Origin of the sequence: Acidithiobacillus sp. (assembly GCF_049965315.1) — a bacterium.
Lineage (GTDB): Bacteria > Pseudomonadota > Gammaproteobacteria > Acidithiobacillales > Acidithiobacillaceae > Acidithiobacillus_B.
The window spans coordinates 1-51,089 of sequence record NZ_JBMFWL010000010.1 but is presented as its reverse complement, the minus strand read 5'-3'; the positions used below and the strand labels follow the sequence as shown (position 1 = coordinate 51,089).

At 64.6% G+C, this 51,089-nt stretch carries 52 protein-coding genes and 1 tRNA gene; 16 read left to right on the top strand and 37 right to left on the bottom strand.

The features are described from left to right. Both ACP5MM_RS04510 and ACP5MM_RS04505 read left to right on the top strand, forming a co-directional pair. Positions 1 to 787: hypothetical protein (locus tag ACP5MM_RS04510; RefSeq protein ID WP_427934168.1), on the top strand; the 787-nt coding region annotated here is incomplete at its 5' end. 412 nt (positions 788 to 1,199) lie between these two features. Then, positions 1,200 to 1,517: a hypothetical protein gene (locus ACP5MM_RS04505; protein ID WP_427932064.1), complete on the top strand. Its 318-nt coding sequence runs from the start codon at positions 1,200 to 1,202 to the stop codon at positions 1,515 to 1,517. A 6-nt stretch (positions 1,518 to 1,523) separates the two neighbouring features. Here ACP5MM_RS04505 and ACP5MM_RS04500 read toward each other — a convergent pair whose 3' ends face one another. From ACP5MM_RS04500 to ACP5MM_RS04490, 3 genes are read right to left on the bottom strand one after another with little or no spacing between them, the layout of a single operon-like run. Further along, positions 1,524 to 2,456 carry a homoserine kinase gene (locus ACP5MM_RS04500; protein WP_427934167.1) on the bottom strand — a complete coding sequence of 311 codons (933 nt, stop codon included), beginning with the start codon at positions 2,454 to 2,456 and terminating at the stop codon, positions 1,524 to 1,526. Between the two features lie 18 nt (positions 2,457 to 2,474). Beyond that, positions 2,475 to 2,807 (bottom strand): DUF2782 domain-containing protein, encoded by a 333-nt coding sequence (locus ACP5MM_RS04495; protein WP_427932061.1) that lies wholly within the window; start codon positions 2,805 to 2,807, stop codon positions 2,475 to 2,477. A gap of 20 nt (positions 2,808 to 2,827) precedes the next feature. Continuing rightward, a complete protein-coding gene (locus ACP5MM_RS04490) occupies positions 2,828 to 3,547 on the bottom strand; it encodes a TIGR00730 family Rossman fold protein (RefSeq protein ID WP_427932059.1) in 720 nt (239 codons plus the stop codon). A gap of 70 nt (positions 3,548 to 3,617) precedes the next feature. Between ACP5MM_RS04490 and polA the strand changes: the two genes are divergently transcribed. Continuing rightward, a complete protein-coding gene (polA, locus tag ACP5MM_RS04485) occupies positions 3,618 to 6,314 on the top strand; it encodes a DNA polymerase I (protein WP_427934166.1) in 2,697 nt (898 codons plus the stop codon). Between the two features lie 51 nt (positions 6,315 to 6,365). Here polA and ACP5MM_RS04480 read toward each other — a convergent pair whose 3' ends face one another. From ACP5MM_RS04480 to yihA, 3 genes are all read right to left on the bottom strand, one after another. Continuing rightward, on the bottom strand, positions 6,366 to 7,445 hold the full coding sequence (locus tag ACP5MM_RS04480) for a cytochrome-c peroxidase (RefSeq protein WP_427934165.1): 1,080 nt from the start codon (positions 7,443 to 7,445) through the stop codon (positions 6,366 to 6,368). 164 nt (positions 7,446 to 7,609) lie between these two features. Beyond that, on the bottom strand, positions 7,610 to 8,875 hold the full coding sequence (kch, locus tag ACP5MM_RS04475; RefSeq protein WP_427932053.1) for a voltage-gated potassium channel protein: 1,266 nt from the start codon (positions 8,873 to 8,875) through the stop codon (positions 7,610 to 7,612). A gap of 3 nt (positions 8,876 to 8,878) precedes the next feature. Then, positions 8,879 to 9,619 carry a ribosome biogenesis GTP-binding protein YihA/YsxC gene (gene yihA, locus ACP5MM_RS04470; protein ID WP_427932051.1) on the bottom strand — a complete coding sequence of 247 codons (741 nt, stop codon included), beginning with the start codon at positions 9,617 to 9,619 and terminating at the stop codon, positions 8,879 to 8,881. Between the two features lie 228 nt (positions 9,620 to 9,847). Here yihA and ACP5MM_RS04465 point away from each other — a divergent pair, with 228 nt between their 5' ends. Further along, positions 9,848 to 11,707 (top strand): cytochrome c biogenesis protein ResB, encoded by a 1,860-nt coding sequence (locus tag ACP5MM_RS04465; protein WP_427932049.1) that lies wholly within the window; start codon positions 9,848 to 9,850, stop codon positions 11,705 to 11,707. Beyond that, complete coding sequence (gene ccsB / locus ACP5MM_RS04460) at positions 11,688 to 12,860, top strand: c-type cytochrome biogenesis protein CcsB (RefSeq protein WP_427932048.1); 1,173 nt, start codon at positions 11,688 to 11,690, stop codon at positions 12,858 to 12,860. The genes ACP5MM_RS04465 and ccsB overlap by 20 nt, the downstream gene beginning before the upstream one ends. 46 nt (positions 12,861 to 12,906) lie before the next feature. Here the strand turns inward: ccsB and ACP5MM_RS04455 are convergent, their stop codons facing one another. The 3 genes from ACP5MM_RS04455 to panD all read right to left on the bottom strand — a co-directional run bounded on the left by ACP5MM_RS04455 (position 12,907) and on the right by panD (position 16,468). Further along, positions 12,907 to 14,445 (bottom strand): TonB-dependent receptor family protein, encoded by a 1,539-nt coding sequence (locus ACP5MM_RS04455; RefSeq protein ID WP_427934164.1) that lies wholly within the window; start codon positions 14,443 to 14,445, stop codon positions 12,907 to 12,909. A 152-nt stretch (positions 14,446 to 14,597) separates the two neighbouring features. Beyond that, complete coding sequence (locus tag ACP5MM_RS04450; protein ID WP_427933492.1) at positions 14,598 to 15,836, bottom strand: MFS transporter; 1,239 nt, start codon at positions 15,834 to 15,836, stop codon at positions 14,598 to 14,600. 254 nt (positions 15,837 to 16,090) lie between these two features. Beyond that, entirely contained in the window at positions 16,091 to 16,468 is a 378-nt protein-coding gene (panD, locus tag ACP5MM_RS04445) for an aspartate 1-decarboxylase (protein ID WP_427934163.1), read from the bottom strand. A gap of 365 nt (positions 16,469 to 16,833) precedes the next feature. On the opposite strand from panD, the gene ACP5MM_RS04440 reads away from it, so the two are divergent. From ACP5MM_RS04440 to ACP5MM_RS04415, 6 genes are all read left to right on the top strand, one after another. Then, positions 16,834 to 18,459 (top strand): MFS transporter, encoded by a 1,626-nt coding sequence (locus ACP5MM_RS04440; protein ID WP_427931595.1) that lies wholly within the window; start codon positions 16,834 to 16,836, stop codon positions 18,457 to 18,459. Positions 18,460 to 18,493: 34 nt separating this feature from the next. Continuing rightward, complete coding sequence (locus tag ACP5MM_RS04435) at positions 18,494 to 19,912, top strand: efflux transporter outer membrane subunit (protein ID WP_427931594.1); 1,419 nt, start codon at positions 18,494 to 18,496, stop codon at positions 19,910 to 19,912. Continuing rightward, positions 19,899 to 21,053, top strand: coding sequence for an HlyD family efflux transporter periplasmic adaptor subunit (locus ACP5MM_RS04430; RefSeq protein WP_427931592.1), 1,155 nt, complete (start codon positions 19,899 to 19,901; stop codon positions 21,051 to 21,053). Before ACP5MM_RS04435 ends, ACP5MM_RS04430 begins: the two co-directional genes overlap by 14 nt. Then, positions 21,040 to 21,975 (top strand): LysR family transcriptional regulator, encoded by a 936-nt coding sequence (locus ACP5MM_RS04425; protein ID WP_427931590.1) that lies wholly within the window; start codon positions 21,040 to 21,042, stop codon positions 21,973 to 21,975. The genes ACP5MM_RS04430 and ACP5MM_RS04425 overlap by 14 nt, the downstream gene beginning before the upstream one ends. A gap of 106 nt (positions 21,976 to 22,081) precedes the next feature. After that, positions 22,082 to 23,749 (top strand): energy-dependent translational throttle protein EttA, encoded by a 1,668-nt coding sequence (gene ettA, locus ACP5MM_RS04420; protein ID WP_427934162.1) that lies wholly within the window; start codon positions 22,082 to 22,084, stop codon positions 23,747 to 23,749. Between the two features lie 109 nt (positions 23,750 to 23,858). After that, complete coding sequence (locus ACP5MM_RS04415; protein WP_427931587.1) at positions 23,859 to 24,458, top strand: nitroreductase family protein; 600 nt, start codon at positions 23,859 to 23,861, stop codon at positions 24,456 to 24,458. A gap of 114 nt (positions 24,459 to 24,572) precedes the next feature. Here the strand turns inward: ACP5MM_RS04415 and ACP5MM_RS04410 are convergent, their stop codons facing one another. The 3 genes from ACP5MM_RS04410 to ACP5MM_RS04400 form a co-directional block, all read right to left on the bottom strand. Next, positions 24,573 to 25,844 carry a DEAD/DEAH box helicase gene (locus tag ACP5MM_RS04410; RefSeq protein ID WP_427931586.1) on the bottom strand — a complete coding sequence of 424 codons (1,272 nt, stop codon included), beginning with the start codon at positions 25,842 to 25,844 and terminating at the stop codon, positions 24,573 to 24,575. Positions 25,845 to 26,018: 174 nt separating this feature from the next. Beyond that, a complete protein-coding gene (locus tag ACP5MM_RS04405) occupies positions 26,019 to 26,624 on the bottom strand; it encodes a phosphatase PAP2 family protein (protein WP_427931585.1) in 606 nt (201 codons plus the stop codon). After that, positions 26,624 to 27,205: a DUF4337 domain-containing protein gene (locus ACP5MM_RS04400; RefSeq protein WP_427931584.1), complete on the bottom strand. Its 582-nt coding sequence runs from the start codon at positions 27,203 to 27,205 to the stop codon at positions 26,624 to 26,626. Before ACP5MM_RS04400 ends, ACP5MM_RS04405 begins: the two co-directional genes overlap by 1 nt. Positions 27,206 to 27,354: 149 nt before the next feature. Here ACP5MM_RS04400 and msrA point away from each other — a divergent pair, with 149 nt between their 5' ends. The 4 genes from msrA to ACP5MM_RS04380 all read left to right on the top strand — a co-directional run bounded on the left by msrA (position 27,355) and on the right by ACP5MM_RS04380 (position 29,577). Further along, the gene (msrA, locus tag ACP5MM_RS04395) at positions 27,355 to 27,972 is read left to right on the top strand and encodes a peptide-methionine (S)-S-oxide reductase MsrA (protein ID WP_427931582.1); all 618 of its coding nucleotides are present in this window, start codon (positions 27,355 to 27,357) and stop codon (positions 27,970 to 27,972) included. Positions 27,973 to 27,976: 4 nt separating this feature from the next. Then, positions 27,977 to 28,438: a peptide-methionine (R)-S-oxide reductase MsrB gene (gene msrB, locus ACP5MM_RS04390; RefSeq protein ID WP_427931580.1), complete on the top strand. Its 462-nt coding sequence runs from the start codon at positions 27,977 to 27,979 to the stop codon at positions 28,436 to 28,438. After that, positions 28,435 to 29,136, top strand: a complete 702-nt coding sequence (locus ACP5MM_RS04385; protein ID WP_427931578.1) for a Crp/Fnr family transcriptional regulator — start codon at positions 28,435 to 28,437, stop codon at positions 29,134 to 29,136. The genes msrB and ACP5MM_RS04385 overlap by 4 nt, the downstream gene beginning before the upstream one ends. 192 nt (positions 29,137 to 29,328) lie before the next feature. After that, entirely contained in the window at positions 29,329 to 29,577 is a 249-nt protein-coding gene (locus ACP5MM_RS04380; RefSeq protein WP_427931576.1) for a thioredoxin family protein, read from the top strand. Positions 29,578 to 29,617: 40 nt separating this feature from the next. Here ACP5MM_RS04380 and ACP5MM_RS04375 read toward each other — a convergent pair whose 3' ends face one another. From ACP5MM_RS04375 to ACP5MM_RS04265, 23 genes are all read right to left on the bottom strand, one after another. Next, positions 29,618 to 30,601 (bottom strand): FAD-binding oxidoreductase, encoded by a 984-nt coding sequence (locus tag ACP5MM_RS04375; RefSeq protein ID WP_427934161.1) that lies wholly within the window; start codon positions 30,599 to 30,601, stop codon positions 29,618 to 29,620. A gap of 185 nt (positions 30,602 to 30,786) precedes the next feature. Next, positions 30,787 to 31,248 (bottom strand): globin domain-containing protein, encoded by a 462-nt coding sequence (locus tag ACP5MM_RS04370; RefSeq protein WP_427931572.1) that lies wholly within the window; start codon positions 31,246 to 31,248, stop codon positions 30,787 to 30,789. Between the two features lie 207 nt (positions 31,249 to 31,455). Continuing rightward, complete coding sequence (locus ACP5MM_RS04365; protein ID WP_427931571.1) at positions 31,456 to 31,830, bottom strand: DUF488 domain-containing protein; 375 nt, start codon at positions 31,828 to 31,830, stop codon at positions 31,456 to 31,458. A gap of 12 nt (positions 31,831 to 31,842) precedes the next feature. After that, positions 31,843 to 34,995, bottom strand: coding sequence for an EAL domain-containing protein (locus ACP5MM_RS04360; RefSeq protein ID WP_427934160.1), 3,153 nt, complete (start codon positions 34,993 to 34,995; stop codon positions 31,843 to 31,845). A 34-nt stretch (positions 34,996 to 35,029) separates the two neighbouring features. After that, a tRNA-Lys gene (locus ACP5MM_RS04355) sits at positions 35,030 to 35,105 on the bottom strand. Between the two features lie 46 nt (positions 35,106 to 35,151). After that, positions 35,152 to 35,865: a 7-cyano-7-deazaguanine synthase QueC gene (gene queC / locus ACP5MM_RS04350; RefSeq protein WP_427934159.1), complete on the bottom strand. Its 714-nt coding sequence runs from the start codon at positions 35,863 to 35,865 to the stop codon at positions 35,152 to 35,154. Between the two features lies 1 nt (position 35,866). Beyond that, complete coding sequence (gene queE, locus ACP5MM_RS04345) at positions 35,867 to 36,511, bottom strand: 7-carboxy-7-deazaguanine synthase QueE (RefSeq protein ID WP_427931565.1); 645 nt, start codon at positions 36,509 to 36,511, stop codon at positions 35,867 to 35,869. After that, entirely contained in the window at positions 36,511 to 37,338 is an 828-nt protein-coding gene (ybgF, locus tag ACP5MM_RS04340; RefSeq protein ID WP_427931564.1) for a tol-pal system protein YbgF, read from the bottom strand. The genes queE and ybgF overlap by 1 nt, the downstream gene beginning before the upstream one ends. A 12-nt stretch (positions 37,339 to 37,350) precedes the next feature. Beyond that, complete coding sequence (gene pal / locus ACP5MM_RS04335) at positions 37,351 to 37,938, bottom strand: peptidoglycan-associated lipoprotein Pal (protein ID WP_427931562.1); 588 nt, start codon at positions 37,936 to 37,938, stop codon at positions 37,351 to 37,353. Positions 37,939 to 38,034: 96 nt separating this feature from the next. Next, a complete protein-coding gene (gene tolB, locus ACP5MM_RS04330; protein ID WP_427931560.1) occupies positions 38,035 to 39,306 on the bottom strand; it encodes a Tol-Pal system beta propeller repeat protein TolB in 1,272 nt (423 codons plus the stop codon). Next, on the bottom strand, positions 39,299 to 40,288 hold the full coding sequence (tolA, locus tag ACP5MM_RS04325; protein ID WP_427934158.1) for a cell envelope integrity protein TolA: 990 nt from the start codon (positions 40,286 to 40,288) through the stop codon (positions 39,299 to 39,301). Before tolA ends, tolB begins: the two co-directional genes overlap by 8 nt. Beyond that, on the bottom strand, positions 40,285 to 40,695 hold the full coding sequence (gene tolR, locus ACP5MM_RS04320; RefSeq protein ID WP_427931557.1) for a protein TolR: 411 nt from the start codon (positions 40,693 to 40,695) through the stop codon (positions 40,285 to 40,287). Before tolR ends, tolA begins: the two co-directional genes overlap by 4 nt. Continuing rightward, entirely contained in the window at positions 40,692 to 41,393 is a 702-nt protein-coding gene (tolQ, locus tag ACP5MM_RS04315) for a protein TolQ (protein ID WP_427931556.1), read from the bottom strand. Before tolQ ends, tolR begins: the two co-directional genes overlap by 4 nt. Before the next feature lie 6 nt (positions 41,394 to 41,399). Then, complete coding sequence (ybgC, locus tag ACP5MM_RS04310; RefSeq protein WP_427931555.1) at positions 41,400 to 41,825, bottom strand: tol-pal system-associated acyl-CoA thioesterase; 426 nt, start codon at positions 41,823 to 41,825, stop codon at positions 41,400 to 41,402. Beyond that, the gene (gene ruvB, locus ACP5MM_RS04305; protein WP_427931553.1) at positions 41,812 to 42,840 is read right to left on the bottom strand and encodes a Holliday junction branch migration DNA helicase RuvB; all 1,029 of its coding nucleotides are present in this window, start codon (positions 42,838 to 42,840) and stop codon (positions 41,812 to 41,814) included. The genes ybgC and ruvB overlap by 14 nt, the downstream gene beginning before the upstream one ends. A 51-nt stretch (positions 42,841 to 42,891) precedes the next feature. Further along, positions 42,892 to 43,473 (bottom strand): Holliday junction branch migration protein RuvA, encoded by a 582-nt coding sequence (gene ruvA, locus ACP5MM_RS04300; protein ID WP_427931551.1) that lies wholly within the window; start codon positions 43,471 to 43,473, stop codon positions 42,892 to 42,894. A gap of 22 nt (positions 43,474 to 43,495) precedes the next feature. Further along, positions 43,496 to 43,996, bottom strand: a complete 501-nt coding sequence (gene ruvC / locus ACP5MM_RS04295) for a crossover junction endodeoxyribonuclease RuvC (protein ID WP_427931549.1) — start codon at positions 43,994 to 43,996, stop codon at positions 43,496 to 43,498. 27 nt (positions 43,997 to 44,023) lie between these two features. Further along, on the bottom strand, positions 44,024 to 44,776 hold the full coding sequence (locus tag ACP5MM_RS04290; RefSeq protein ID WP_427931548.1) for a YebC/PmpR family DNA-binding transcriptional regulator: 753 nt from the start codon (positions 44,774 to 44,776) through the stop codon (positions 44,024 to 44,026). Between the two features lie 177 nt (positions 44,777 to 44,953). Continuing rightward, on the bottom strand, positions 44,954 to 45,574 hold the full coding sequence (locus ACP5MM_RS04285) for a lysophospholipid acyltransferase family protein (protein ID WP_427931546.1): 621 nt from the start codon (positions 45,572 to 45,574) through the stop codon (positions 44,954 to 44,956). Positions 45,575 to 45,580: 6 nt separating this feature from the next. After that, positions 45,581 to 46,678: a quinolinate synthase NadA gene (gene nadA, locus ACP5MM_RS04280; RefSeq protein WP_427931544.1), complete on the bottom strand. Its 1,098-nt coding sequence runs from the start codon at positions 46,676 to 46,678 to the stop codon at positions 45,581 to 45,583. Positions 46,679 to 46,747: 69 nt separating this feature from the next. Next, complete coding sequence (nudB, locus tag ACP5MM_RS04275; RefSeq protein ID WP_427931542.1) at positions 46,748 to 47,197, bottom strand: dihydroneopterin triphosphate diphosphatase; 450 nt, start codon at positions 47,195 to 47,197, stop codon at positions 46,748 to 46,750. Further along, entirely contained in the window at positions 47,181 to 48,971 is a 1,791-nt protein-coding gene (aspS, locus tag ACP5MM_RS04270) for an aspartate--tRNA ligase (RefSeq protein WP_427931540.1), read from the bottom strand. Before aspS ends, nudB begins: the two co-directional genes overlap by 17 nt. Before the next feature lie 91 nt (positions 48,972 to 49,062). Next, a complete protein-coding gene (locus ACP5MM_RS04265; protein ID WP_427931538.1) occupies positions 49,063 to 49,320 on the bottom strand; it encodes an FmdB family zinc ribbon protein in 258 nt (85 codons plus the stop codon). A 145-nt stretch (positions 49,321 to 49,465) separates the two neighbouring features. Between ACP5MM_RS04265 and ACP5MM_RS04260 the strand changes: the two genes are divergently transcribed. Continuing rightward, positions 49,466 to 50,131, top strand: coding sequence for a MarC family protein (locus ACP5MM_RS04260; RefSeq protein ID WP_427931536.1), 666 nt, complete (start codon positions 49,466 to 49,468; stop codon positions 50,129 to 50,131). Here ACP5MM_RS04260 and ACP5MM_RS04255 read toward each other — a convergent pair. Both ACP5MM_RS04255 and ACP5MM_RS04250 read right to left on the bottom strand, forming a co-directional pair. Then, positions 50,128 to 50,460 (bottom strand): DUF202 domain-containing protein, encoded by a 333-nt coding sequence (locus tag ACP5MM_RS04255; RefSeq protein WP_427931535.1) that lies wholly within the window; start codon positions 50,458 to 50,460, stop codon positions 50,128 to 50,130. The genes ACP5MM_RS04260 and ACP5MM_RS04255 overlap by 4 nt on opposite strands. Before the next feature lie 264 nt (positions 50,461 to 50,724). Next, a partial coding sequence (locus ACP5MM_RS04250) for a DsrE family protein (RefSeq protein WP_427934157.1) occupies positions 50,725 to 51,089 on the bottom strand: 365 nt, incomplete at its 5' end.

Genomic DNA, 51,089 nt, shown 5'->3' with positions numbered 1-51,089 from the left:
AGTGATTGGACCGGTCTGCGCCGGACTGCTGATTCTGAGCGTCTCGTTCCAGGTGGGTTTGTTGCTGGACATCGCCACCTACGTCGTCAGCGCCGTTTATTGGCGACGCATGAGCTACGGGAGGAACTTGCGATCTCAACCCAGCCCGAACCTGATGGCTGGTTTCAGGGCCTTAGTCGACAACAGTCAGGTTAGAAACGTCAACGTAGCTAGAATACTAGGTAATGGCCTTTTTGTTTTTTGGGGAGTGTTCTTGCCAAGCGCTGTGGTACGCGGCATCGGCGTTGAGCAAAGCCCGTTGGCCTATGGTGTATCAGCTGGGGCGATGGCCGCCGGCATAGCCATCGGTGGTTACGGGATTTCTCGGTACATCCGGAACAGCCGTATGGTGAGTTTGCGAGTCGTCATTTGGCTGGCAGCCTTGGCGGTCTTTTCCGCCGGCATGGCGATGCTACCGGCAGTCTACGGGCGGGCGGTGGGATTCGCAGGGGTTGTCATGATCGCTAGCTTACTGGGGGTGGCGATCGCTAGCTCGCGCACTGCTTGTGTAGTGGTCGGTCAGCAGGTTACGCCCGCGCCGATACTGCATCTGGTGATGGCGGCGGGCGATAGTGTTGTGCGGATATTATCCGCCGCGCTGGCAATGGTACTGGGCCTGCTGGTCAACGCCAACAGCGGTGGCGGCATGGTGTTGCTCTACATCTTAGTGCTGGCTTGTTTAAGCTCACTAGCTGGACTGCTGGTCATAGCTTGGGTCGAGAGACGTTATGCCGAAGTAAATGCTTGATGTGGCATTAGTGTTGGGGATCGGCTGACAAGGCAGATGGCCATAATTCCGTTCATGGAATAAGCTTCCAATTTAAAGATGCCCCGATCGTTGGATCGGACCCGGCTGGGGGAAAGGGGGTGTTCATCCCAAACACCCAAACCCCGACCACCCTTGGCGCTGCTACCCGTCATTGCCCCAAACGAGGCGGGACCTCTGCTTTGGATTGACAAGCTGGCAAATTTCCGGTGTACGGCGTATAAAAAGCACATAAGCCGCAACGCAGAATGCCTGGTGGGAGCGGCCACGGAAATGGGTTAGCCGCACCGGCTTCGGCCTCATTGGACGGCGGTCAGCCGGAAAAAAATGTCTGACTGGTATTCGTCTTGGGGCAGATGGGTGAGCGGCGTTCCTGGCGAGGGAAGGTGCTTTGATGATGGTTTTGTATTTCCTGAATACGGTCCTGGTGGTGCTCATTGTCCTGGCAGCCGTGTTCCCCAAAGGGGCGCGGCGCGTTTTGGAGGGTTTGGGCTTGTGGCCCTTGGTGGCGGCCATCGATCGGCGGCGTTTTCAGAAGATGCTGGAGATCCTCGGCACCTTTCTGGTGGTCATGGCCTTGGCCCTGATCGCTTCCATCCTCCTTGGCGGCCATGGCAGCGACTGGGCCTTGCCGGCGGGGGAGGCGATCTTTTTCGGGGCGGCGCTGATCCTCGTGGCACGCTGGTCGGGCAAGGCCCCGCCGGACTCCTGAGTTCGTTCAGCAGGTCGCCCGGCGGGCCAGGAGGATGCGCCGGTATTCTTCGGGGTCCTTGCACTGGGTGAGATCGCCGGCGCGGGGGAAGTGCCGGGCGTCGAGGCGCAGGAGCCAGAAGCGCAGGGCGGCGGCGCGCAGGAGGGGGAACCAGCACACTTCTTCCCCGGCGGCCAGGGGACGCTCGCTGGTGTAAGCCTCCCAGAGGATCTGGCTGAGGGCGTTGTCGAGAGGCCCGTCGGGCCGGGAGCACCAGGCATTGGCGACAATGGCCAGGTCATAGAGCCAGAGGTCGTCGCAGGCGTAATAAAAGTCGATGACGCCGGTGATCCGGCCGGCGCTGAACAGGACATTGTCGGGGAAAAGATCGGCGTGGATCACCCCCCGGGGCAGATGTTGGCAAGCGTTCTGACCTTGCTCCCGCAATTCGTCCTGTATGAGTTCTACATCGTCCCGGCATAAATGGGCGCGCAGGCGCCGGGCGGTTTCCTGCCACCACCGGGGCCCGGCGGGATTGGGGCGGTGAATGGGGAAGTCCTGCCCGGCGCGATGCATGCGCGCCAGCAGTCTGCCCAACAGGATGATTTCCTCCGCTGTCGGACTCCGCCCCTCCACCGAGCGCCCGGGCAGGCGCTGGACAATGGCGGCGGGCTTGCCGCAGAGGGTCTTGAGGGTGCGGCCGTCGCGGGCCGGGATGGGGCGGGGGCAGGGGATGTCGGCGCGCCCCAGCCAGTCGGTCAGATCGAGAAAATAAGGGATTTCGTGGGTGGGCAGGCGTTCGAAGATGGTGAGGACGGCGTTGCCCTTTTCGGTATCGAGGAAAAAATTGCTGTTCTCCACGCCAGCCGAGATGCCGGTGAGCCGGAGGGGCCGGCCGAGGTCATAGCCGGCCAGAAAGGCGGCCAGTGCGGCATCGCTGACGGGGGTGTAGACGGACATGATGCGCTGCCTGATGCCTTACCAGCGGAAGATGACCCAGCTCGGCACGCTGAGATGTTCGGCATCGGTTTGCGGTACCTCGGTGAAACGGCCGGTGCCGCCCTTGTCGACGAGATAATAGGGCGGGAAGGGTTTGGGCGGGATGACCTTGACCATGTAGACGCGGCCATTGACCTTGTATTCCTCGATGCGCGAACCCTCCGGGGCCTTGATTTGGGCCTTGGGGCCGATCTTGCTCTCCGGCGCCAGGCTGGGCAGATGGAGTTTCTGCAGGTCTTCGGCGCGGGCCAGGGTGGAAAAGGATAGGGCCAGCAGGCTGGCGCCCATGACGATGCAGATGCTGCGTACCATGGTAATGCTCCCTTGGGGCCTCATAGATTGAGAAGGGCCTCTGTCTCTGCGGCCGATGGAGCAAAGCCGCGCTTTTCGTAATGGTTGAAGATGGCGTTGACCACCTCCTCCGCTTCGTCAATGACGGTAATCAGGTCAAGGTCCTCGGCGTGAACGGTGCCTGCCGGGAGCATGGTGGAGCGGATCCAGTCGAGCAGGCCGCTCCAGAAAGCCGATTCGACGAGGATGATGGGCATTTTGCGAGTCTTGCCCGTCTGCACCAGGGTGAGGCATTCCACCAGTTCATCGAGGGTGCCGAAGCCGCCGGGCATGACCACATAGGCGGCCGCGTATTTCATGAACATGACCTTGCGCGAGTAAAAATGCTCGAAGGACAGGGAAATATCCTGATAGGGGTTGGTATGCTGTTCATGGGGCAGTTCGATGTTGAGACCGATACTGTAGCCGGTGCCGTGGAAGGCGCCCTTGTTGGCGGCCTCCATGATGCCGGGGCCGCCGCCGCTGATGACGGAAAAGCCGGCGTTGGACAGCATCTCGGCGATGCGCTGGGCCTTCTGATACCAGGGATGATCCGCGGTGACCCGCGCCGAGCCGAAGATGCTCACGCAGGGCTCCACGGCAGCCAGCTTCTCGTAACCGTGGACGAATTCGGCAATGATCTGGAAGATCTTCCAGGCCTCGCGGGTGAGGCGGGCCTCGCCGCCATCGCCGGGCTGCTGGTGTTGGAGTTGTGGACGCATGGGAATCCCGTGTTTTGTGGGGTGCTTTTGCGTATTATGGCGGAAAATCACTGCAAAGTCCTAGCCCGTCATGAATGACTCACCCCTCATACTGGTGGATGCCTCCAGTTTCCTCTATCGCGCCTTTCACGCCCTGCCCGATCTGCGCGCCCCCGATGGTTTGCCCACCAGCGCCATCTATGGCGTGGCCAACATGCTGCGCCGCCTGCTCAAGGACCACGAGGCCCGGGAAATCGCCGTGGTCTTCGACGCCCCCGGGGGCTCCTTCCGCGACGCCCTCTATGCGCAATACAAGGCCCAGCGTCCCGCCATGCCCGAGGAACTGCGGGTACAGATACCCTTGCTGCACGAATGGGTCCAGGCCATGGGCCTGCCCCTCCTCGTGGAACCGGGCGTGGAGGCGGATGACGTCATCGGTACCCTGGCGCGGCAGACGCCCGTGGATCAGCCTGTGCTCATCATCACCGGCGACAAGGACATGGCCCAACTGGTGAATGACCAGGTGCATCTCCTCGACACCATGAAGGGAGTGGAAACGGACCGGGGCGCCGTCCTGGAGCGTTTCGGCGTTCCCCCGGAGCGCATCGCCGATTTCCTGGCCCTGACCGGGGACAAGGTGGACAACATCCCCGGCGTTCCCGGAGTGGGACCCAAGATCGCCGCCAAGTGGCTGGCTGAGTATGGCGATCTGGACGGGGTGCTGGCCCATGCCGGGGAAATCGGCGGCAAGGTGGGGGAAGCGTTGCGCGCCGCCGCCGATTATTTGCCCTTGAGCCGGCAATTGGCGACCATCCGGGTGGATGTGCCCCTGCCTGGCCTTTCCCTGGAGCGGCGCCTTCCCGATGTGGCGGCCTTGCGGCGCTTGGCGCAACAGTTGGGTTTCCACGCCTGGCTCAAGGACCTGCCCGCCGATCCCGGCCCCGCAGCGGCCGGCGCTGGCCAATTGGACCGCAACGGTTATCGTTTGATCGTCCACCCCGATGCCCTCGCCGCCCTGGTGCAGGCCGTGGAAGGGGCGGAGCTGGTGGCCATCGACACCGAAACCACGGACCTCGACCCCTGGGCCGCCGATCTGGTGGGCATCTCCTGCGCCTGGCTGGGCGCTGACGGGGAGGTGACCGCCGCTTACATCCCCGTGGGCCACCGGGACGGCAGTCCCCAGTTGCCCAAGGCGGAGGTGCTGACGGCCTTGCGCCCCTGGCTGGAGGACCCCGCCGCCGCCAAACTGGCCCAGAATGCCAAGTTCGACTGGCGGATCTTCTGGCACCAGGGGATCCGGCCGGCGGGCCTGCTCCGGGACACGCTGCTGGAAAGCTATATCCTCGACAGTACCCAGACGGGCCACGATCTGGACACCCTGGCCCAGCGCCATTTGCAGCATCGGAACATCGCCTACGCGGATCTGGCCGGGAAGGGGAAAAACGCCAAAAACTTCGCCGATATCCCCGTGGCCGATGCCCTGCCCTACGCCGCCGAGGATGCCGATGTCTGCTTGCGTCTGGATCGGCTCCTGTGGCCGCGGATTGCCGCGGAGCCCGGCTTGCAACGGGTGTTTACGGAAATCGAAATGCCGCTGGTGACGGTCCTGGCGCGCATGGAGGAGGCCGGCGTCAAGGTGGATCACCGCCAGTTGGAGGTCCTGAGCGCCGAGCTGACGGAGGAGATGCAGGGCATGGAGGCGCGGGCCTTCCACGCCGCCGGGCAGTCCTTCAACCTCAATTCGCCGAAGCAGATCCAGGAGATCCTCTTCGACAAGATGGGGCTGCCGGTCTTGAAAAAGACCCCGGGCGGTCAACCGTCCACCAACGAGGATGTGCTGGCGCAATTGGCCGTTCAGGCGGAATTGCCGCGCCTCATCCTCGACTATCGGGCCTTGGCCAAACTCCGGAATACCTATGCCGACGCCCTGCCGCGCATGATCGAGCCGCGTACCGGGCGGGTGCATACCCATTTTCAGCAGGCGGTGGCCGCCACCGGCCGTCTGGCATCCAGTGAACCGAACCTGCAGAACATCCCCGTGCGTACGGAGCAGGGACGGCGCATCCGCCGCGCCTTCGTGGCGGAGCCGGACCATGTCCTGATGAGTGCCGATTATTCCCAGATCGAACTGCGCATCATGGCGCATCTGTCGGGCGACGCGCGCTTGCGCAGCGCCTTTGCCGAGGGCCTGGACGTGCATGCCGCCACCGCCGCCGAGGTATTCGGCCTAGCCCCGGAAGCGGTGGATGCCGAGGCGCGCCGCGCCGCCAAGGCCATCAATTTCGGCCTGATCTATGGGCTTTCCGCCTACGGTCTCGCCCAGCAGTTGAGCATCGATCAGGGCGCGGCGCGGGAATACATGGATCGTTATTTCCAGCGTTATCCGGGGGTGCAGGCCTATATGGAACGCATTCGCGCCGAGGCGCGGGAGCGCGGCTACGTGGAAACCCTCTTCGGCCGCCGCCTCTATGTGCCGGAGATCCGCTCCAGCAACCCGGCCCGGCGGGCCTATGCCGAGCGCGCCGCCATCAACGCCCCCATGCAGGGCACGGCGGCCGACCTCATCAAAAAGGCCATGATTGCCGTGGATGCCTGGCTGCTGGAGGCCCCGGAACGGGGGCGGATGATCCTGCAGGTGCATGACGAGCTGATTCTGGAGGTGCCCCGGGCCGGTGTTGCGGCCGCACGGGCGGCCCTCAAGGAGCGGATGGAGGGGGTGGCCGAGCTGGCCGTCCCCCTGCTGGTATCCATGGGCGTTGGTGACAACTGGGATGCAGCCCACTCTTGAGAGCTGTCCGGCGGCTGGATCCCAGCGCCGGTGTCTCGGCCGGATCCGCAGTTAATCCGCAGAGGCGGACGGCAGGGACCCCGGGAAAGCGCCGGGCGGCAGGATGGGAGCCTCGGCAAAATCCTTGGGCAGCGAACCCGTAAGGCTGTCCAGGAAGCTGACGATGTCCTTCACCTGCTGATCCGTGAGTTCCCGGCCAAGCTGCACCTTGGCCATCACCCGCACCGCCTCGGGCAAGGTGGCCACCGATCCGTCATGGAAGTAAGGCGCCGTCATGGCCACGTTGCGCAGGGCCGGCACCTTGAATACATACAGGTCCGCCGGGTTCTTGCTGACGTCCATGCGGCCCTTGTCGATCTCCTTGGAGCCGGTGGCCTGCCAGTACGGTTCCGTGATGCCGAACTTGGTGAACATGCCGCCGCCCACATCCACCCCGCCATGGCAGCCGGCACAGCCTACGGCGATGAAATCCCGCAGTCCTTTCCTGGCGGTCACCGTCAGTGCCCCGTTATCCCCTTGCAGATAGGCGTCGAAGGGCGAGGGAGTCACCAGGGTCCGTTCATAAGCGCCGATGGCCCGGCCCCAGTTTTGCGGCGTGATGGGATTTTCCTCGCCCGGGAATGCCTTTTGAAAAAGCGGCGAGTAACCCGGTATGGCCTTCAGCTTGGCCATGGCGGCGCCGTAATCGGGGTTGCCGTAGCTGGGCGGACCCACCAGGGCCTGGGTGGCCTGATCTTCCACGTCCTTGCGATCTCCCCGCCAATGCTCGGCGACCTGTAGGGCGGCGTTGAGGACGGTGGGGGCATTGCGGGGGTTCAAACGGTCCTTGACGCCGATGGATTTGGGCAGGGCGTCGGTACCATAGAGGGCCGCCTGGTGGCACTTGGCGCAACTCACCGTCCCGTCCAGGGAGATGCGCGGGTCGAAGAAGAGATCCCGCCCCAGCGCCACCAGCGCCGGGGTGAGGGGATGCGCGGCGCTGGCCATGCTGGCCGGCAGGGGCTGGAAAAGCTGCCGCGCCTGCTGGAGCAGCGACTGGTCCGCGGCATTCACTGTGGCGGCCTGGAGGGGCCCGGACAGGAGGGGGAGGGAGCCGATGGCTACGGACTGGAGCAAGGTTGACCAGCGCATAAGAAACTCCTTTTAAATCATTTAGCTACCGACAGTTCTCCTACTCTAATCCAGATGCTTCCGGCAAGACAAGCAGGGATACGCCGCCGAGTTCTTGGGATTATGCTGCGCGTCCGCCCCCGTTTGATTCGGCCAAGCGCCTCCGCCAGCAGCCGTTTTCCCCCTTATTTTTTGCCAGGGTCTTCATGCGCGTCGCCGGTAAAGCGGAAAATGCGCATGACGGCATCGGTGTTCAGCTCCTCGCCATTGAGGGCCATGGCCAGGAGTTCGCCGCCCATGACCTGGGGGGCGATGATCATGTCCGGCTGCACTCGGCGCACCCGGCCCAGGTTCTTGCTGTCATTGACGGCGGCCACCGTCCGCGCCTGCCCCTCCAGCTCCTTCACGGCGAGGACGACGAAGGCGTTTTCCGAGTCGTCGGCGCGCAGGGCCAGCACCGACAGGGCCGCGTCCGCTCCGGCGCTCTTCAGGGTATCGGTATCGCTGGAGTCGCCCAGCACCAGATCGCCGGGATCGTAGATGGAATCCTCGGGTTGATGGCCGATGATCACCACCACCGGAAGCTTGCGGGCCTTCAGCTCGCGATAGGTGTTGCGGGCCAGCGGCGTATCGCCGGCGATGATGTAATGGTTCTTCCGGATCATGGGGCGTTTTTCTCCTTGCAAGAGCCGCTGCAGGCGGTTGTTGACGGCGGGGATGATGATGGCCGAGAGGGAGGTGGCAAAGACGGTGATGCCGAAGATGATCAAAGACACGACAAAGAGCCGGGATTCGTCCGTCACCGGGAGGATGTCGCCATAGCCCACCGTGGACATGGTGACGACGGCAAAATAGAGGGCCGTGACCAGGGAGTGGATGGGCGGCTTGAAGTCCGGCCCCAGCACATAGGCGCCGAAGACTCCATAACCGAGGGTGAGGATCGCGCTGACGAGGGCGAAGAGGGTGCCGCTGGCCAGGCTGCTGCGGTCGAAATGGCGATGGTAAGCCAGGAGCAGCAGGACGAGGATGCCGTTATACAGGAGCAGATGGCTGAACTGCAGGGGATGCTGATACATCTCCAAGGCGAGGGTGGCGGCGGCGATGAGGAGGGTCACGGCCCAGGCGAAACGGGAGCGGAACAGCAGCCCCACGGACATCACCAGCAGGACGATCCCTGCTGCCCCCTGGGGCACTCCGCGGAAGGCGTCCAGGATGAAGCTGTGGGATACCGTGCGCAAACTGCCGGAATAGCTCAGGCCGAGGATGCGCTCCAGGGCCGGCAGGATGTTGAGGATGCCAAGGACACCGACGGCGGCGGCGATGGGGACGTGGGGGTACCAGAAGGACAGCCGGAGTTGCTCGCTCCAGCGCGCGGCCCCATGCACCCAGCGGGCCCGCCAGCCTGGGCGCAGGGCATGCCACAAGCGGTGATTACTGAACTTTTTGGCCAAGGCTTACTCCAATCCAGCGGATGGCCCCCGGGCTGTCTCGATCTGGTCCCTCCCTCCCTGACCGGATCGCGAGTCCTTCTCACCTATTTGGGACTCTGACTCGGCCCCGGCAGATGTCGGGGTCTCTTTTTCACCGAGCCAGGCCGCCAGTTGTCGATGCAAATCAGCCAGCCCGAGGCCGGTCTGCGCGGAGAAGAGTTGCAAACCCACCTCGGCCAGCAAGGCCTCCCGGCGCAATTGGGCCAATACCTGCAAGCCCGCGCCGCGACTCAGCTTGTCGGCCTTGTTGAGCAGGACATGGACGGGCCGCCCGCACTCACGGCCAAAGGCGATGAGATCCGCATCGTGGGGGCCGAGGGGGTGGCGGATGTCCATGACGATCACCAGCCCCCGCAGGCTGCCGCGGGCGCGCAGATAGCGCTCCAGCAAGGGTCCCCAGGAGAGCCGCAGGGCCTCCGGCACTTTGGCGTAGCCGTAGCCGGGCAGATCCACCAGGCGCCGCTGCGCGTCCAGGGTGAAATAATTGATGGCCTGGGTGCGGCCCGGCGTGCGGCTCACGCGGGCGAGGCTGCGCCGTTCGGTGAGGCGGTTGAGCACCGAGGACTTGCCGGCGTTGGAACGTCCGGCGATTGCCACTTCGGCACCCTCATCCGCCGGCAACTGTGCCGTTTTGGTCACGCTGATGCTGTACTCGGCCTGTCGCAACAGGGCAAAGCGGTAGTCTTCGGGTTTGGTATGGTCCATGCTTAGAGCATAGTCGTTGCCCTTGTGATCTGGCAACGGCCCGCCGCTCTATTTTTCTGATTTGACAGGGGCAAAGAGAAGATTGTTTAATAACTTTCTTTTTGGACATGGTCCAGATCACGGCCTTCCCAAGGCGGCGCGGGGAAGGTTTGGCCGCCAGGGCGGCGGACCTGCGGTTTTTGAAGTGTCTCCCAGGCGTATAGCGCCCCTATTGATGAGGTAATCCGCTTGACCGAGCGTAGCGCGATCGCATCCCCACCCCCCGCACGCTGGCGCTTGCTCGTCCAGTTTCTGGGCTCCATGCGCCTGGCGGTGAGCCTGCTGGTTCTCCTGGCCATCGCCTCCATTATTGGCACCGTCCTCACCCAGCAGCAGCCCTATCCGAACTATGCCTTGCAGTTTGGCCCGTTCTGGTTCCAGGTCTTCCGCGAACTGGGGCTCTACAATGTCTATCGTACCCTGTGGTACACCGGCATCGTCGCCTTCCTGGTGCTGTCCACCGCCACCTGCGTGACCCGCAATACGCCGCGCATGCTGCGGGAGATGCGCGACTTTCCCACCCGTCAGGCGGAGCAGGTCTTGCTGGAACAGGACGAGTGGGTGCGGATGCAGAGCCCTCTGGCGCCGGCGGCGGCCGGAGAGCGGGCGGCGCAGGTGTTGCGCGCGGCGGGCTACCGGCCGCGGGTGGAGCAGGCCGGCGACGGCTCCTTGGCGGTGGCGGCGCGCAAGGGGCGCTATCAGCGGGCGGGCTACTTCCTCACCCACATCGCCATTGTCGTGATCTGCGGCGGGGCGCTCTACAACGCCGACGTGCCGGTGAAATGGGCGGAATGGCGGGGCACCCTGCAGCCGGAAAAGAACTTTGACCTGCCGCTGTCGCAGATCCCGCAAAAATCCTGGATGTCGGTGCATAACCCAGCGTACCGCGGCACCATCACCCTTCCCGAGGGAGAAACGGCCAACGCCGTTTTTGAACTGGCCGGCGACGGTTATCTCGTCCAGCCCTTGCCCTTTCGCATTCATCTGCAGTCTTTCCAGATCTCCTACTACTCCACGGGGATGCCCAAGGACTTCATCTCCCGCATCGTTCTCTACAACGCTCAGGGCAAGGTGCTCAAGGCCGGGCTGGTGCGGGTGAATCATCCCATGAGCTACGACGGCGTGGAGATTTATCAGTCGAGTTTCAGCGATGGCGGTTCGCTGCTGCGGATGAACAGCTATCTTCTCGGCGCCCCGGGCACGTCGCCGCGCACCCTGGAGGGGCGGGTGGGGCAGACCCTGCAAGCGGGCAATTCCGGCTATTCCGTGGACCTGAAGAACTTCGATCTCTACAACATCGTGCCCAAATCCGCCGTGGGCGAGAAGGCGACGCCCGATCACCCCACCGTCAACCTGGGGCCGAGCTTTACGTATATCGTGCATGACAAAAGCGGGGCCGGCGCCGAGTTCAAGACCTATATGACGCCCATCACCAGAGAGGGGCAGGGCTTTTTCGTGCAGGGCTTCCGCACCGCCTTCGCCAATCCCTATCAGTATGTCTACATCCCCACCGGGCCCCATGGCGGCATCGGGCTTTTCATGGATTATCTGGCGGCCTTGCAGACCGCGGCGCGGGCGGGGAGCAATGCCTCGGAAGCCATCTTCGTGGATACCTTCCGGCAGGTGGTGGCCCGGGATGCCCCGGAGATGAGCCCGGGCGCCCAGGGCATTTTTCTCCAGGCGAGCATGGATGCCCTCTTGCAGTTGCGGGATTATCCCATGCCCTTCGTGCTCTCCCTGAGCAGCTTCGATCACCGCTGGGCGGCGGGCCTGCAGGTGACCAAGTGGCCGGGGACCACGGTGATCTACTGGGGTTGTGTGGCCCTGGTGCTGGGGATTTTCATCCTCTTTTATTTACCGCAAAAGCGCATCTGGATGCGGTTGCGCGCCCATGATGAAGGTGCCGAGCTCTTGGCGGGAGGATCTGCCAATCGCAATCGGCTGGATTTTGAAAAGGAATTTTCCACACTGGCGGCGGGCCTGGAGCAGGCCCTCGAAGGCAGCGAAATCGCGTACAAGGAGAAAGACAATGGCAAACCTGCGAGTTGAGCAATGGTCGGCGCTACCCCCTGCCAAAGGGTGGTGGGCACGTTTGAGTATGGGTGACTGGGCCTGGGTAGCGGGCCTGACGGCTGCCGCAGGCATCGTCCTCGGTCTCTATGGCGCCGGTTTCGGGTACTGGCAGTTTGTCGTCCTGGCCTGCTGGTATGCGGCGCTCATGGCCGCCGGCCTGGCCTGGCGGCCCATGCAGATCGCCACGGTGGCCGTGGTCGCGCCCGCATTGCTGGCGGTATGGCTTTACAGTATCGGCCAGACGCCCGCCAACGATTTCCTCCTGCGTGATGTGCTGCAGGGTTATGCGGCGGCATTGTGGATGAGCGGCCTGTTGCTGGCGGCCACCGCGGCGTACCTCGTGTTTCTGTTCACCCGGTCGGAGCGCCTGGGGCGCTGGGCCACCGGCCTCACCTGGGCCGGCGCCATCATGGGCTTCATCGCCCTGGGGGTGCGCTGGCGCGAGACCTATATCGGCCATCCCGACTGGGGACATATCCCGGTAAGCAACCTCTGGGAAGTCTTCGTCCTCTTTTGCGCCTCCACGCCGATCTTTTATCTCTATTACGAAAAACGCAACCAGGCCCGCGCCCTGGGGGCCTTTGTCATGCCCCTGGTGGCCGCCGGGGTGGGCTTTTTGCTCTGGCTCACCTTTGCCCAGCACATGGACCGCATCGAACCCTTGATTCCGGCCCTGCAGAGCTTCTGGATGAAACTCCATGTGCCCATGATGTTCGTCGGCTATGCCAACTTCACCATCGCCAGCCTGGTGGGCTTCGCCTATCTCCTGGGCGAGCGCTCGCGCCGCCGCGACGGCTGGCTGGGCCGCGTCCTGCCAACGGGGGCGGTAATGGATGATGTCATGTACAAGGCCATCGCCCTGGGTTTCCTGTTTTTCACCGCCTCCACCATCCTGGGGGCCGTCTGGGCGGCCGAGGCCTGGGGCGGATTCTGGTCCTGGGACCCCAAGGAGACCTGGGCGCTCATCGTCTGGTTGAACTACGCGGGCTATTTGCATGCGCGGGTGGTCAAGGGCTGGCGCGGCACCGCCATGGCTTGGTGGTCGGCCATGAGCCTGTGGGTGGTGAGCTTCTGCTTCCTCGGCGTCAACCTCTTCCTTTCCGGACTCCACTCCTACGGTCAATTGTAGGGCGCAGGGTCCGTCGTTCTGACGGACCCTGCCGCACGGCCTGGTCCTAAAAACGCTGGACCACACCCGCTTGAATGAGGCGCGGGATACCGACGAGGATGCCGCGGGTGCGGTCCACGATGAAGGTGCGATCGGCAAGGTTTTTTACGGTCACGAAAAGGGTGCTGCGCGTCGCCTTGACTTCGTAGTTGAGGCTGGCGTTCCAGATCAGATAGGAGGGGATTTGACCGATCTGCGCGTTGCCGAAGGCGGCCGCGCGGCGGGTTTCGCCAAAGTCACTGAATTGGGAGCCGACGTAGACGGCCTCCAGTTGCAGGTCAAGGCCTCCGCGCGCATAGCCGATGGCGGCGGTGGATTGCATGGCCGGTGAGTAGGGCAGGCGGCGGCCTGCGGCGCTCCCCGGGACGGGCGTCCCTCCCAGGACCTGGCGAAAGACATCCCGCTGCTCTGCTATGGGTATCCAGGTCAGGGTGGCGCGGCCGTAAGGGCCCTGGGCGCTTTTCCAGGAACCGGAAAATTCCATGCCGGCGGTCGCCGCTCTCCCTTCCGAGAGGGGAAGGTTCCCGCCCGCGACCGATCCCACCGCGATCATGCGCTGAAAATAGCTGCGAAAGAGGGCGAATTCCAGCCGCAGGGCGGTGCTTGGCCGTGCCCGGAAGCCCAGCTCGAAATTGGTGGAATCCTCCGGACCGACCTCCGTCGCGGTACCGATGCCATTGATGACGTCCTCGACGCGCGGGGGCGCGAAGCCGCGGTGGACGTCGGCAAAGAGGGTAAGCGTCGATGACGGCCGGTACAGGAGTCCCAGGCCGGGCAACCAGCGGTCCAGCCAGTCGCTGCCCCCGCGTCCGGTGAGTTGGTCGCGCCGGTCGAAGGCGATGTATTCGTAGCGGATGGCGGGCACCAGGGTCCACCGCCCCAGGTCGATGCTGTTGAGGAGAAAGCCCGAGTAAGCCTGAGTCCGGCGCAGGTTGTCTTCCACCAGAATTCCGCTGCGCGCCGTCGGGCTGTTGCCGTTGACCTGCTTGCGTACCTGTTTCTCGAAGTGGGCGCGCAGGCCGCCCTGCCATTCGCCGCTGATGCCCGCAAAACTATAGGGCAGGCGCAGCCGCGGTTCCACGCCCATGACCTCGTAATCCCGGAGCCGTCCCTGGATGGAGGCGCAGGCATCGACGTTTACGGGCAGGCCGGCGAGGCGCTGCTCCAGGAAGCCGCGCCCGCATTGGCTGTCGGAGCTGCTGCTCGCCTGCCGCCACCAGTCGCGGGAAAAATAGGAATAGTAGACATTGGTGGTGACTTGCCGTCCTTTCCCCAGGTCGATCTCGTGGGTGGCCGAAAGGCCCAGGCGGCGGGCATCGAAGCGGTCGTTGCGGAAGGGATTGTACCGTGGCCCGAGCAGGCGGTATTCGGCTTCCGTAAGGCCGCTGTAGGTCACCATGGAGGATTCGGTGAAGTAGTTGGCCCGCAAGGTGATGGACTGATCCGGGGTGAGGGCGTGTACGCTCTTCCAGTTGAGATCATTCAAGGCGGCGGAGACGTTGTCGCGGGCCCCTGCCCCCTGTTTGCGGGTGTAGTCCAACAGCATGCCATCACCACCGATCCGGATCTTGCCGTTGACAGCCCATGCACAACGCGGCCTGGGCCGCTCCTACGGTTTCCGATGTATTTCATGGCCCCTGGGCACGCTGTAGAGCATGATCGGCGCGGTGCCACGGCAGCGCTTGCGTTTTTGCAGCGCTAATCGGCGCTAGGTGCCTGACCTATCCCCTTACCCCGGAAGAATCTTCCATAGAGCCAGAGGTAGGCGCCCTGGAAGGCGGCCGCCAGCAGAAATGGCGTGGTGAGCATCTCCAGGTGGAAAAAGGCACCCGCGACGGCGGGTCCGATGGCGCGCGGGATCTGGATGGAGATGCTGTTGAAGGTGGCGGCCAGCCCGCGCCGGCGGCTGTCCACCAGGGAGAGAAAGAGGGCTTGGCGTGAGCCGATGCTGCCCTGGTTGAGGGCGGCGCGGAGGATGTAGAGGACCGTGGCGAGCCAGAAAAAGGGCACGAAGGGGATGATCAGCAGCATTGCCAGGCCCAGCAGGCGCAGGCGCAGGACGGTGCCCACCAGGCCGAAGCGCAGGGTCAGCCTGCCGCCTGCCAGCGACATGACGCCGGCGGCCGCAAAGCCCACGGCCATGGTTCCGCCGATGGCCGCCGGCCCGACGCCGAAGCGCAGGGCAAACCAGTAGGCCATGAGCGGCCCCACCATGCCGACCCCCAGGCCGTTCAAGGCGTTGATGCCGGCCAGGGTGAACAGGTTGCGCCAGGGCGGAGGGGCCGCTGGGGTCGCGTCCGGGCGCTGGTCCGCGTCCTCCGGCAGCGTTTGCGCCGGCGGCTTGCCCTCCTTGGCGCTCCACAAGAAGCCCAAACAGAGCAGTGAGCCCAGGAGGACTACGGCAAAGAGGGGTCGATAGGCCAGGGCTCCCGGCAGCCAGGGGGATAGCAGGTCCGGCAGGCCTGCCAGAACCGCGCCGAGGCCCATCCCAAACAGGCCAATGGCGGTATTGAGATTGAACAATCGTCCCCACAGCCCCTCGTCCATGCTGCGCGATAGCCAGGACTGCTCGGCGGGCGCGAAGGGCCCGGCACCCCCGTTGGCTCCTCGACCAAAGGCCCCGGCAATGGCCGCGGCTCCCAGCCACCACGGATTGGCCGAGGACAGGGCGATGCCGGCACAGGCAAGCTGCAGGCCTTCGTAGCCGAGGAGGAAACCCTTGGCGCCGAGATGATCGCTGGCGGGGCCCACCAGCAGGGTGGCCAGGGCCCCAAGGAGCAGGCTGGCGGAATAGACGGCGCCGATGGCCAGCGCCGTCCAGTGCAGGGCGTGCAGATACAAGGCGAAATCCACCACCAGGGCGCCCTGGCCGACGCTGCGTGCCGCCCGCGCCGCCATGAGCCGGCGTGCCGTGGGCGGAATGCCGGCTAGGATCAAGGGCTATCCGTGCCGCGTCGGGCGCAGGCCTGCCGCCGGGTAACGCAAGGGCCAGCGGGCGGCACCGGCCGCCTTCCGGACCGAGAGCGCGAGGCTGATCTCCAGGAGGATGCGATATGTTCGCGACCCAAAGGGCGCGGCGTCACCCCCTGGGCATCGCAGGGACGGAACGCAGCGCATGATCGTTCGCCCTCGGACCCGCCCATGCGCCGGCTTCCCGCAAGGACATGGAGGGCCATGGGGGACGACGCCCATCAGGAGGGAGGGATCTCGTGGCCGATACGCTGGATCTGGTTGCTGCCGTCTACATAGACCAAGCGGGGCTGGAAGTCGGCGGCTTCGTCCGCGGAAACCTGGGCATAGGCGGCGATGATGAGGATGTCGCCCAGGGCCACCCGGCGGGCGGCGGCGCCATTTACCGAAATGACCCCGGAGCCGGCCGGTGCGGCAATGGCATAGGTGCTGAAGCGCTCGCCATTGTTGACGTCGTAGAGGTGGATCTGCTCGTAGGGCAGGATACCCGCTGCCGCCAGGAGATCGCTGGCGATAGCGCACGACCCTTCGTACTCCAGTTCCACCGCCGTTACCCGCACGCGATGCAGCTTGCCCTTAAGCAAAGAGAGGAGGATCACTGGCCGCCCTCGTCGCGATGCTGGCGGGCGGCAAAACGATTCACCCCCCAGGCCACCAGGATCATGAGGATCGGCGTACCGACCATGACGATGACATCACCCCAGATATTGAACATAACCATTCCCTCCTGATTGCATTATACGCTCAGTGCATGGGCGGGGGAACGGTGGGGGCCTGGGCGCCTTTGGGGGCATCCCTTTCCTTCGTTGTTGCCCCGCCGGTCCTTCTGCAACGGATATCCGCTCTGGGGTACGAGTAGATGATAGCCGATTGCTATCAATCGCTGACGAAAAATACATTTTCCATCCATTCCTGCCTCTCCTAATCTGCCGTTCCGTCCATCTCGCTGGATATGGTGCCATCCGTGCCTGTTTCGTCTTCCTTTTCCCCTACGCAAACGCCGTTCCGCGGCCTGCCCTTGCTGATCCTCATCAGCGGGTTGAGCAGCGGGCTTTTTCTCGCGGCATGGAGCCTGGCCTGGTCGATCCCCATGTTGCCGTATATTGCCGGAGCCTACAGCACCAGCCTGGACCACGCCGTGTGGTCGCTGACTTTTTACCTCCTCGCCTGGGCCTTGGGGGTGGTGCCGGCGACCTGGGCATACCAGCGCTTTGGCGAAGTGCGGACCTATCTCTTTTCCCTGGCGCTGCTCATGCTGGCTACCTTGCCGGACCTGTTGAGCAGTCATTTCAGCCTGTTTCTGGCCGGCAGGCTGGTGCAGGGCTTTTGCGCGGGTTTGTTGACGCCCCTGACCCGGCGCATGCTCATCCGTTATGCGCCGGGCCATTGGCAGACGAGCGTGGCGGACCTGACCATCATCAATTTGGTGTTTCCCCTCCTGGCGGGACCTTCGTTGGCGGGCTGGATTGCCTATACCTGGGACTGGCGCGGTGCGCCTCTGCTGACTTTTCCTGTGGGTTTCCTCTCTCTGGCGGTAGTGGCTTTGCTATTGCGCGACGATCCCCGCGAGCGGCTGCGCCAACCCTTCGACTGGATGGGTTGGCTCCTTTTGGGCCTGTGGAGCGGTACCTTTCAGATCGTGTTCAATCGGGGCGAGGACTGGAATTGGTGGGATTCCGTGCCGATTCGCTGGCTCGCGGCGGCGGGAACGGTGTTCCTGGCGGCTTTTTGGCTCTGGGAGCGTGAGCACCCGCATCCTTGCCTGGACCTTGGCTTGCTCAAGCGGCGCAATTTTGTCCTCGCCATCCCGGCCCTGATCTTTGGTTGGGGCCTCTTGCTGGGAGGGAACAGCCTCTTTGTATCGGGGCTCATCGGCCAAGCGGGCTACTCGGCCTTCTGGGCCGGTGTGGTGCTCTTGCCCATGGCCCTGGCGGGCGTTCCCCTCATTGCCGTCATGGGGCCCCTCTCCCATCGCGTCAACCCGTTGTGGCTGGCCACCCTGTGTTTTCTCCTGATCGCGGCCTATGGCTTTACGACGCGGATCAACATGGACAGCAGCCTGGAGAGCCTGTTGTTCTGCCATTTGCTGGAGGGAGCGGCCCTGGGTTTTTATCTGGTCCCCTTGAGTCTCATTATGTTTTCGCGCTTGCCGGCGCAGCGCCTGCCCGCTGCCGCGACCCTGCAGAACTTTGTGCGCATTCTCGGCGGGGCATACCTATCGAGCATTTTTTCCGCCCTGTGGATGCGTCATGGCGAATACTTCCGCGCCCATCTGGCCTGGCAGTCGCCCCTGGGACCCCTGGCGAATCTGGACCGGCGCTTGCTGGGAGAGGGTATGAACGGGCGACAGGTCCATGCCCTTTCCCTCCAGCACCTGCTCTTGCAGAGCGCGGCCCTCAGCATGCAATCCATGCTGAGGCTATGGGGATGGATGGCCTTGCTTGTCCTTGTCCTGCTGTGGCTGAGCAAGGGGCCGTACCGGCGCCGGCTCAATCGTCCGGGGCGGGTCACCATTGAAGAGGAGATCATGGAGAGTGCGGGTTTCACCGAGAAGGATGTGGAGATGGCTGGACGTCATGGAGGGGAATAATGATCTCCTGCGCCCGTTTTCCGTGGAGAGGGGCGTGCCGGCCGCTCTGGCCGTAGCCCTGATGGGCACCCTCTTGAGCGCCTGTGCCCCGCAGATTCACGCCCTTTCGCCTGCCGGAGTGCCGGTTCCGGCTATGGCGAAGACGGTAACCATCATGCAGGGCGCCCATCCCCCGCCCACCGGGGCATGGCCTGAAGAGGACTGGTGGCGTGGTCTGCGGGTGGCCCAGCTCGATAGCCTGCTGCGCCATGCCCTGACCCATAGCCCGCAGATCATGGCCGCCCAATCGGAATTGGATTGGGCGGCGGCCATGAGCCGTCTGCACGGTGCGGCCCTCGGCCCGCAGATCAATGGGGCCGCCAGCATTGCTCCCATGCAGTTCAGCGGCAATGGGCCCTTTGGCGCCCTGGGCTTGGGCAACAAAAGGTATGATAGCGGCGACATCGGCCTGGGCTTCAGCCAGGCCCTGGATTTTTGGGGGAAGCGGCGGGACTTGTGGAAGGCCGCCTTGGGCGAAGAGCGGGCGGCAAATGCGCGTCTGGCGGATACGCGCCGCTTGCTGGCCGGAGCCATTGTCCGCCGCTATCTGGATTGGTGCCTGAGCAGCCGTCAATATGCGCAAACGGAAAACTTGCTGGATCTGGCGGAGAAGCGTTTGCAACTCGCCGAAATCCGCCAGCGCCTGGGCCTGAGTTCGCAAATCCCCCTCACCCGGCAACGCCAGCAGCTAGCGACCCTCCAGGCGCTGGCGGAGCACTGGGCCGGCCTGGCGGACGACGCGCGGGCCGAACTGGCCGAACTGGCCGCCACGAACCCGGACGCCTTGCCCGTACAGCCGGAATATCCCCAAGAGCAAGTCCTTCCGGCGCTACCTCCGCATCTGCGTCTGGATCTCGTGGCGCGCCGGCCTGACGTCCAGGCGGCGCGGGATGCGGCGCTGGCGCGCATGGCGCGCACCCGTGCCGCGCGAGCGGAATTTTATCCGGATGTCTCTTTTTCCGCTCTTCTCGACATGAACAGCGCTTCCCTGGCTACGCTCCTGAATCCGGCGAGCTTCGCCTATGCGCTAGGACCGGCCATTCATCTGCCGATTTTTACCAGCCGCGCGCTCCATGCCCGCTTGCATGCCGCGGAGGCGCGGCAGTCGGAGGCGGTGGCCATTTATGAGCAGACGGTATTGCGGGCCACCCGCCAGGTGCTCACGGCCCTTTCGGCCTGGACCAGCGAGACGGCCCAATGGGCCGCCCAACGCCGGGCCGAGCGGTGGGTTGGCCAACGGGTGGTCCTGGTGGAGCGCCGCCGGGCCCTGGGCGTGGATGACGAAACGGCGGTCCTGGCCCAGCAGGAGGGCGCCGTCCGAGAGCGGATGCAGGTGGATCTGTTGCATTATGGCAGCCTGCGGGCCTGGGCCGAGCTGGAGACGGCATTGGGAGGCGGTTATGGCCATTCCTGAGGTGGTGAGCGGGGCACGGCGCTTGGCCGAGGAAAGCTGGCGCCGGCGGCGCAATTTGTGGCTCCTCCTGGTCATCGTCCTCCTGGCGTTGGCGGGCTGGGCGGCCTGGTGGTTCTTGGTGGGCCGCTGGTGGGTGAATGTGGACGATGCCTATGTGGAGGGCAATATCTATCCGGTGAATGCGCGAGTCAGCGGTACGGTGGCAGCGGTGTCCGGCTACAATACCCTCGTCGTCCGGCGCGGTGATCCGCTGGTCATCCTGGGCGGGCGGCGGGCGGAACTGGCGTTGCACCGGGCCCAGGCCCAACTGGCCCAATCCCGGCAAGATGCCCGAGCCCTCATGGAAGAAATGGCCGCGAGCCGGGCGCACGGTGCGGCCTTGGCGGCGGCGTTGGCAACGGCCCGGCAAAAGGCCTGGCGTTATGGGGCAGCGGCCGAGAGCGGGGCGGCGCAGACCCTGGAGGCCATCGCCAGCAAGGACGAGGTGGCCCGCCTGCGGGGGGAAATCGCGGCGGAAAACGCCCATGGCCGCGCCCTTCAGGCCCGCCTGGGCGCCCGGGACGCGGACAACGCCCCCAGCGTCAAGGCGGCCCTGGAACGCGTCAAGCTGGCGCAATTGACCCTGCAGCGGCAGATCATTCGCGCCCCCGTCAGCGGCATCCTCGCCCAGCAGGCGGTTCAGCGCGGGCAATGGGTGGCGCCGGGGCAGCGCCTGTTCACCGTCGTTCCCCTCCACCAGATCTGGGTGGACGCCAACGTCAAGGAAACGGATCTGGCCGCCGTGCGGGTGGGGGCGAGAGTCATCCTGCATGCCGACGTGTATGGCGGCGGGGTCACCTACCATGGTTGGGTGGCAGGCATTGGCGGTGCTTCGGGGGCGATTTTTGCTGTCCTGCCTCCGGAAAATGCCAGCGGCAACTGGATCAAGTTTACCCAGCGAATCCCGGTACGCATTGCCATCGACCCCCAGGACCTCGTTGCCCACCCCCTCCGTCCGGGGCTGACCATGTCCATGGCCATCCGCGTCGGCGGCAAGGCCCGGCAGGGGCCGGCGCCCGCTTGGATGGAAACGGCGCGGCCCGGGTCGGCCAGCGCTGCCGCCGCAGACCTGGCGGCGGGAGGCCGGCGTGACGTACGCTAAGGTTTTGCCCGGGAGCGCCGGCCTAGTGGATTTGCGTCATTTGCGTCACTTCGTGGCCCTGGCCGAGACCCTGCATTTTCATCGTGCCGCCGAGCGCCTGCATCTGGCCCAGCCTTCCCTGAGCCGGAGCATCCGCAGTCTGGAGGAGGAACTGGGAATGCCCCTCTTCCTCCGCAATCAGCGCGAGGTGCGGCTGACGTCAGCCGGGGCCGCCCTCCTGCCCGAAGCCCGTCTGCTCCTTGCCCATGCGGCGCGCACCCGACGCTTGATGCAGGACATCGGCCGGGGCGATGCCGGCGTGCTGCGCATCGGCTTTGTCGGCTCCACGGCCATTACCCTCCTGCCGCGCCTCTTGCGCAGCTTCCGCGCCGCTCATCCCCAGGTGCGGCTGGAGTTGCAGGAGATGAGCAGCGCTGCGCAAACCCGCGCCCTGCTTGCCGGGCAGATGGACGTGGCACTGATCCGGGACATGGAGGCGGGGCCTGATATCCGACAGCATTCCCTACTGAAAGAGCGCCTCCTGCTGCTGGTTCCCACGGGACATGCCCTGGCGCAACAGGCGCCCGTGCCCTTCTCGCTGCTCGCCGATGCGGATATTGTGTTGTTGCGCCGCGAGGTGGCGCCGGGTTCCTACGACCGCATCTGGGCCAACTGCCTGGCCCACGGCCTGCAGCCGCGCATCCTCATGGAAATGGCCGATTCCAACGCCGTTCTCAGCATGGTGGCCGCCGGATTGGCGGTGAGCTTTCTCTTTTCCTCTTTCGCCCAGGCCGTCCGCCCCGGCGTCACCTTCCTGCCTCTGCAGGATGAGATGGCCGACAGCGAAGTCTTCCTGGCTTGGCAGGAAGAGATCGCGCAGCAAAGCCCCGCGCTGCGGTCGTTCATTGGCCTGGCGCAAAGCGCTTTTCCCCCGGCGGATTAGGCCAAGGAGTCAGCCGCTAGCCGGTTTCGTGCAAGGATGGGCGGAAAGGCATAAAATGGCATCGTCGGCAGCAGTGCAGCCTTAATCCCAGTTACGGAATCCTCTTATGGCGCAATACGTCTTCACCATGAACCACCTCAGCAAGGTGGTTCCCCCCAAGCGGGCCTTGCTCAAGGACATCTCGCTTTCCTTTTTCCCCGGCGCCAAGATTGGCGTGCTGGGACTCAACGGCTCGGGCAAGTCGACCCTGCTCAAGATCATGGCTGGAGTGGACAAGGCCTTTGAAGGCGAGGCCACGCCCATGCCGGGGCTGAAAATAGGCTTTCTCACCCAGGAGCCCGTGCTGGATGCCGAGAAAACCGTGCGTCAGGCCGTAGAAGAGGGGCTGGGGGAGGTCCTCACCGCCCAGCAGCAACTGGAGGCCGTCTATACTGCCTATGCCGACCCGGATGCCGATTTTGACGCCCTCGCCGGCGAACAGGCCCGCCTGGAAGCCATCGTCGCTGCCGGCGATGGGCATCAGGCGCAGCAGCAGATGGAGATCGCCGCCGACGCCCTGCGCCTGCCGCCCTGGGATGCCCTCATTGGCCCCCTTTCCGGCGGTGAGAAGCGCCGTGTCGCCCTCTGTCGCCTGCTCATCAGCCGTCCGGACATGCTCCTCCTCGACGAGCCCACCAACCACCTGGACGCCGAGTCGGTAGACTGGCTGGAACAGTTCCTGGCCCGTTTTCCGGGTACCGTGGTCGCCGTGACCCATGACCGTTACTTTTTGGACAACGCCGCCGAATGGATCCTGGAGCTGGACCGCGGCCACGGCATTCCCTGGAAGGGCAATTACTCTTCCTGGCTCGAACAGAAGGAAAAACGCCTGGAGATGGAGGCCAAGCAGGAAGTGGCCCGCCTCAAGGCCATGCAGCACGAACTGGAATGGGTGCGGCAGAGCGCCAAGGGCCGCCAGAGCAAGAGCAAGGCGCGTCTCGCCCGCTTTGAAGAACTCAGTTCCCAGGAATACCAGCAGCGCAACGAGACCCAGGAGATCTTCATCCCCGTGGCCGAACGCCTGGGCAATGAAGTCATCGAGTTCTGCAACGTCAGCAAGGGATTCGGCGATCGTCTGCTCATCGACAACCTCAGCTTCAAGATCCCGCCCGGCGCCATCGTCGGCATCATTGGCCCCAACGGGGCCGGCAAATCCACCTTTTTCCGCATGATCACCGGGGCGGAACAGCCCGATAGCGGCGAGGTCAAGCTGGGTTCCACAGTGCAGCTCGCCTATGTGGATCAGTCCCGCGATGCCCTTGCGGCCAAAAACAATGTCTGGGAAGAGATCTCCGGCGGCCTCGACATCCTTACCGTCGGCAAGTTTGAAATCCCCTCCCGCGCCTACTGCGGTCGCTTCAATTTCAAGGGCGCCGACCAGCAGAAACTGGTGGGGCAACTCTCGGGTGGGGAGCGGGGACGCCTGCACCTGGCCAAGACCCTCATCGCCGGCGGCAATGTCCTGCTCCTCGACGAGCCCTCCAACGATCTCGATGTGGAAACCCTGCGCGCCCTGGAAGACGCCCTGCTGGAGTTTGCCGGTTGCGTGCTGGTCATCTCCCATGACCGCTGGTTCCTGGATCGCATCGCCACCCATATCATCGCCTTTGAGGGCAACTCGGCGGTCAATTTCTTTGCCGGCAATTATCAGGAGTACGAAGCCGATAAAAAGCGTCGCCTGGGTGAGGAAGGCGCCAAGCCCCGTCGTCTGCGCTACAAGCCCATCGCGCGCTAGCGCTCGGTCCTGACGGGGCGTCGGCAGGAATGCCGCGCCCTCTGCGCCCTTGACCTATACCGACCAGTCGGTACTATAGGGGGAGTCAGCCACTCACTCCGGAGTTTCCATGAACGTCATTGAAGCCATCCAGCAGCGCCGGGCCGTCAAGGCCTTTGATCCCCATCACCAGATCTCCGCAGCCACCCGCCGTACCCTGCTGGAAAATGCCGCCCTGACGCCCAGCGCCTACAATATCCAGCACTGGCGCCTGGTGGACGTGCGGGACCCTGCCCTGCGCGCCGCCATTCGTGAAGTAGCCTGGGGGCAGCCCCAGGTGACGGATGCCTCCCTCCTCTTCGTGTTGTGCGCCGATCTCGATGCCTGGCAGGAAGAACCCCAGCGCTACTGGGATACGGCCCCGCAAGCGGTGCAGGATTTCATTCTCCCCAAGCTCGATGAGTATTATCGCGGCAAGCCCCGGGTGGCGCGCGACGAGGCCATGCGCTCCCTGGGTCTGATGGGCATGTCGCTGATGCTGCTGGCCAAGGATCTGGGCTACGACTCCTGCCCCATGGACGGTTTCGATTTCGACGCCGTGGCCCGCCTGATTCACCTGCCCGATCACCATGCCATCGGCTTTATGCTGGCCATCGGCAAGGCGACCGGGGAACCCTGGCCCCGCGAGCGCCTGGCGATAGACTCCCTGGTGGTGCTGGATCATTTTTGAGCCCCTCGGCGGGCGGGCGTGTAGAATCCCGGGGCCGGCGCACGGCGCGCCGGGCATAAAAAAACGCTGGCCCGGCAAAACGGAGCCGGGCCAGCGTTGCTTTGCAACCGAGTTTTACACCCGGCGGGCGCGGCCTTGGTTGCGGGCGGTCGCGCCGTTCTGCACGGCGGGGCCGTTGCCCCGACGGGGCGCGGCGTTGGGGCTGTGGCGGGGCGTGGGGGCGGGTGTGCTGCTCCGCCGCTGCTGCTGCGGCTCGAATCCGGCGACGATCTCTTTGGGCAGGGAGCGGCGCAAGAGCTTTTCGATGTCCAACAACTGCTTGTGCTCCTCGCCACAAACCAGCGATACGGCCTGCCCGGTGCTGCCGGCGCGGCCCGTACGGCCGATGCGGTGGACATAGTCCTCGGGGACGTGGGGCAGTTCGAAATTCACGACGTGGGGCAGTTCGCTGATGTCGATGCCCCGGGCGGCGATGTCCGTCGCCACCAGGATCTGCACCTTGCCGTCCTTGAACTCCGCCAGCGCGCGGGTACGGGCGCCCTGGCTCTTGTCACCGTGAATGGCCGATGCCGCCATGCCGCCGCGCAAGAGGTGTCCGGCCAGCCGGTCGGCGCCGTGCTTGGTGCGGGTGAAGACCAGTACCTGGCCCCACTTGTGCTCCTGGATGAGGTGGGCGAGGAGGTCGCGCTTGCGCTCCTGGTCCACGGCGTAGACCTGCTGCGCCACCGATTCGGCAGCGGCATTGCGCTGGGCGACTTCGATGCAGGCCGGGTTGCTGAGCAAGCCATCGGCCAGGGCCCGGATTTCCGGCGAAAAGGTAGCCGAAAAGAGCAGGTTTTGCCGCTGCTTGGGCAGCAACGAGAGGATGCGCCGAATGTCGCGGATAAAGCCCATGTCCAACATGCGGTCGGCCTCGTCGAGGACGAGAATCTCCACATGGGACAGGTCCACGCTGCGCTGCTGCACATGGTCCAGCAGCCGGCCGGGGGTGGCGACCAGGATATCCACGCCGCGGCGGAGCTTTTGCATCTGCGGGTTGATCTTCACGCCGCCGATGAGGGTCATGGAGCGCAGGGGCAGGTAGCGGCCGTAGATCTGCACGCTCTCTTCCACCTGGGCGGCCAGTTCGCGGGTAGGAACCAGGACCAGGGCGCGAACGATGGACGGGCCGCGCGGGGCTGCCGTGCCCGCAGCCGACAGCATCTGCAGGATGGGCATGGCAAAGGCGGCCGTCTTGCCGGTGCCTGTCTGGGCGCCGGCCAGGAGGTCCACGCCCGATAACACCACGGGGATGGCCTGCTGTTGAATGGGGGTGGGGGTGGTGTAACCGCGTTCTTGGGCGGCACGCAAAATCGCTTCGGACAAGCCGAGGGTGGCAAAAGACATAACTTACTCCAGGGACATCGGCCTCGCCACAAGGGACGCCAGTCTAAGGCAGACGCTGATCAGGGTGGGAGGCCAATAAGGCACGCCTCATGCAGACTGAGACACGAGGGCAGGTGAACCATAGCAGAATGCCAGGGGGAATGCGAGGGCTATGATGCCGTATCCGGCAGGCTGCTAGGGCCGTCTGCCCGCAGCGGGGTTCCAGTGGGCCTCGATCCCTGATCGCCATGGCCGCAGCAGCAGGCTGGCCAGGGCGGCGCAGGCGAGGCCGATGAGGGCGCCGCCCAGTACGTCGGCGGGGAAATGGGCCCCTACCGCTACCCGTGCCCAAGCCACCCAGAGGGCGAACAGGAGTAGAAGCAGGCGCAATGGCCAACTGGCGCCCGGGCTCAGGCTGCCCAGGAGCAGGAAGACCCATGCGGCGTGACCCGAAGGGAAGCTATGCTGGAACTCCGGCCTACCCAGCACATGCACCCAGTGGGGACCCAGGACGGCCAGGGGGCGGGGAAAGTCCAGCAGGGGCTTGAGGGCGGCGATGGCCGCCCAGTTCAGGAGATAGGCCCAGGACAGCACCAGAACGCGATAGGGAGCCAGCCACCGGGGGCGGAGCAGGGCCAGACCGAGGGCCAGGGCGATGGCGATGGGGTACCAGCGATGATCCCCTGCCCAGGTGCCCGCCAGGGCGATCTGGTCCTTCCACGGGCCGCCGCCCTGATTGATCCACAGAAAGATCTCGCGGTTGAGGCCGCCCCAAGCATAGAGGGGGGAAACGGCCGTCATTACATGACTGCCATGGCCGCGATCCAGAGTCCCAGGCCCGCCAGGGCGCTCAGCATTGCGGCGCCGAAGAGCCACTTGCGCCCGGTGAGGGCGGTGATGGAGGCCAAGGAAATGGCGATTTGCAGGAAGATCATGCCGATTTCCATGTCGTTATGGGGACGGTTGAGCCGCGCGGACTCTTCATCGGCGGCCTGGGATTCGGTCTCCAAGCGGTCGGCGGCCTTTTTGATGTCACCCTTTTGTTGCTCGTATTTGCTGATTTTTTTGCGGAAAGGAGCGACCTTGTCCGGGGGCGAGAGGTCCACCGCCAGTTCCATGAGGTGCATTTTGGTGCTCACCGCCTGATAGTAGTTCCACTGATCCGTGGCCTTGGTTTTTTTGAGGACGGCTTCGTTTTTATAGAGGAGTACCTCGTTCATGAGGTGATTGCCCTGATAGCTCACCACCGCGCCCAGGGCGGCGAGGAGGGCGGTGAAGATGGCTACCCATTGGTTGAGGCTGTGACCGGCACCGTGGCCATGGTCTCCGGCGTGGAGGGCTTCTTCGTGGGGGGCGTGGGTGTGGAGGCCGTGCTCGCTCATGCAATGGTCCTGTGACGGAGTCTCAATGGGATTGGGACAATATCCTCTGAGGAGTCCGGGCGCAGGTCAAGGGGAATCTTCCCCCCTTCCCGAAGGGGCATTTTTCCGGGACACTGGGGCGGTGCAGGATGGATGAGGGAGGACCGACAATGGGTGATAGCATGGCCGCCGGGAAGGGGCTGCCGTTACCGCAGATGGCGCTGACGGCGGCCGAAGAACAGGGCCGCGCCGTACTGGCGGGAGGCTGTTTCTGGTGCGTAGAGGCGGTGTTCCGGGACCTGGAGGGGGTGCTGGAGGTGATGCCGGGCTATAGCGGCGGAAGCGCCGCTACGGCCGACTATCGCACCGTCTGCAGCGGGACGACGGGGCATGCCGAGGCGGTGGAGATCCGCTACGATCCCCGGCGCATCGGTTATGGACAGCTCTTGCAGGTCTTTTTTGCGGTAGCCCACGACCCCACCCAGCGCGACCGCCAGGGCAACGATGTCGGGACCCAGTATCGTTCGGTGATTTTTGCCGTGGACGCGGCTCAGGCCCGGGTCGCGCGGGCCTATATTCGCCAGTTGAATGAAACGGACCCATTTTCCGGCCACCCCATCGTAACCGAAGTGCGCCCCCTGGAGGCCTTCTATCCCGCCGAGGCGTATCATCATCGTTACGCGGAAAGAAACCCCGATCAGCCCTATATTCGCTGTGTCTCCCGGCCCAAGGTGGAGAAGCTGCGGCAGGACTTTGCGCCGCTGCTGCGCACGGACCCTAAGGAGTAACCCCATGGCCACATCACGCTCCGCCTCCGGTTACGACCTGACCCCCATCGACGCCGCCCGCCGCCGGGATCTGGCGCGGAATCTCTCCGCCGAGCAACGGCATATCCTCCTGGAGCATGGTACCGAGCCGCCTTTCTGCGGCGCTTTGCTGACGGAAAAGCACGCCGGGACTTATGTCTGTGCGCTGTGTGGGCTGCCGCTGTTCCGCTCTCTACAGAAGTTTGCTTCGGGAAGCGGCTGGCCGAGCTTTTTTGCCCCCTTCGATCCGGCGCATATTCGCGAAGTCCGCGACACCAGCCACGGCATGGCCCGTACCGAGATTCGCTGCGCCCGTTGTGACGGACACCTGGGTCATGTCTTTCCCGATGGTCCGCCCCCCAGCGGCTTGCGCTACTGTCTCAACTCCGCGGCCCTGCGCTTTGTGGCTGGAGATTTGCCGCCCGACCTGCCGGCAGGGCCGGCATGATGTCTGCGCCGTCGGCCATCGACAGTAATGTCCGCGCCCGCATTCAGCGCACCCCGCTGTTCTCGGCCTGGTCGGAAGGGGCCTTTGTCGCGCTTCTGGAACAGGCGCGGATGCGCCAGTTGGACTTGGGCGAGATCCTTTTCCACGAGGGGGAAGAGGCCCGCGCCTTTTATTTTTTGCTCGCCGGTGAGATCGACCTGATTACTTTGGGAGCGGGAGGGCGGGAAAAGATCGTCGAAATCATCCAGGTAGACGACCTTTTTGCCGAGGCTGTGGCCTTTTTGGGCGGGCGTTATCCGGTGCAGGCGGCGGCTGGCCTGGCCAGTATCGTGGTGGAGATCCCCTTCGCCCCTTTTATGGCGACCTTGCAGGGGCATCAGGAACTCATGCCCCAAATGCTGGCGCGGCTGAGCATGCGCTTGCACTATCTGATCAAGGAGTTGCGGCATATCAGCATGGAATCGGCCAATCAGCGGGTGGCCAGCTATCTGCTGGATCTCTGCCCGGCGGGAGGGGAATGCGTCGAAATCAGCCTCCCCGCCAAAAAAGCGGCCGTTGCCGCCCGCCTGGGCCTGACGCCGGAGACTTTTTCGCGGGTCTTGGGGCGACTGCGCAAGGCCGGTTTGCTCCGCGTGGATAAACGCTGCCTGCAGATTCCCGACCCCCAGGCCCTGCGCCGCTGGGCGGACAGCAGTTGAGTCCGCCATGCAACGTGGTTCGGCTACGGGAATGCGCGACCAATGGATGGGGTTGCCACAGGATCGCTGTTTCACGTTCAAAAGGGCGTTTCCGCAGGTTACCCATCACGATTTCTTGATCGAAATCAAGTCACCTTGGTGCAAAAGACACTATGCTATAATTTCATGAAAAGTGGCTGCATGAGGTGTTGCATGAAGGTACAGCTCTTGGTTTCCAAATGGTGCCCCACCTGCCCGCAGGCCGAGCAGGTCTGGGGGGAAGCGGCCAGCCGGGTGCCCATGGAATATGAAGTCCTGGACGTCGGCGGGCGCGATGGTCGCGAACTCGTCAGCAAACTGCGCATCAAGACCGTTCCGGCCGTGGTCATTGATGGCACCCTGCGCACGGTGGGCGTGCAGCCCCTGGGGGAAGTCCTGAAGCTCCTCGGCGCCGCCGCCTGAATCCGGTCCGGGGTTGCCTTGCGCCGCGGCTCCCATGGCCTCAGCCATTGGGCGCAAAGGCGTCGAAGTGAATCTGTTCATGCTGCACCTGATGGGAGAGGAGGAGGTCAATGGCCGCCTCGATCATGGCCGGGCTGCCGCAGAGATAGACCTCATGATCCCGCCAATGGCCGCTGGCCATTACGCTGGGCAGCAGGCGGCGGGCCCCCGCCCAGTCCCTGTCCTCGGCATCGGAAAGGGTGGGCGTAACCCGTAGATGGGGATGTTGCCGCGCCCAATCTTCCAGCACCGCCAAATGATAAAAGTCGGGCCTCCGGCGGGCGCCGTAAAAAAGGTGGATGGGCCGCTCCCAGCCCAATGCCATGCTTTCCTGCAGAATGGCCTCCAGGGGGGCCAGGCCCGTGCCCGCCGCAATGCAGAGGAGCGGCCGTTCATTGTCCTGACGCAGGAAAAACTCCCCCTGGGCACCAGCCATCTGCAGCGTATCGCCCACCCGGGCGGTGTGAAACAGCCAGTGGCTGAAGCGCCCGCCCGGCAGTTCGCGAATGTGGAAAACGAGGGTGCCATCGGCCCGGGGAGGGGTGGCCATGGAATAGGAGCGCCATTCTCCCGCAGCGCCGGGGACGGCCAGACGCGCATACTGACCAGCGCGGTAGGGATAAGGGCGCTCCGGCTGCAGGCGCAGTTCCAGGACATTCCACGCCAAGGGGGTGAGGGCGGTGACTGCGGCCGCCCAGCGCTCGGTATCCTGCACGTCGGCGCGAATGCGCATGGGGCTGCGCGGCCGCAATTTGCACAGAATCGCCATGCCGGCGGCCCGTTCGGCGGGGGTCAGCAACAACGGCATGAAAGGCCCCTGTTCCCCCTCGCCCTCCAGGATGGTCCCCTTGCAATCGCCACAGGAGCCGTTGCCGCAGCCATGTTGAAGGGGAATGCCTTGGGCCAGGGCGGCCGCGACGATGCTCTGCCCGGCGCCGGCGGTGAAGCGGATGCCCGAAGGCTCCAGGCAGATTTCATAATCCATAGCTGATGGATGCTCCGCAAGAATAAAGGCATGCGCCGGGGCACACGCCGGGCTTCATCCTAAAAACGGCGGTTGGCAGAGGAGGTTTTGCCGCGACTTCGGTCGCCAGCGGGATGAGCCGTAGAACAACAGGCAAGGACCGCCGGAGAAAAGACCTCCTCCGCCAACCGCCGTTCCAGGCTTATTCAGACCGCCGGGGGTACGTCGTCAATGGTCACGGGCACGAAGCGGGACGGAGCCATGGCCTCGTAGGCTGCCTCGATGCAGATGGTGGAGGCGAGATTGTAGGCCTCGATCCAGGATTCGGCCATTTGCTGGGTCCAGGCGGCGCCGAGGAAATGCTTGAGGGTGTTCAGGAGACTCTTGCCGACAATGGGGTAGTGCTCGGGGCGCGTGTCGTACTTGATGTGTCCCACACCCAGTTCCTTCAGATAAGGCACCAGCACTTCCAGCGTGTCAATGTTGGTGGCGATGAGGATGACGGAATTGAACAGGCGCACGCGCTGCTCGCTCATGTCGCCGGGGAACATGGGCCGCACTTCGGGGAAATGGCTGAACATATAGTTGTAAAAATGTTCGGCCACCTGAATGCCCAGGTCCTGAACTGCGGCACCGCTTTGCTTGATGAGGGTAATATTGATGGTCACATTGGACTCCTGGTGTGATGGGGAAGGAAGCGGGCCGCGTGGCGGGCGGCACGGCTTCACTATAGGGCTAAGGATGGGGAACGTCCTTGATCTGCGTCAAGGAAATGGATGGCCGCAGGACAGGACGAGCTGCCCGCCGTCAGAGCAAGAAATTCCCGCCAACGGCCGTTTCCGCGCCGGGAGGAAGCCCAAGAAGGAGATCGGGCCCTAGGCCCGGGAGGCCGGCGTTCCCTGCAGCTCCTGAAGAAACCCCTGCAGCACCAGAGCCCCGTTATGGGCCTCGTCGTGGGCGGCGTAGAGCAGGATGAGCGGCCTGTCGCCGGCGGCGCCGAGGAGTTGGCGGGCGGCGGGGATGGCGGCGGCGAGTTCTTCCCGATAGCGGCGCCGGAACTCTTCCCAGCGTTCCGGTTCGTGGCCGAACCATTGGCGCAACGCGGTGCTGGGGGCCAGATCCTTGGCCCATGCGTCGAGGGCCAGATCGGCCTTGCGAATGCCCCGCGGCCATAGCCGTTCCACCAGGACTGCGTAGCCTGCGGGGCGGGGGCTATGGTAAACGCGCCAGATTTGAATGGGGGTCGGCATCTAGCTCTCCTGCTATTGGTGTTGGTCACCGGTATCGGGCGGCTCATAGCGTGCAGCAAAGTCGGCACAGCGCAAGGCGTCTTCCATGGCCATGCGCAGGCGCAAGCGGGCGCTTTCCAATTCCGGCGCCAGCCTATCCTTCCGGCTAACGGCGGCGTGGTAAGATTGATAGGCTACTCCCACTGCGGACGCGTGCAAGCCGTGGTGATCCAGATACCGTCCCATTCGGCAGCGGTAGGGGTTATCGAGATTGGGCAGTTGCTCCATCATGGCCGGGGCCATGCGGTAAAGGCTGTCAAAGGTGAGGTGCGCCGCATAGGCGCCCAGCAGCGTGCGCGGGGCCTGATCGTGGGCAATCCCGCGATACTGCTGCAGCCAGGCAAGGACGGCCTCCTCGGGCATCGGCCGGGCGATGGCGTAGCCCTGCACATGCTCCACTCCCAATACCGCAAGGGCATCCAGGGTCTCCAGGGTTTCGGCCCCCTCCACCACATAGCGGGTGCGCAGGTCCTGGGCCAGGGCCCGGACATTCAGGACGAAGAGCAGATCGCCGGGGTGCCGCGGGATTTCGCGGACAAAGCCCTGATCCAGCTTGATCTCGTCCACCGCCAGCTCCTTGAGGCGCAGCAGCGAGGCATAGGCGCTGCCCACATCGTCCAGGGCCACCCGTACGCCCAGGGCGCGGATCCTGGCGATGCGCTCCTTGGCAATGGCCAGGGACAAGAACTCCCCGCTCTCCAGGATCTCCAGGGTCAGGCGTTGGGGCGGCAGGGAGGAGGCGCTGATGATGCCTTGCAGGGAGCTCAGGCAGTGATCGGAAATGAGCACCTCGGGCGGAAGATTGATGGCCACTTCCAGGGGAAACCCGGCCTTTTCCCATGCCTCGGCGGCGGTGATGGCCTGCTGGAGCATCTGGCTGCTGAGGCTTTCCTGACCGGCAAGGTCCAGATGGGGCAGGAAGGCAGCGGGGGGGATGATTTGGGCGCCGTCCCAGAGCCGTGCCAGGGCTTCAACGCCGATGATCCGGCCGCTGCGCAGATCCAGAACCGGCTGGTAATAAGGCCGCAGCCCGCCATTGGCGAGGAGGTGGTCATAGGAGCGGGCCTGTTCGCCGTCGCTACCCTCGCTGATGTGGAAGCAAGCCCAGAAGCGGCTGCGCCGTCCCTTTTCCGTCTTCACCGCATAGAGGGCCTGATCGGCATGGCGGAGGAGATGCTCCGGGTCGCCCTCGTCGATGGGATACAGGGTAACCCCCAGGCTGCCGCCGATCTGTACCTCGTGGCCGTCGGGCAGGGGGAAAGGCGTTTCCAGGGCCTGCTGAACGCGGTCCAGGACCCTCCCCAGATCATTCATGGAGTGGAGATTCTCCAGGACCAGGGCGAATTCGTCGCCGCCCAGGCGCGCCGCGAAATCGGTTTGGCGAACCGCAGCCTGGAGGCGCTGGCCGAAGATTTGCAGGAGGGCATCGCCGGCGGCATGACCATAGGTATCATTGACGGGCTTGAAGTCGTCCAGATCGAGCATGCAGATGGCCATGAGCTTTTCCTGGCGCAGGGCGCGGGCCATGGCCTCCGGGATGCGGTTCAGGAGCGCAATGCGGTTGGGCAGGCCGGTCAGGGGATCGTGGCGGGCCAGCCAGCCCTGCACCTCCCGCTCCTTTTCCATACGGTCCTTGAGGTCGAGTTCGTCCAGGCCGTGGCCCAGGAGTTTGCCGATGCGGGCGATGGCCACCAGGGTATCCTGGTCAAAGAGCCCCGCCTCCGGGCTGGTCACTCCCAGAATGGCCCAGATCTTGCCGTCACGATGAATGGGAACGGTGGCCATGCTGGCCCAGCCATTGGCCCGAAAGAGTGGATGCAGGGCGGCGCGGGCGGCATCCGCGAGGTAATCGTTATGATAATGCAACCGGCTTTCGGACCAGGTCTGGCTCAGGATGGAGGGGAGGTCCGTGCTATCCACATGCAGACGCACGCTGCTCAACTGCGTGCTGCCGACACCCGCTGCCGCCAGGGGGCGAAACCAGCCTGCGGCATCGGGGCGGGTCACATAAGCCGTATTGAAAAAGCTGTTGTCCACCAGGCGCTGGCAGGTCTTGCGCAGCATGTCCATTTCGGACCGGGCCTTGATGAGGATGTCTCCCTCGGCCAGAAAGGCGCGGTAGAGGGATTGGAGGCGTGCCAGACGCCGCTGGTTCTGCTTTTGCGCCATGGTCACGCCGAGCATGGTGGCCAGATGGCGGACCATTAACTGGCGGTTGGGGTAGGCAAAAAAGCCGGCGATGGCGCTGTACAAGGTGAGCAGGGCCACGGGCTCACCGCCGCTGTGGATGGGAATGGCCGCACTGGAGCGCCAGTTTTGGGCCTGGGCATGCCCTCGCCAGGGCGCCACGGACGCATCATGCCCCCAGTCGTCGCTGATGACCGTGGTCCCGCCGCGCCAGGCGCGACCAGATGGTCCCTGGCCCAGCGGCCCGTCATCGCTGCGGATCTCCACTTGGGAGAGAAAATCGGCCATGCCCGCTCCGGCGACCTCGTCGATCACAAAGCGCCCGTCGCGGTCGGGATGGCCAATCCAGGCGCCGCTGATGCCCTCCATTTCCAGGAGCAGCTTGAGGATGGCCGGCGGCAGGGCCTCCGGACTCTGGTCCGAGAGCAGGAGCAGATCAACGCGCTCCATCACCTCCCTTTCGCGATGAACCGCGGCCTCGCTGCCCTGGAGTTGAAAGGCGAGGTCCTGGGACAGGCGGCGCATGAGCAGGGTTTGCAGCGCATGGCGGTCTTCAACGGGCTCGATGCCCTGCATCTGGGCCAGCAGGCAATCGGCATACAGGCCAAAAGACGCCGCCAGCCAGTCGGCCTGTACTCCCACCAGGGCGTGGCGATGACCGACGCGCAAGGCCTCCTCTGCCAATGCATCCTCTCCTCCGGGCATGAGCAGGCGCAGGGCATGGGCCCGCTGAGCCGCCTTGAGGGCAGCGTAGCGTTCCGGCGTCAGTCGCTGCAGAATGGCCGCTGTTTCGGGCCGTTTGCCCAGTTGCCCATAAAACAGGTCCACAAAGCGATCCGCCGCCATGGCCAGAACGGGCGCGTGGCGGGCAAGCAACTGCGCCGTACTTTCGTCGGCCGCGGAAGGGGCGGGCTTTGCTTCGGGCGTGGGGCTGGTCATGGATTCACGCTGCGCAAGGGTTTTTTGCTGGAAATGGTGGGAGCGGAGGGATTCGAACCCTCGACCCACGGCTTAAAAGGCCGCTGCTCTACCGACTGAGCTACACCCCCGGGAGGAAAATGGATGTGACGAATGGGCGGGGCCACTCCAAGGGAGCTAATTATCCGGACCAGGCGGCGCGTGGTCAAGTAAAACGCCGTCCTGATAGGGCGTGGGATCGGCCATGCCCGCTTTTTCAAAGCCTTCCCGGCGCAGTCGGCAGCTATCGCAGACGCCGCAGGCGCGGCCGGCTGCGTCGAGCTGGTAGCAGGAGCGGGTGAGGGCGTAATCCACTCCCAGGCCGGCCCCGAGGGTAATGATCTCGGCCTTGTTGAGAAACTGCAGGGGCGCATGGATGCGCAGGTCCCCACCGCCGACACCCAGCCGGGTGGCCACTTGCGCGAGGGCGGAAAAGGCGTGGATGAACTCCGGACGGCAATCGGGATAGCCGCTGTAGTCCTGACTGTTCACGCCAATGAAGAGATCCCGGGCTTGCAGGACATCGGCCAGGGCCAGGGCCAGGGAAAGGAAGACCGTGTTGCGCGCCGGTACATAGGTGATGGGGATGCCGCTGCTGCCGCCTTCGGGAACGGCAAGGCGGCTGTCGGTGAGGGCCGATCCGCCGAAGGCGGCCAGGTTGATGGGGAGGATGCGATGGCTGGCGGCGCCGAGGGCGCGGGCCAGCAAAGCGGCGTAATGGAGCTCCTGGCTGTGCCTTTGCCCATAATCAAAGGACAGGGCATGACAGGCAAAGCCGTCGCGTCGGGCGATGGCCAGGCAGGTGGCGGAGTCCAGGCCGCCGGAGAGGAGGACAATGGCCGGGTGCATCATTTCAGTGACCCGGCACATCGCCCCAGATCAGTTTGTGCAACTGGACCTGCAGGCGAACGGGGAGGCGATCGGCGAGGATCCACTCGGCCAGATCGCGTAGGGCCAACTGCCCGTGGGCGGGTGAAAACAGCACTTCGCAACGCCCGGCCAGGCGCTCCCGCTCCAGCACTTCCCGGGCCCAGTCGTAGTCTGCGCGGCTGCAGAGGACAAACTTGAGCTGATCCCGGGAAGACAGGTGGGCGATGTTTTCCCAGAGATTGCGGGGGGCTTCGCCGGAATCGGGGGTCTTGAGGTCGAGGACCTTGACCACCCGCCCATCGACGTCCGCCACCGGCAGGGCGCCGCTGGTCTCCAGAAAGACCTCGTAACCATCGTCGCAGAGCCGGCTTAGGAACGGGAGGACCGCCCGCTGCGCCAGGGGTTCGCCGCCCGTTACCACCACCAGCGGCGACCCTTCGGCCCGGATGCGCTCGTGAATGGCGGCCGGCTCCATCCATTCTCCCCCATGAAAGGCGTAGGCCGTATCACAATACCGGCAGCGCAACGGGCAACCGGTGAGGCGGACAAAGGTGGCCGGCCGCCCGACACTGCGCGTCTCTCCCTGGAGGCTGTGGAAGATCTCGTTGATGCGCAGCCGCTCTTCCATTACTTTTTGGCGGCGGGAAGGGCCTGCAGTTCGGCCTCGGCCTTTTGCGCGCTGGGCGTGCTGCCGTATTGCTGGATGATCTTGTCGAGGACGAAGCGGGCCTTGTCCGCCTGGCCGATGGCCTGGTAGATCTCGGCCATGCGCAACATGGCTTCGGGAGCCTTGCTGCTCTGGGGGAAGCGCACCTGGACGGCATAGAGGCTGCGCAGGGCGGCATCGTTCTGGCCCAGGACGTATTGGGCCTGTCCCAGCCAGTAATAGGCGTCGGGCATGAGGCTGCTCTGGGGATACTTGCGAATGAAATCCTGCAGGCCGGTGACGGCCGTCCCGTATTTGCCCTGACGAAGGAGATCGAAGGCCCGCTGATAGTCCGCTTGCCCCATGCCCTGCACCGCAGATGTGCTGGTGCTGGTGGCAGCGCTGGCGAGGGCGGCGGCGGGGCTGATGGCCGCCGCCGCAAGGGCGGTGCTGGCGGTGCTGGCCGTGGCGGCGGTCGCCGGGGCGGCGGCTGCCTGTTGTTCGGCCAGGGCGTTGACCTTGTCGGTCAAGGCCTTCTGGGCCATTTGCAGTTGGTGGGTCTGGGTTTCCAGATCCCCGCGCAACTGGCGGACTTCCTGTTCCAGGCGTTGGGTGCGCGTGAGGACGTCCGCCAGCGCGCTCTGGCTGCCTTTGCTGGCTTGCTGAACCGCGATGAGGCTGTTGAGCTCGCCTTGCATGACCGCCATCTGCTGCTGCAACTGGATGACCTTTTCGCCCGTGGATTCGGCCAAAGCCACGGGGCTGAGGCCGAGCAGCGCGAGGAGCGGCAATGCACGCCAGCGGTTCATCGGGTGGTCTCCTTATTGGCCGCCGTTGTAACCGCCGCTATAGACAAAATCCACGCGGCGGTTCTTGGCCCAGCAACTTTCGTCATTCTGGGTGCACAGGGGGTTGTCCTTGCCGAAGCTGACGGTGCTGATCCGCGCCGTGCTCACCCCCTGGGATTCGAGGTACTGCTTGACGGCTTCGGCGCGCCGTTCGCCCAGAGCAAGGTTGTATTCCTGGGTGCCGCGATCATCGGTGTTGCCTTCCAGGCGTACCTTGACGTGGGGATGGGCCACCATGAACTCGGCATTTTGCGTGGCGATCTGCTGGCCGGTGGCATCGAGGGAGTCGCTGTTGAAGGGGAAGTGGACGCGCAGATGCTGGGGCAGGGCGGCGAGTTCGGCCGCCGTCAAACCGTTGCTGGAGCCGCCGATGGGGCCGTTGTTGCCGAGATTCTGACCGCCGATGCCGGCACCGGCATAGCCCTCGGTGGCTGCGGAGTTGGTCATGGCGGTGGGGCCGGCGGCGCCGGCTGCGGGCGCCCCGCTGCCGACGTTGTGGGCGCAACCGGTAAGGGCGAGGGCGCCGGCGGCGGCGATGATCATCCAGATACTATGACGCATAAAATGCTCCAAAAGAAAAATTTGCCAAAGTGTAGCCCCAGGCCCGCATAAATGCCAACGGGGAATTGCGGTCCGGCGAAAATATCCCGTGGTGCATCAATGATGGGACCAGGCCGGTTCGTTGTCCTGCCCTTCCGTCGTGCGCAGGATCTCCATGGTCTTGCCGTCCAGGCTCGCTTCGGCCAGGACCTTGCGGCCGCCGCGATGGGTGCCGTAGAGGATCATTTCGCCATTGGCGGCGAAGCTCGGGCTGTCGCAGTTGCCCTGGGCGTCGAGGACGCGGATGTCGCCCCCGCTGGGGTTCATCACGGCCAGGGCATAGACGCCATCGGTGCGGTGAATGAAGGCGATGGCATTGCCCGTGGGGGAGTAGCTGGGGCTGGCGTTGTAGTTGCCATCATAGCTGAGGCGATGGAGATTGCCGCCGTCGGCGTTCATGGCGTAGATCTGCGGGCCGCCGGCGCGGTCGGAAACAAAGACGATCTGCCGACCGTCGGGCGACCAGGTGGGGGAGGTGTTGATGGAATCGCCGTTGGTGAGCTGACGGCGTGCGCCGGTGCGTAGATTGACGACATAGATATTGGTCTTGCCGGCATAGGCGCGGGCATAGGCGAGGTCTTCGCCATTGGGGGAAAAGGCCGGGGCGCTGGTGATCTCGCCGCCGGGGGCGATGCGCTGGCGGCTGCCGGTGGCCAGATCCTGCACGAAGATCACGGCGCGGGCGTTTTCATAGGTCACGTACGCCAGCCGATGATTGTCTGGCGACCAGGTGGGGGAGAACACCGGCATGGTGCCATGGACGATGGGGTGGGGGTTCCAGCCATCGGACTCGGCCACGACCAGTTCGTAGATATTGCCCACTTGCCGGACATAGGCGATGCGTCCGGCAAAGGGCCCGGGCTTGCCGGTAAAGGCCTGATAAATGAGGTCGGCGACATGATGGGCGGTCATGTGCAGTTCGGCGGCGGAGCAGGTGTACCGCTTGGCCGCCAGTTGCTGCCCGGTGGCGACGTTGTAGACATAGGCGTTTACCACATAGCCGCCGTTGAGGGGTTCCACTGAGCCCACCGCCAGGCCGGTGGCGCCGATATTGGCCCATGCCGGGGCCTGGACGCCGCTGGGATCGCGGGGGTCACTCGGATAGCCCGTCGGGCTGAGGACGCGGAAGAGGCCACTGCGGGCGAGGTCATCACGCACCACCTGGGCCAGCGCCGGCTGACCGGGAACACCGGGGCCGAAGGAGGGGATGGCAATGGGGATGGCCGTCGCCACGCTCTTGGTGATCTCCACGGTCAGGGCGGCCTGGGCGGATATGGCGAAGGTCCAGGCGAGGAGAAAGAGTCCGATGGACCAGAGGCGTTTAACCATGATTGAGTTCCTCCGCGTTGAATTTGAGATTGACCTCTTTATAGAGGTCATAGGAGAGGCCGATGGGCGGTGCAAAGGGCGCGGCGGCCTGGACGGCGGCAATCACGGCTTGATCGAAGCGCGGATTGCCGCTGGAGCGAATGATCCTGGGCTGGCCGATAATCTGTCCCTGGGGGTTGAGTTCCATCTGGACCGTGCAGGATAGGGCCGCAGAAAAATTGGTATTCCAGGCGTTGTAGACCTGGGTACGGATCTTTTGGGCGAACAGACCGATGAGGCGCTGATTTTCCGCGGCCTGCTGCGCCCGCGCCGCTGCCAGGTTGGCCTCGGCCTGGGCCTTGGCCTTGGCCTCGCTGAGCTGTCGCTGCAGGGCCTTGGCGCGGGCCGCCTCTTCGGCCTTGGCCGTTTGCTCGGCCATCTGTTTTTTCAGTGCGGCAGCGCGGGCGGTTTCTGCGGCGGCTTTGACTTCGGCCGCCTTTGCCGCAGCGGCCTTGGCCTCGGCCGCCTTTTCAGCGGCAGCCTGCCTGGCTGCTTTTTGCTGGGCGGCGTGCTCGGCCTTGGCCTGCTCTGCAGCGGCTTGCTGTTTTGCGGCCATGGCGCTTTGCTTCGCCTCCGCTCGGGCCAAGGCGGCGGCCTTTTCCTTCGCGGCTTGGGCCGCTGCGGCTTTTTCTTCGGCGGCGCGGGCAGCGGCCTCTTGATGGGCTTTTTCTTCCGCCTTCCGGGCCGTTGCCTTGGCTTCCGCCGCCGCGGCCTGTTGGGCGGCGCTGGGTCGCGGTGGGCTTGGCTTTTGAATGGCTTTTGGTGCAGGGGCAGGGGCAGGGGCAGGGGTGGCTTTTGGACCGGAGCCGCTGATCAGTTCCGCCTGCACCGGGGCGTTGCTCGCGGTGGGCACATAGACGTGAAAACTCCAGAACAAGGCGATCAAAATCGCCCCGTTGAGGGTGATGGCCAGGATCAGGGGCCAGCGACGCTTCTGCTTCAATGTCCCTCCGGCCGCGTCAGCAACCCCACATGGGAAATGCCCGCCTGCTGCAGGCGCGCCATCACGGCCATGACCTTGCCGTAATCCACATGGGTATCGCCCCCGACCAGGACCTGCACCTGGTCATGGTTGGCAGCGGCAATGGCCTTGACCTGCTCCGCCAGACCGCTGAGGTCCACCTTGCTGTGGGTCTGCCGGTATTGCAGGGAAATCTGCCCTTGCCGGGTCACGGAGATGAGGATGGGCGGGGTCTTGTCCGACACCGGCTTGGTCGCGCCCTTGGGCAGATTGACGTTGACGCCCTGGGTGAGGAGCGGTGCCGAGAGCATGAAGATCACCAGCAGCACCAGACTCACGTCGATGTAGGGGACGACGTTGATCTCCGCGAGCAGCCGCCGTCGGCTCATGCCTGCGCCTCCGGAATCTGGCGATGGAGGATGTTGGTGAATTCGTCCATGAAGACCTCGTAACGGGCGTCGAGCCGGTCCACGTCATGGAGATAGCGGTTGTAGGCCACGGCGGCGGGAATGGCGGCGAAGAGGCCGGCGGCGGTGGCGATGAGGGCCTCGGCCACCGGCGGCGCCACCGTGGCCAAGGTGGCCTGCTGGGCGATGCCGATATTGGTGAAGGCGGTCATGATGCCCCAGACCGTGCCGAAGAGGCCGATGAAGGGGCTCACCGAGGCCACGGAGGCAAGGAAGGAGAGGTTGGTTTCCAGGTTTTCCACCTCCCGCATCCGGGCCACCCGCATGGCGCGGCGGGCCGCATCCAGGGCGTCGGCGGAGCGCGCCTTGCTGCGTTGCCGTTGGAATTCTTCATAGCCGGCGCAAAAAATGCTGCCGGCACCGGCTTCCAGGGCCGGATTGCCCGATACGTGATGATAAAGCTGGCTCATTTCGCCGCCGCTCCAGAAGCGTTGTTCAAAACGGTCCAGGGCCTTCCAGGCGGAGCGGAAGATGGCCCATTTCTGGAAGATGATGGTCCAGGAGGCAATGGAGGCGAGGAGCAGGATGATCAGGATGGATTGCACCACCCAGCTCGCGTTGAGCACGAGATGGGCGAGGGAAAGGGCTTGGGTACTGGCAACGGCGGCGTTAGGGTCCATAGGGTCTCACGGCAGTGGGGCGACAGGAATGACGGCGGCGAGGCGCGCCGGGATGGCGGTGGGGCGGAAGCGGCTGGCTTCGAGACAGACCACCTCCACTTCGCCCCGGCAGAGCAGCCGCTCTCGATGGTAAATCCTTTGTGCGAAGGTCATGCGGACAGGACCCTTGGCGATCATTTCCGTTTCCACCCGCAACAGGTCATTGAAGCGGGCGGGGGCGATGAAGTCCAGGTTGGCGCGACGGACGGCGAAAATGACCCCGTCGTCCTGCTCCAGCCGGTCCAGCTCAAAACCGCAATCGCGCAGCATCTCCGTCCGTGCGCGCTCCATGAAGCGCAGATAGTTGGCATGATAGACCACGCCGCCATGATCCGTATCTTCATAATAGACCCGGACGGAGTGGATGCTGCCGCGCTGCTCAGGGCTGGTCATCAAAGAGCGCTCCGCTGCGGGCCGGCGGGGTGAGGCCCAGGGCCAGATAGGTTTGTTCCGTGGCACAGCGGCCGCGGGGGGTGCGGAGCAGATAGCCGCGCTGGATGAGGAAGGGCTCGATGACGTCCTCGATGGTGCCGCGTTCCTCGCCGATGGCCGCGGCCAAGCTCTCCACCCCCACCGGGCCGCCGCCGAAGCGTTCGATCACTGCCCCCAGGAGTTTGCGATCCTGGCCGTCAAAGCCGTGGCGGTCCACCTCCATGAGCTGCAAGGCCGCCTCGGCGACGGACTGGTCGATACGGCCGGCGGCGCGCACTTGGGCATAGTCGCGGACCCGCCGCAGGAGGCGGTTGGCAATGCGCGGCGTCCCCCGCGCCCGCCGCGCAATTTCCACGGCGCCCTCGTGGCTGTGGGGCGTGCCGAGGATCTTGGTGGAGCGGGTGACGATCTGGGTGAGTTCCTCGACGCTGTAGAACTCCAGATGAAAGGTGATCCCGAAGCGATCGCGCAGGGGCGAAGTGAGCAGTCCGGCACGGGTGGTGGCACCGATGAGGGTAAAGGGCGGCAGACTGATCTTGATGGAACGGGCGGCGGGCCCTTCGCCGATCATGATGTCCAGCTCGTAGTCCTCCAGGGCCGGGTAGAGTATCTCCTCTACCACCGGGCTCAGACGGTGGATTTCGTCCACGAAGAGCACGTCGTGGGGCTGCAGGTTGGTGAGGATGGCGGCCAGGTCGCCGGGCTTGTCCAGCACCGGTCCGGAAGTCACCTTGAGTCCGCCACCCATTTCATGGGCGATGATGTGGGCCAAGGTCGTCTTGCCCAACCCCGGCGGACCAAAGAGCAGGACGTGGTCCAGGGCCTCCTGGCGACGGCGGGCGGCCTCGATGTAAAGCCCCAGATTGTCGCGCAGCACCGGCTGCCCCAAGTACTCCGCCAGACGGCGCGGACGCAGGGCATGGTCCACGGCATCCGGCGACGTTTCCAGGGGGTTCAGGGGGCCTCTTTCGATCATGCTGCTCTGACCATGGCGCTGGCGGGTGGTTCCTTGGCAGGAATGGGCGGCTTAGGCACGGGATAGGCTCTGCAGGGCCTGACGAATGAGGTCTTCCACGCCCAGTCCATCGGCCAATCCGGCCACGGCCTGGCTGGCCTGGGCGGGTTTGTAGCCCAAGGTCAGGAGGGCGGCAACGGCTTCCTGGCGCGGATCACCGCCGGGGGGGGTGCTGGACAATGCCTGCGCCAGTCCGCCCATCTTGTCACGCAACTCCACGACCAGGCGCTGCGCCGTCTTGGCGCCAATCCCGGGAATGCCCGTGAGCATGGCCACATTGCCTTCGGCCACGGCCTGCCCCAGCCGCTCTGTGGACAACCCGGAGAGGCAGGCCAGGGCCACCTTGCCGCCAATGCCGTTGACCCGGATCAGCAGGCGAAACATGTCGCGCTCGGCCTCCGAGAGGAAACCGTAGAGGAGATGGGCGTCCTCGCGGATGGTGAGGTGGGTAAAGAGGCAAAGCGCCGTGCCGTCCGGGGGTAGCTGGTAAAAGCTCGACAGGGGCAGCTCCAGTTCATAACCCACGCCCTGCACGTCCAGCCACAAGTAGGGCGGGCGGCGACGCAGCAGCTTTCCCGCAAGGAGGGCGATCATGGCCGCTGCTGACGGTGGCCGTTCATCGGATCGCCAGTTCCTGCCAGTGGCGCCGGGTGCTGGCGTGATGGGCATGGCAAATGGCGCAGGCCAGGGCATCGGCGGCATCGGCCTGGGGTTTGTCGGGAAGCTGCAGCAGCCATTGCACCATTTGCTGTACCTGATCCTTTTGCGCCCGCCCGCTGCCGACGACGGCCTGTTTGATTTGCAGCGCGCTGTATTCATGGACCGGCAGCCCGGCTTCGATCAATGCCACCAGGGCCGCCCCCCGCGCCTGCCCCAGCTTGAGGGCGGAGTCGGCATTGCGCGCCATGAAGACCTGCTCGATGGCCGCCGTAGCGGGCGCATGCTCGCCAATGACCGCGCGGAGTTCCCGGTAAATGGCGCCGATCCGCTCCACAAAGGGCTGGCCCTCCACATGCAGGCAACCGTGGGCCACATGCCGCAGCCGACCGTCCGCGCCCTCCTCCACCACGCCAAAACCGGTGCGCAGGGAGCCCGGATCAATACCCAGAATGCGCATGGAAGCCTTCCCGGGCGGGTTCTGCCGTCACGACGCGGCCTGGATGCGGGCCATTTCTTCATCGCTCATTTCGTAATTGGCGTAGACATTCTGCACGTCGTCGTTTTCTTCCAGGGCATCGAGGAGCTTGAGGAGCTTTTCCGCCTCCTCGCCGCTGACCGGGTTGCTGGTCTCGGGGATCTGGGTCAATTCGACTTCCTCGGCCTTGAGGCCGGCCGCTTCGAGGGCGGCCGCCACCGCATGCAAGGCCTGGACCTCGGTGTAAACGGCAATGCGCTCGTCCTCGTGGACCACGTCTTCGGCGCCGGCCTCCAGGGCCGCTTCGAGAATCCGGTCCTCGTCGGCATCGCCGGGGAAGCTGATCAGCCCCCGGCGCTTGAAGAGATAGGCCACCGAGCCGGAAGTGCCGAGATTGCCGCCGCGTTTGGCAAAGATATGGCGCACTTCCGCCACCGTGCGTACCTTGTTGTCGGTCAGGGTCTCCACCAGGATGGCAACCCCACCGGGACCGTAGCCCTCGTAGGTGACTTCCTCGTAATCGATGCCTTCCAGTTCGCCGGTGCCGCGCTTGATGGCGCGCTCCACGGTGTCCTTGGCCATGTTGTTGCCATAGGCCTTGTCCAGCGCCGTGCGCAGGCGCGGGTTGCAGCCCGGATCCCCGCCCCCGGCCCGCGCCGAAACGGTGATTTCGCGGATCAGACGGGTAAAGATCTTGCCCCGTTTGCTATCCTGCGCGGCCTTGCGGAATTTGATATTGGCCCATTTGCTATGTCCGGCCATGACAGCACTCCTTATCCTGCGTTGATAACAGTCGATCCTGAAAAACGGCGGTTGGCACGGGTGTTTTGCCGCGACCTTGGTCTGCGCCCTGGAACCACAGGCAAAGGCCACAGGGCAACAAGCACTCGTGCCAACTGCCGCATCTGGGCGAATGATAACCCATGCCGGGCAATGCCGTCATGCCAGGGTGGCGATGGCGCTCATGATGGCCCCGAGGACCTCCCCCGCTGCGGCATCGCGATGGAAATGCAGGGGTACCCCATAGCGCAGCAGAGGATGCTGGCGCCGCAGCCAGGTGCGCAGATCGCTCCTGCCCTGCTCCGCGCCGATGATGCGCGCCGGCACCACCGCCGCGCCGCTCTCCTTCACCAGCCAGGCAATTCCCGCCTGGACGCCCTGGCGGTTGACGCCGCCTTCGGGGAAGATCCCCAGCACATGCCCGTCCATGAGGACCTGCCGCGCCCGACGCAGGCCCTGGACATCGCGGCCATCCCGGCGCACCGGAATGCAATGGCTGAGGTCCAGCAGCGGACGCACCCATTTTTTGTCGTAGTACTCCTGGGCCACCAGGAAGGAGATGAGGCGGTGATTGCTGGCGACGAGGAGCAGCGGGTCAAGCACCGAGACATGGTTGCAGGCGAGAATGGCGGCCCCCTCCTCCGGCAGGGTGCTGGGCTCCCAGCGGGCTCCCTGATAGACGCTGGCGTATGCCACAACCAGTGCATGCAGACTGCGCTGCAGGAGGGACCATTCCTGCTGCTGATCGGGAGCGTCGAGGGCGGGACGGGTGGCGGACAAGGGGGCTCAGGAAACGGCCAGCATGCGATCCAGGGCCACCCTGGCCAGGGCCGCGGTATCGGGATCGACGCGGATGCGGTTGACCACCCGCCCCGCCGCCAGGTCCTCCAGGGTATCGGCCAGATGTTCCGGGTCAATGCGGAACATGGTGGAACACATGCACACCATGGGCGACATGAACTCGACGCTTTTCCCCTCCTTCCGCACCTCTTCCGCAAGCCGCGTGACGAGGTTGATCTCCGTACCCACCAGCCACTCCGTTCCCGGTGCCGACGCCTTCACGGTACGAATGATGAAATCGGTGGAGCCCACCGCATCGGCCATGGCGCAGACCTCAAAGGCCGCCTCCGGATGGGCGATGACCCGCCCCTCGGGATGGGCCGCGCGCCAGCGTTCGATGTGGGCCGGTTGAAACATCTGGTGCACGGAACAATGGCCCTTCCAGAGCAGGATCCTGGCGCGATGTATTTCTTCCGGGGTCAGGCCGCCCAAGGGCTGGGTCGGATCCCAGACCGGCATGTCGCGCAGCGGAATGCCCAGTTGGTGGCCGGTCCAGCGTCCCAGGTGCTGATCCGGGAAGAAGAGCGCCTTGCCCCGCCGGGCGAAGGCCCATTCCAAGACCTTGCGGGCATTGGAGGAGGTGCAGACGGTACCGCCATGGGCACCGCAAAAGGCCTTGAGGGCCGCCGAGGAGTTGACATAGGTCACGGGGGTGACCGCTTCGTCGGGGTCCAGGACCGTTGACAGCTCATCCCAGGCCCGCTGCACGGCGGGCATGTCGGCCATATCGGCCATGGCGCAACCGGCATTGAGATCGGGCAGGATGCTGGCCTGCTCCGGCCGGCTCAGGATGTCCGCCACCTCGGCCATGAAATGCACGCCGCAGAAGACGATGAACTCGGCTTCCTGCTGCGCCGCTGCCCGGGACAGTTGCAAGGAATCTCCATGAAAATCCGCATGACGGTAGACTTCCTCGCGCTGGTAATGATGGCCGAGGATGACCACACGCCCCCCAAGCGCCGCCTTGGCCCTGCGGATGCGCGCATCCACCGTGGCCGCGTCGGCGCGCGGAAGTCCATGGAAAACCACCGTCTCAACACTCATGGCAGGTCCCTCATCATGAAAGCGCGAAAAAGCGGACTGTTTTTTCGAACTTCCTATAAAAACCTTACGTTAAGGAGACTGTTGAACATCGTCAAGGGTCAGGCCACAGCAATCCAGTATCGCCAGCCGATTGGTCCATGACCCCGTTCGCGCCGCCGCCTCCCTGGCCGGCAGCCAGCGAAATGCCCGATGCTCCCGGGGCTGCAGGCGGGGTGTGCGCGTCTCCGCCAAGGCAAGCGCAAAAATATGTTCCTCATTCTCGCCCACGTCCGGGGCATAGCGATCCCGCCACGGCGGCACGATGGGAAAATGATGGCTTACTCCCGTATCCACCAGCCCCGCGCCGGCAAAACCCGTCTCCTCGGCAAGCTCCCGCAGCGCGGCCGTGCGCCAGTCCTCCCCAGGCTCCAGGCTGCCCGTCACCGATTGCCAGAAGCCCTCCGGTTGCACCCGCTCCAGCAGCAAGACCTGATCGCCGCTATGGATCAGCACCAGGATGGACTTAGGGATTTTGAACATCGCTCCCCACGCCGGGACGCAGCCGAATGCCGAGATCGCGCAACTGCGCCTCCGCCACCGTCCCGGGAGCCTCGGTGAGCAGGCATCCGGCCTTTTGCGTCTTGGGGAAGGCGATCACGTCGCGGATGGTGTCCGTCCCGGTCATGAGCATGACCAGGCGATCCAGGCCGAAGGCCAGGCCGCCATGGGGCGGCGCACCATAGCGCAGGGCATCCAGCAGAAAGCCGAATTTCGCACGAGCTTCTTCCGGCGCGATTCCCAGGGCCGCAAAGACCCGTTCCTGCACGGCTTCCTGGTGAATGCGGATGCTGCCGCCGCCAATCTCGTTGCCGTTCAGCACGAGATCATAGGCCCGCGCCAGGGCCTCCCCGGGGGCGCTGCCGAGGAGTTCCACATGCCCCGCCTGCGGGGCGGTGAAGGGATGATGGGTGGCCGTCCAGCGTCCTTCCCGGGCATCGTACTCAAACATGGGAAAATCGGTGACCCAGACGGGTCGCCAGTCGCCCGCCAGCAGACCATGGTCGGCACCGAGGCGGTTGCGCAGGTTGCCCAGGGTCTCGTTGACCACCTTCTTGCCGTCGGCGCCAAAGAAGAGGATGTCGCCGGCCGCGGCGCCGCTGCGCGCCAGGATCTCCGTCAAAGCGGCTTCGGGCAAAAACTTCACGATGGGCGACTGCAAACCCGCCGCACCCTGATCCACGGCGTTCACCTTGATCCAGGCCAGGCCCTTGGCCCCATAAATGGCAGCGAACTCCGTATAGGCGTCAATCTGCGAGCGGGTCAGCGCGGCGCCGCCCGGCAGGCGCAGGCAGGCCACCCGCCCATCGGCCCCCAGGGCCGCCTCGCGGAAGACCTTGAAGTCCACCGCGGCCATGAGATCGGTGAGTTCCGTAAGCTCCAGAGGATTGCGCAGATCCGGCCGGTCCACGCCAAAGCGGCGCATCGCCTCGGCGTAGGTCATGCGCGGAAAGGCCGCGGGGAGGGTCACCCCGAGGGTGTGGGCGAACAGTTCGCGAATCATGCGCTCGGCCACATCCATGACCGCCTGCTCGTCCACAAAGGATGCCTCCAGATCGATCTGGGTAAATTCCGGCTGGCGATCCGAGCGCAGGTCCTCGTCGCGGAAGCACTTGGTAATCTGGTAATAGCGATCCAGGCCCGCCACCATCAAGAGCTGTTTGAAGAGCTGCGGGCTTTGGGGCAGGGCAAAGAAGTGTCCCGGCTGGGTACGGGAGGGCACCAGGTAATCGCGCGCCCCTTCCGGTGTCGAACGGGTCAGTACCGGTGTTTCCACGTCCACGAAACCCTCGCTGTCGAGGAAATTGCGCACAAACTGCGTCGTGCGATGGCGCAAACGCAGCCGCGCCAGCATCTCCGGCCGGCGCAGATCCAGGTAGCGGTATTTGAGGCGCAGGTTTTCCGCCACCTCCTCCTCATCCAGGGGGAAAGGCAGGGGCTCGGCGCGATTCAGGATCACGATGCTTTCCGCAGCGAGTTCCAGCGCGCCGCTGGGCAAGTGGGGATTTTCCGTCCCCGCCGGTCGCGGGCGCAAAGGGCCGGTCACCTGCAGCACATATTCGCTGCGAATCTCCGCCGCCAGGGCAAAGGCCTCCGCCTGATCCGGATCCGCCACCACCTGTACCACGCCCTCGCGGTCGCGCAGGTCGATGAAAATGACGCCACCATGGTCCCGGCATTTCTGCGCCCAGCCGCAGAGGGTCACCCGCTGACCGACCAGATCCCCTTGAATCGCATTGCAATAATGTGTCCGCATGCCGCGTTCTGTCCTTCATGGATAAGAAAAGGGCCACCCCGCCCGGGAGGCCCGTTCAAAAACGGAAGACTGCCCTGATCCCCGAAGGGCGTCAATGGCAGGTGCAGGCGCCCCCGGCACAGGGCGGAGGAACCGCTGTTTCGCCCTTGTCTTCGCTTGGCTTGCTACCGCCCTTGAAATCGGTTTGGTACCATCCCGAGCCCTTCAACGCAAAGCCGCTCGCACTCAAGACCCGCTCCAGCGCCGGCTTTCCGCATTGCGGGCAATCCGTGAGGCGCGCCTCGGTCATGCGCTGCTCCACCGCGAAACGATGGCCACACTCCTTGCATACATACTCATAAGTTGGCATCTTACTCCCCTAATCTATCAATGAATGCTTATTAAATACGACCTTGCGCGGGATTTTTCAAGGTCCCATTTTTTCATCGGCATCCCCAGGCGGAAGATTCGGCGCCTGGCAGGGTCCATGCTGTGGGGAAACGAAGCGAGCGGCCATGACCGGTGCACCCTTGATCAGCAGCGATCTGCACGCTGCCTTGCAGACCTTGATCGCCCTTTTGGCCATCCTCAACCCCATCGGCGCGGTGCCCATCTTCATTGCGCTGACCAATGATGAAGATCCCCAGCAACGCCTTGCCACCGCCCGCCTGGCAGCCAAGGCCGTTGCCGTCGTTTTGCTCATTTCCGCCTTTCTGGGAGAATACATCCTGCGTTTTTTCGGGATCAGCATCGCCGCCTTCCAGGTGGCGGGCGGCTTGGTCCTCATGCTGCTGGCCTTCAGTATGTTGCAGGCCAAATCCAGCCGCTACCGTCACACCCCGGAAGAAACCGCCGAGGGCATGCAAAAGGAGGCCGTAGGCGTGGTGCCTCTCGCCATCCCCCTCCTGGCCGGTCCCGGCACCATCAGCACCGTCATCATTGCCCACCACAAGTCGGCATCCTGGCTGGCGGACATCCTCCTCACCCTGGATGTGCTGGCCGCCGCCGCCGTTGCTTATGCCGCCCTGCGCCTGGCCCTGCCCCTGTCGCGGCGCCTGGGGGTGACGGGCATCAACATCGCCACCCGGATCTTTGGCCTTCTCCTCGCCGCCATTGCCGTCACCTTCATCGGCAACGGCCTCGCCGCCCTGTTTCCGGGCCTGGTGCATCCCGGCGTTTAGGAAGGCAGGGCCCCCGACTCCCGTTCCTCGCGCAAGGTTTGCTCTTCAATCACGGTCAGGGCGCGATAATGCCCCAGCATGTGCAGGTACTGCTTCAAACCCGTCAGCCAGACCCCGGTGCCCAGGACGATGCAGACGTAACCGATGGTGGACCAGATGTCCGGACCGAAGAAGCGGATGAAGGTCAGACCCGCCAGCACCAGCGTCAGCGCCGTGCGGCTATAGGCGAGGAAGGTCCGTTCGTTGGCCAGCACCGTGCGATCCAGGGCCAGCCAGTCGCGCAGGATGAATTCGCGCGGATTAAAGTTATCATAGGGTAATTTGTTCAATGCTCTGCTTCCCTCGTCCACATCCCCAAGTCTGGTCGATGCGCCAAAAGGCGGAAATCCATGGCCAAGGCCCCGACTTTATCGGGTCCTGCCTTTTTCAGGATACTGCAGCCGGTACGCCGGAGGAAAGCGCAAGCCTCTTTATAATCGTCTAGGAAAATCTGATAGGCCCGCGGGTGGTGGCGAACCGGCCAAAAAAAGGCGCATCGGGTCGTTATCCGTAACGACCGTCTGCGCCCAGAGGATGGAGAGGGAAAAAGGTGTTTAGGGCTTTATGTACTGGAAGCCGTGGGCCTCCAGTTGCATGATGCGCACGATGCCGGCAGGCACGATAACGGCCTGGGGAACCAGATCCGGCATGTGCCCCAGCTTCTTGGACATGGCCAGCATGGTGTTGTGGCAGGCATCAAACTCCACGCCCTCGGCATTCAGGGCGCCAATGCGCTCGGCCACGGGGCTGTCGGCCAGGAACATCTTCAGGCCCGGTCCAAAGGCGACGATCACGATTTGCACCTTCGACTGGCCGAAATAGTTGAGCATGTTCTGGGCATTGTTGAGGATCAGATCCCAGCGGGCCGGATCATCCTGGCTGACCTGGATGACCACATGGGCTTCGGCAAAGGGCACGT

What these genes read in the sequence shown, in the direction of transcription:
- ACP5MM_RS04505 (WP_427932064.1), top strand. Translation starts at nt 1,200, where the DNA reads ATGATGGTTTTGTATTTCCTGAATACGGTCCTGGTGGTGCTCATTGTC.
- ACP5MM_RS04500 (WP_427934167.1), bottom strand. Translation starts at nt 2,456, where the DNA reads ATGTCCGTCTACACCCCCGTCAGCGATGCCGCACTGGCCGCCTTTCTG.
- ACP5MM_RS04495 (WP_427932061.1), bottom strand. Translation starts at nt 2,807, where the DNA reads ATGGTACGCAGCATCTGCATCGTCATGGGCGCCAGCCTGCTGGCCCTA.
- ACP5MM_RS04490 (WP_427932059.1), bottom strand. Translation starts at nt 3,547, where the DNA reads ATGCGTCCACAACTCCAACACCAGCAGCCCGGCGATGGCGGCGAGGCC.
- polA (WP_427934166.1), top strand. Translation starts at nt 3,618, where the DNA reads ATGAATGACTCACCCCTCATACTGGTGGATGCCTCCAGTTTCCTCTAT.
- ACP5MM_RS04480 (WP_427934165.1), bottom strand. Translation starts at nt 7,445, where the DNA reads ATGCGCTGGTCAACCTTGCTCCAGTCCGTAGCCATCGGCTCCCTCCCC.
- yihA (WP_427932051.1), bottom strand. Translation starts at nt 9,619, where the DNA reads ATGGACCATACCAAACCCGAAGACTACCGCTTTGCCCTGTTGCGACAG.
- ccsB (WP_427932048.1), top strand. Translation starts at nt 11,688, where the DNA reads ATGGCAAACCTGCGAGTTGAGCAATGGTCGGCGCTACCCCCTGCCAAA.
- ACP5MM_RS04455 (WP_427934164.1), bottom strand. Translation starts at nt 14,445, where the DNA reads ATGCTGTTGGACTACACCCGCAAACAGGGGGCAGGGGCCCGCGACAAC.
- ACP5MM_RS04430 (WP_427931592.1), top strand. Translation starts at nt 19,899, where the DNA reads ATGGCCATTCCTGAGGTGGTGAGCGGGGCACGGCGCTTGGCCGAGGAA.
- ettA (WP_427934162.1), top strand. Translation starts at nt 22,082, where the DNA reads ATGGCGCAATACGTCTTCACCATGAACCACCTCAGCAAGGTGGTTCCC.
- ACP5MM_RS04415 (WP_427931587.1), top strand. Translation starts at nt 23,859, where the DNA reads ATGAACGTCATTGAAGCCATCCAGCAGCGCCGGGCCGTCAAGGCCTTT.
- ACP5MM_RS04410 (WP_427931586.1), bottom strand. Translation starts at nt 25,844, where the DNA reads ATGTCTTTTGCCACCCTCGGCTTGTCCGAAGCGATTTTGCGTGCCGCC.
- ACP5MM_RS04405 (WP_427931585.1), bottom strand. Translation starts at nt 26,624, where the DNA reads ATGACGGCCGTTTCCCCCCTCTATGCTTGGGGCGGCCTCAACCGCGAG.
- ACP5MM_RS04400 (WP_427931584.1), bottom strand. Translation starts at nt 27,205, where the DNA reads ATGAGCGAGCACGGCCTCCACACCCACGCCCCCCACGAAGAAGCCCTC.
- msrA (WP_427931582.1), top strand. Translation starts at nt 27,355, where the DNA reads ATGGGTGATAGCATGGCCGCCGGGAAGGGGCTGCCGTTACCGCAGATG.
- msrB (WP_427931580.1), top strand. Translation starts at nt 27,977, where the DNA reads ATGGCCACATCACGCTCCGCCTCCGGTTACGACCTGACCCCCATCGAC.
- ACP5MM_RS04385 (WP_427931578.1), top strand. Translation starts at nt 28,435, where the DNA reads ATGATGTCTGCGCCGTCGGCCATCGACAGTAATGTCCGCGCCCGCATT.
- ACP5MM_RS04380 (WP_427931576.1), top strand. Translation starts at nt 29,329, where the DNA reads ATGAAGGTACAGCTCTTGGTTTCCAAATGGTGCCCCACCTGCCCGCAG.
- ACP5MM_RS04375 (WP_427934161.1), bottom strand. Translation starts at nt 30,601, where the DNA reads ATGGATTATGAAATCTGCCTGGAGCCTTCGGGCATCCGCTTCACCGCC.
- ACP5MM_RS04365 (WP_427931571.1), bottom strand. Translation starts at nt 31,830, where the DNA reads ATGCCGACCCCCATTCAAATCTGGCGCGTTTACCATAGCCCCCGCCCC.
- ACP5MM_RS04360 (WP_427934160.1), bottom strand. Translation starts at nt 34,995, where the DNA reads ATGACCAGCCCCACGCCCGAAGCAAAGCCCGCCCCTTCCGCGGCCGAC.
- queC (WP_427934159.1), bottom strand. Translation starts at nt 35,865, where the DNA reads ATGATGCACCCGGCCATTGTCCTCCTCTCCGGCGGCCTGGACTCCGCC.
- queE (WP_427931565.1), bottom strand. Translation starts at nt 36,511, where the DNA reads ATGGAAGAGCGGCTGCGCATCAACGAGATCTTCCACAGCCTCCAGGGA.
- ybgF (WP_427931564.1), bottom strand. Translation starts at nt 37,338, where the DNA reads ATGAACCGCTGGCGTGCATTGCCGCTCCTCGCGCTGCTCGGCCTCAGC.
- pal (WP_427931562.1), bottom strand. Translation starts at nt 37,938, where the DNA reads ATGCGTCATAGTATCTGGATGATCATCGCCGCCGCCGGCGCCCTCGCC.
- tolB (WP_427931560.1), bottom strand. Translation starts at nt 39,306, where the DNA reads ATGGTTAAACGCCTCTGGTCCATCGGACTCTTTCTCCTCGCCTGGACC.
- tolR (WP_427931557.1), bottom strand. Translation starts at nt 40,695, where the DNA reads ATGAGCCGACGGCGGCTGCTCGCGGAGATCAACGTCGTCCCCTACATC.
- tolQ (WP_427931556.1), bottom strand. Translation starts at nt 41,393, where the DNA reads ATGGACCCTAACGCCGCCGTTGCCAGTACCCAAGCCCTTTCCCTCGCC.
- ybgC (WP_427931555.1), bottom strand. Translation starts at nt 41,825, where the DNA reads ATGACCAGCCCTGAGCAGCGCGGCAGCATCCACTCCGTCCGGGTCTAT.
- ruvB (WP_427931553.1), bottom strand. Translation starts at nt 42,840, where the DNA reads ATGATCGAAAGAGGCCCCCTGAACCCCCTGGAAACGTCGCCGGATGCC.
- ruvA (WP_427931551.1), bottom strand. Translation starts at nt 43,473, where the DNA reads ATGATCGCCCTCCTTGCGGGAAAGCTGCTGCGTCGCCGCCCGCCCTAC.
- ruvC (WP_427931549.1), bottom strand. Translation starts at nt 43,996, where the DNA reads ATGCGCATTCTGGGTATTGATCCGGGCTCCCTGCGCACCGGTTTTGGC.
- ACP5MM_RS04290 (WP_427931548.1), bottom strand. Translation starts at nt 44,776, where the DNA reads ATGGCCGGACATAGCAAATGGGCCAATATCAAATTCCGCAAGGCCGCG.
- nadA (WP_427931544.1), bottom strand. Translation starts at nt 46,678, where the DNA reads ATGAGTGTTGAGACGGTGGTTTTCCATGGACTTCCGCGCGCCGACGCG.
- nudB (WP_427931542.1), bottom strand. Translation starts at nt 47,197, where the DNA reads ATGTTCAAAATCCCTAAGTCCATCCTGGTGCTGATCCATAGCGGCGAT.
- aspS (WP_427931540.1), bottom strand. Translation starts at nt 48,971, where the DNA reads ATGCGGACACATTATTGCAATGCGATTCAAGGGGATCTGGTCGGTCAG.
- ACP5MM_RS04265 (WP_427931538.1), bottom strand. Translation starts at nt 49,320, where the DNA reads ATGCCAACTTATGAGTATGTATGCAAGGAGTGTGGCCATCGTTTCGCG.
- ACP5MM_RS04260 (WP_427931536.1), top strand. Translation starts at nt 49,466, where the DNA reads ATGACCGGTGCACCCTTGATCAGCAGCGATCTGCACGCTGCCTTGCAG.